Annotated in this window: 52 protein-coding genes, 4 tRNA genes and 1 pseudogene; 53 read left to right on the forward strand and 4 right to left on the reverse strand. The window is 61.7% G+C overall.

What is annotated here, in order from left to right; genetic code table 11:
• Window positions 1–295, forward strand: a 295-nt coding sequence (locus U4Z64_RS34970) for a hypothetical protein (protein WP_321822426.1), incomplete at its 5' end; no start/stop codon positions are given.
• A gap of 377 nt (window positions 296–672) precedes the next feature.
• Here the strand turns inward: U4Z64_RS34970 and U4Z64_RS34975 are convergent.
• Window positions 673–987: a hypothetical protein gene (locus tag U4Z64_RS34975; RefSeq protein ID WP_321822427.1), complete on the reverse strand. Its 315-nt coding sequence runs from the start codon at window positions 985–987 to the stop codon at window positions 673–675.
• A gap of 100 nt (window positions 988–1087) precedes the next feature.
• Window positions 1088–1318 (reverse strand): hypothetical protein, encoded by a 231-nt coding sequence (locus tag U4Z64_RS34980; protein ID WP_321822428.1) that lies wholly within the window; start codon window positions 1316–1318, stop codon window positions 1088–1090.
• 972 nt (window positions 1319–2290) lie between these two features.
• Here U4Z64_RS34980 and U4Z64_RS34985 point away from each other — a divergent pair.
• The 49 genes from U4Z64_RS34985 (at window position 2291) to dsbD (ending at window position 40324) form a co-directional block, all read left to right on the forward strand.
• A tRNA-Tyr gene (locus U4Z64_RS34985) sits at window positions 2291–2376 on the forward strand.
• Window positions 2377–2419: 43 nt separating this feature from the next.
• A tRNA-Gly gene (locus U4Z64_RS34990) sits at window positions 2420–2493 on the forward strand.
• A gap of 25 nt (window positions 2494–2518) precedes the next feature.
• Window positions 2519–2593 (forward strand) — tRNA-Thr (locus U4Z64_RS34995).
• Between the two features lie 65 nt (window positions 2594–2658).
• Window positions 2659–3849: an elongation factor Tu gene (gene tuf / locus U4Z64_RS35000; protein ID WP_006482910.1), complete on the forward strand. Its 1191-nt coding sequence runs from the start codon at window positions 2659–2661 to the stop codon at window positions 3847–3849.
• Between the two features lie 59 nt (window positions 3850–3908).
• Window positions 3909–3984, forward strand: a tRNA-Trp gene (locus U4Z64_RS35005).
• Between the two features lie 42 nt (window positions 3985–4026).
• Window positions 4027–4407: a preprotein translocase subunit SecE gene (secE, locus tag U4Z64_RS35010; RefSeq protein ID WP_006482892.1), complete on the forward strand. Its 381-nt coding sequence runs from the start codon at window positions 4027–4029 to the stop codon at window positions 4405–4407.
• Between the two features lies 1 nt (window position 4408).
• Window positions 4409–4966, forward strand: a complete 558-nt coding sequence (gene nusG, locus U4Z64_RS35015; RefSeq protein WP_006400672.1) for a transcription termination/antitermination protein NusG — start codon at window positions 4409–4411, stop codon at window positions 4964–4966.
• A 140-nt stretch (window positions 4967–5106) separates the two neighbouring features.
• On the forward strand, window positions 5107–5538 hold the full coding sequence (gene rplK / locus U4Z64_RS35020; protein WP_006400671.1) for a 50S ribosomal protein L11: 432 nt from the start codon (window positions 5107–5109) through the stop codon (window positions 5536–5538).
• On the forward strand, window positions 5539–6234 hold the full coding sequence (rplA, locus tag U4Z64_RS35025) for a 50S ribosomal protein L1 (protein ID WP_044849038.1): 696 nt from the start codon (window positions 5539–5541) through the stop codon (window positions 6232–6234).
• Between the two features lie 308 nt (window positions 6235–6542).
• Window positions 6543–7040, forward strand: a complete 498-nt coding sequence (gene rplJ, locus U4Z64_RS35030) for a 50S ribosomal protein L10 (RefSeq protein WP_021161756.1) — start codon at window positions 6543–6545, stop codon at window positions 7038–7040.
• Between the two features lie 63 nt (window positions 7041–7103).
• On the forward strand, window positions 7104–7478 hold the full coding sequence (gene rplL, locus U4Z64_RS35035; RefSeq protein WP_021161757.1) for a 50S ribosomal protein L7/L12: 375 nt from the start codon (window positions 7104–7106) through the stop codon (window positions 7476–7478).
• A gap of 376 nt (window positions 7479–7854) precedes the next feature.
• Window positions 7855–11961 carry a DNA-directed RNA polymerase subunit beta gene (gene rpoB / locus U4Z64_RS35040; RefSeq protein ID WP_044849037.1) on the forward strand — a complete coding sequence of 1369 codons (4107 nt, stop codon included), beginning with the start codon at window positions 7855–7857 and terminating at the stop codon, window positions 11959–11961.
• 21 nt (window positions 11962–11982) lie between these two features.
• Entirely contained in the window at window positions 11983–16224 is a 4242-nt protein-coding gene (gene rpoC, locus U4Z64_RS35045) for a DNA-directed RNA polymerase subunit beta' (protein ID WP_044849036.1), read from the forward strand.
• A gap of 241 nt (window positions 16225–16465) precedes the next feature.
• Window positions 16466–18313: a DNA helicase RecQ gene (gene recQ, locus U4Z64_RS35050; RefSeq protein WP_044849035.1), complete on the forward strand. Its 1848-nt coding sequence runs from the start codon at window positions 16466–16468 to the stop codon at window positions 18311–18313.
• Window positions 18314–18540: 227 nt separating this feature from the next.
• The gene (gene rpsL, locus U4Z64_RS35055; protein WP_006400662.1) at window positions 18541–18921 is read left to right on the forward strand and encodes a 30S ribosomal protein S12; all 381 of its coding nucleotides are present in this window, start codon (window positions 18541–18543) and stop codon (window positions 18919–18921) included.
• A gap of 172 nt (window positions 18922–19093) precedes the next feature.
• A complete protein-coding gene (gene rpsG / locus U4Z64_RS35060) occupies window positions 19094–19564 on the forward strand; it encodes a 30S ribosomal protein S7 (RefSeq protein WP_006477195.1) in 471 nt (156 codons plus the stop codon).
• A gap of 123 nt (window positions 19565–19687) precedes the next feature.
• Complete coding sequence (fusA, locus tag U4Z64_RS35065) at window positions 19688–21790, forward strand: elongation factor G (protein WP_044849034.1); 2103 nt, start codon at window positions 19688–19690, stop codon at window positions 21788–21790.
• Window positions 21791–21831: 41 nt separating this feature from the next.
• On the forward strand, window positions 21832–23022 hold the full coding sequence (tuf, locus tag U4Z64_RS35070) for an elongation factor Tu (RefSeq protein WP_011350666.1): 1191 nt from the start codon (window positions 21832–21834) through the stop codon (window positions 23020–23022).
• Between the two features lie 285 nt (window positions 23023–23307).
• Window positions 23308–23619: a 30S ribosomal protein S10 gene (gene rpsJ, locus U4Z64_RS35075; protein WP_004199280.1), complete on the forward strand. Its 312-nt coding sequence runs from the start codon at window positions 23308–23310 to the stop codon at window positions 23617–23619.
• A 178-nt stretch (window positions 23620–23797) separates the two neighbouring features.
• Complete coding sequence (gene rplC / locus U4Z64_RS35080; RefSeq protein WP_006752926.1) at window positions 23798–24448, forward strand: 50S ribosomal protein L3; 651 nt, start codon at window positions 23798–23800, stop codon at window positions 24446–24448.
• Window positions 24448–25068, forward strand: coding sequence for a 50S ribosomal protein L4 (gene rplD / locus U4Z64_RS35085; RefSeq protein ID WP_006477192.1), 621 nt, complete (start codon window positions 24448–24450; stop codon window positions 25066–25068). Before rplC ends, rplD begins: the two co-directional genes overlap by 1 nt.
• Window positions 25065–25379 (forward strand): 50S ribosomal protein L23, encoded by a 315-nt coding sequence (gene rplW / locus U4Z64_RS35090; protein WP_004199275.1) that lies wholly within the window; start codon window positions 25065–25067, stop codon window positions 25377–25379. Before rplD ends, rplW begins: the two co-directional genes overlap by 4 nt.
• Window positions 25380–25381: 2 nt before the next feature.
• Entirely contained in the window at window positions 25382–26209 is an 828-nt protein-coding gene (gene rplB / locus U4Z64_RS35095) for a 50S ribosomal protein L2 (RefSeq protein ID WP_006482900.1), read from the forward strand.
• A gap of 10 nt (window positions 26210–26219) precedes the next feature.
• Window positions 26220–26495 carry a 30S ribosomal protein S19 gene (gene rpsS / locus U4Z64_RS35100; RefSeq protein WP_004199273.1) on the forward strand — a complete coding sequence of 92 codons (276 nt, stop codon included), beginning with the start codon at window positions 26220–26222 and terminating at the stop codon, window positions 26493–26495.
• Between the two features lie 12 nt (window positions 26496–26507).
• Window positions 26508–26837, forward strand: a complete 330-nt coding sequence (gene rplV, locus U4Z64_RS35105) for a 50S ribosomal protein L22 (RefSeq protein ID WP_004199272.1) — start codon at window positions 26508–26510, stop codon at window positions 26835–26837.
• An 11-nt stretch (window positions 26838–26848) separates the two neighbouring features.
• Window positions 26849–27649: a 30S ribosomal protein S3 gene (gene rpsC / locus U4Z64_RS35110; RefSeq protein WP_006482899.1), complete on the forward strand. Its 801-nt coding sequence runs from the start codon at window positions 26849–26851 to the stop codon at window positions 27647–27649.
• Window positions 27650–27651: 2 nt separating this feature from the next.
• Window positions 27652–28068 (forward strand): 50S ribosomal protein L16, encoded by a 417-nt coding sequence (rplP, locus tag U4Z64_RS35115; protein ID WP_006482873.1) that lies wholly within the window; start codon window positions 27652–27654, stop codon window positions 28066–28068.
• A gap of 9 nt (window positions 28069–28077) precedes the next feature.
• Window positions 28078–28272, forward strand: coding sequence for a 50S ribosomal protein L29 (gene rpmC, locus U4Z64_RS35120; RefSeq protein ID WP_006400652.1), 195 nt, complete (start codon window positions 28078–28080; stop codon window positions 28270–28272).
• The gene (gene rpsQ, locus U4Z64_RS35125; protein WP_006752928.1) at window positions 28269–28541 is read left to right on the forward strand and encodes a 30S ribosomal protein S17; all 273 of its coding nucleotides are present in this window, start codon (window positions 28269–28271) and stop codon (window positions 28539–28541) included. The genes rpmC and rpsQ overlap by 4 nt, the downstream gene beginning before the upstream one ends.
• Window positions 28542–28850: 309 nt before the next feature.
• Entirely contained in the window at window positions 28851–29219 is a 369-nt protein-coding gene (rplN, locus tag U4Z64_RS35130; protein WP_006752929.1) for a 50S ribosomal protein L14, read from the forward strand.
• Window positions 29220–29228: 9 nt separating this feature from the next.
• Window positions 29229–29537 (forward strand): 50S ribosomal protein L24, encoded by a 309-nt coding sequence (gene rplX, locus U4Z64_RS35135; RefSeq protein WP_006477187.1) that lies wholly within the window; start codon window positions 29229–29231, stop codon window positions 29535–29537.
• Between the two features lie 16 nt (window positions 29538–29553).
• Window positions 29554–30093: a 50S ribosomal protein L5 gene (gene rplE / locus U4Z64_RS35140; protein ID WP_006477186.1), complete on the forward strand. Its 540-nt coding sequence runs from the start codon at window positions 29554–29556 to the stop codon at window positions 30091–30093.
• Between the two features lie 7 nt (window positions 30094–30100).
• Window positions 30101–30406, forward strand: coding sequence for a 30S ribosomal protein S14 (rpsN, locus tag U4Z64_RS35145; RefSeq protein WP_006482884.1), 306 nt, complete (start codon window positions 30101–30103; stop codon window positions 30404–30406).
• 14 nt (window positions 30407–30420) lie between these two features.
• Window positions 30421–30816, forward strand: a complete 396-nt coding sequence (rpsH, locus tag U4Z64_RS35150; protein ID WP_006477185.1) for a 30S ribosomal protein S8 — start codon at window positions 30421–30423, stop codon at window positions 30814–30816.
• A gap of 18 nt (window positions 30817–30834) precedes the next feature.
• Entirely contained in the window at window positions 30835–31365 is a 531-nt protein-coding gene (gene rplF / locus U4Z64_RS35155) for a 50S ribosomal protein L6 (RefSeq protein WP_006758786.1), read from the forward strand.
• A 12-nt stretch (window positions 31366–31377) separates the two neighbouring features.
• Entirely contained in the window at window positions 31378–31743 is a 366-nt protein-coding gene (gene rplR / locus U4Z64_RS35160; RefSeq protein ID WP_006477183.1) for a 50S ribosomal protein L18, read from the forward strand.
• A gap of 14 nt (window positions 31744–31757) precedes the next feature.
• The gene (gene rpsE / locus U4Z64_RS35165) at window positions 31758–32276 is read left to right on the forward strand and encodes a 30S ribosomal protein S5 (RefSeq protein ID WP_006752931.1); all 519 of its coding nucleotides are present in this window, start codon (window positions 31758–31760) and stop codon (window positions 32274–32276) included.
• A gap of 15 nt (window positions 32277–32291) precedes the next feature.
• Window positions 32292–32474 (forward strand): 50S ribosomal protein L30, encoded by a 183-nt coding sequence (gene rpmD / locus U4Z64_RS35170; protein ID WP_006400644.1) that lies wholly within the window; start codon window positions 32292–32294, stop codon window positions 32472–32474.
• Window positions 32475–32500: 26 nt separating this feature from the next.
• Entirely contained in the window at window positions 32501–32935 is a 435-nt protein-coding gene (gene rplO / locus U4Z64_RS35175) for a 50S ribosomal protein L15 (RefSeq protein WP_006482880.1), read from the forward strand.
• A gap of 42 nt (window positions 32936–32977) precedes the next feature.
• Window positions 32978–34327 carry a preprotein translocase subunit SecY gene (gene secY, locus U4Z64_RS35180; RefSeq protein ID WP_006400642.1) on the forward strand — a complete coding sequence of 450 codons (1350 nt, stop codon included), beginning with the start codon at window positions 32978–32980 and terminating at the stop codon, window positions 34325–34327.
• Between the two features lie 9 nt (window positions 34328–34336).
• Window positions 34337–34555, forward strand: a complete 219-nt coding sequence (gene infA, locus U4Z64_RS35185) for a translation initiation factor IF-1 (RefSeq protein WP_004521905.1) — start codon at window positions 34337–34339, stop codon at window positions 34553–34555.
• A 20-nt stretch (window positions 34556–34575) separates the two neighbouring features.
• Entirely contained in the window at window positions 34576–34692 is a 117-nt protein-coding gene (gene rpmJ / locus U4Z64_RS35190; protein WP_004199844.1) for a 50S ribosomal protein L36, read from the forward strand.
• A 38-nt stretch (window positions 34693–34730) separates the two neighbouring features.
• Window positions 34731–35096 carry a 30S ribosomal protein S13 gene (rpsM, locus tag U4Z64_RS35195; RefSeq protein ID WP_039323572.1) on the forward strand — a complete coding sequence of 122 codons (366 nt, stop codon included), beginning with the start codon at window positions 34731–34733 and terminating at the stop codon, window positions 35094–35096.
• A 28-nt stretch (window positions 35097–35124) separates the two neighbouring features.
• Window positions 35125–35526 (forward strand): 30S ribosomal protein S11, encoded by a 402-nt coding sequence (gene rpsK, locus U4Z64_RS35200; protein WP_004197937.1) that lies wholly within the window; start codon window positions 35125–35127, stop codon window positions 35524–35526.
• A gap of 156 nt (window positions 35527–35682) precedes the next feature.
• Complete coding sequence (gene rpsD, locus U4Z64_RS35205; RefSeq protein WP_006477177.1) at window positions 35683–36306, forward strand: 30S ribosomal protein S4; 624 nt, start codon at window positions 35683–35685, stop codon at window positions 36304–36306.
• A gap of 124 nt (window positions 36307–36430) precedes the next feature.
• Window positions 36431–37408 carry a DNA-directed RNA polymerase subunit alpha gene (locus U4Z64_RS35210; protein ID WP_006477176.1) on the forward strand — a complete coding sequence of 326 codons (978 nt, stop codon included), beginning with the start codon at window positions 36431–36433 and terminating at the stop codon, window positions 37406–37408.
• Window positions 37409–37555: 147 nt separating this feature from the next.
• Window positions 37556–37951 (forward strand): 50S ribosomal protein L17, encoded by a 396-nt coding sequence (gene rplQ, locus U4Z64_RS35215; RefSeq protein ID WP_006477175.1) that lies wholly within the window; start codon window positions 37556–37558, stop codon window positions 37949–37951.
• Between the two features lie 206 nt (window positions 37952–38157).
• A complete protein-coding gene (cutA, locus tag U4Z64_RS35220; protein ID WP_044848926.1) occupies window positions 38158–38484 on the forward strand; it encodes a divalent-cation tolerance protein CutA in 327 nt (108 codons plus the stop codon).
• Window positions 38477–40324, forward strand: coding sequence for a protein-disulfide reductase DsbD (dsbD, locus tag U4Z64_RS35225; RefSeq protein WP_124523861.1), 1848 nt, complete (start codon window positions 38477–38479; stop codon window positions 40322–40324). Before cutA ends, dsbD begins: the two co-directional genes overlap by 8 nt.
• Window positions 40325–40434: 110 nt before the next feature.
• Here dsbD and hemB read toward each other — a convergent pair whose 3' ends face one another.
• Both hemB and yihA read right to left on the reverse strand, forming a co-directional pair.
• Window positions 40435–41433, reverse strand: coding sequence for a porphobilinogen synthase (gene hemB, locus U4Z64_RS35230; protein WP_121860787.1), 999 nt, complete (start codon window positions 41431–41433; stop codon window positions 40435–40437).
• Window positions 41434–41686: 253 nt separating this feature from the next.
• Window positions 41687–42346: a ribosome biogenesis GTP-binding protein YihA/YsxC gene (yihA, locus tag U4Z64_RS35235; protein ID WP_044848923.1), complete on the reverse strand. Its 660-nt coding sequence runs from the start codon at window positions 42344–42346 to the stop codon at window positions 41687–41689.
• A 217-nt stretch (window positions 42347–42563) separates the two neighbouring features.
• Between yihA and U4Z64_RS35240 the strand changes: the two genes are divergently transcribed.
• From U4Z64_RS35240 to U4Z64_RS35250, 3 genes and pseudogenes are all read left to right on the forward strand, one after another.
• The gene (locus U4Z64_RS35240) at window positions 42564–43217 is read left to right on the forward strand and encodes a c-type cytochrome (protein ID WP_044848922.1); all 654 of its coding nucleotides are present in this window, start codon (window positions 42564–42566) and stop codon (window positions 43215–43217) included.
• Between the two features lie 202 nt (window positions 43218–43419).
• Entirely contained in the window at window positions 43420–45630 is a 2211-nt protein-coding gene (locus U4Z64_RS35245; protein WP_044848921.1) for a cytochrome c biogenesis protein ResB, read from the forward strand.
• A gap of 4 nt (window positions 45631–45634) precedes the next feature.
• Window positions 45635–45913: pseudogene (locus tag U4Z64_RS35250) on the forward strand (c-type cytochrome biogenesis protein CcsB); the annotation flags it as partial.

The raw sequence follows: 45913 nt of genomic DNA on the forward strand, positions 1-45913 counted from the left end.
AGCGCAGAAAATGTACAACCACCGCCGGGCGTTGGCGTTGGCGTTGGCGTTGGCGTTGGCGTTGGCGTTGGCGTTGGCGCAAGCAAGCAAGCAAGCAAGCAAGCAAGCTGGCTGGCTGGCTGGCTGGTCGAGCGGGCGGGACTTTCATGTACGCCGCGCGCCGTGTCGCGAATGGACGAGTGGCTCGACCCCGCTGCTGCCGGTAACTCCGCGGCCAGGGCGGCCAGTCTTGCACCGCTCGCAGCGCGAGAGTCTGATCGGCGCCGAATTGTTTGAGCAGATGGCGGCTCATTGACGCATCCTGCTCCTCATCATCGTTGACTGCATCGAACCCGCGCAGCGAGATCTACCACGTCTATCATCTCGGTTGCCACTGGCTTCGAGCTCCGCGCGGTTTCCATCCCGTGATGAACCGACCAGGGGGCGGGTCACCCTTGCGCGCAGCCGAAGGCTCCGTCAATCGCCGGGGTGCCGCCGATGGCCGCGTCATGCTCGAAGTGATCACGCCTCCGGTCGTTCTCCCGTTATTTACCTCCTCGAGCACATTGCACGGCAAGTCTAGCCATCGCAAATCGGAGTCCATTATCTCGGGCTCTTAATTGGTGTATATCGGTTATCTCCGCCCAACGTCGTCGATTCTGTTTCGAGGTGCTGGTGTGTGATTGGCGCGTCTCAGGGCAAATCCATGGCTGCCTCGGCGACAGCGCGAGGCCGAGATCGCGCGCCCGTCGGCATATGCGTGACGACCGCAACCGCCATGAGGCCTTCCATCGGCGCGAAGGCGTCGCGGAGGCGAATTTCTTCGACGAGCGAATAGACGGTGCCGCCGAAATAGTGGCAGCCTTCGCCCATCAATCCGAAATGCGTACCGTCCGCGTTGACGCCGGGCGACCGCACCGTGCATGCAAGTGCTTGGGCTACCCAGTGCCAAGCGCTCGATCGGGCGAATCGGCGGATCGTGCTGCTGCCATGGCTCCGGGTCGACATGAGCATCGCCGGGCAGCGAGTAGTCGATGTCGACGAACCCGCGTTGAATGTCGGCTTCCCTGCCGCCTGGTTCGTACGAGGCGACGTACAGGCGCCCCGGTCAAAGCCGATGCAGCTCCGCGCTTGACTGAACGAGGTTCCATTCGTATCCACACGTCGGATGGCGCGTGTATAGCGCAGCCTCGCCGCGATAGGCCGCCCAGACATTCATGGTGGTCGGCTTGCACGAAGGACGGTTCGACACAATGCGCGCTGCACTGCTGAACGTTCGCAGCGACGGCGACACGCAAGCGATGTGGCAGCAGGCGTGCGGGCGCAGATCGTCGCGCATCAGCGGCACCAAGACATCTAGGCAGGCCGAGCTGTTGGACCTTCTCGCAAGGTGCCAGCGTCGCTATCAGCCGCGATAACGTAGGTTGACGCTCGTTCGGCAACCACGCGTACGCGATCGCTTCCGGAGTCGTGACTCGCGGGCGTCGCCGCGTGCTGGTGGCCAACAAGCAGCCGGCGTCGACGGCCGGTTTTAAAGTCTCATGCGTCGCGCGAGCCGCGGCGCCTTTCGCGCGCCTGGCGGTGTGGTGCCCGGAAAGCGTCGGCTCTCGGACTGCCGCGATTCCTTCCCGTACTGCACCACGCGTTGTCGATGTTGCCCGCATGTGCCACGGAGGAAGCAAAGACCAGTGCGAAGGCAAGACGGACGACAGGGTATCGCGTGGAGGCAGGGAAACGGGAGAGCGGTCGGCACGATCGCGGGACACGGGATGGTACCGCGCGTGCCGTCCGTCAGTGGTGATGAGGGGAGGGGGCGAAGATAGCCCCCTAGGTGCTTTCCGGGTTCGATTCCGGTGTCGCAACGGAGCAAGCGGGAACGGCGACGCTTTCCCTGGAATCCGGCTTCGGCACCCCGTTTGCCGGAAACCCTTGCGCGCAGAAGCCGGTTGTCCCGGGTTTGGCGGGGTGCTGATGTGTCGCCATTAATCAACCTACCCCCTGGGCTCGCGTCGGAAGCCTTGCAGATTCCTCCGGCATGGAAATTGCAAATTTTTTGCGTTTACCCGCTTGGCATTATGCGTGAGAGGTCGTATCATGGCGGTCTTTCGTTTTCAGCGAAGATGCAAATCGAAGCTAAAGACGGAGTCTGACGAAGATGTGGGCGCCGATCGGCGATCCTCTTGTGCTTGCCTCAGCCGGGTGAGCGCGGGTGTCGGGTGAGTCGCCAGGGTGCGCTGGAAGAGAATGAAAATAATCTTCCGGATGTGCTTGACAAGAGTGCGATGCACCCCCATAATCGTCAGTTCTCTACGGAGGGGTGCCCGAGTGGCTAAAGGGGGCAGACTGTAAATCTGTTGGCTTACGCCTACGTTGGTTCGAATCCAACCTCCTCCACCAGAACATCAGCGCAGAGAGCGGTAGGGAATCGTTAGTGGCCCGTGCGGGTGTAGCTCAATGGTAGAGCAGAAGCCTTCCAAGCTTACGACGAGGGTTCGATTCCCTTCACCCGCTCCAGTCCGTGTAGTTGAAGCGTAATACCGCCCATGTGGCTCAGTGGTAGAGCACTCCCTTGGTAAGGGAGAGGTCGGCAGTTCGATCCTGCCCATGGGCACCAGCAGTAAAAAGTCAGTGTCTGTTTGCGCGCGGCGCAACATGTGAAATTCCTTTCGGGAGTTGAAAATGGCCAAGGAAAAGTTTGAGCGGACCAAGCCGCACGTCAACGTTGGTACGATTGGTCACGTTGACCACGGCAAGACGACGCTGACGGCAGCGATCACGACGGTGCTGACGAAGAAGTTCGGCGGCGAAGCGAAGGCTTACGACCAGATCGACGCGGCACCGGAAGAAAAGGCGCGCGGCATCACGATCAACACGGCACACGTCGAGTACGAAACGGCTAACCGCCACTACGCACACGTCGACTGCCCGGGCCACGCTGACTATGTGAAGAACATGATCACGGGCGCGGCACAGATGGACGGCGCGATCCTGGTTTGCTCGGCAGCAGACGGCCCGATGCCGCAGACGCGTGAGCACATCCTGCTGGCACGTCAGGTTGGCGTTCCGTACATCATCGTGTTCCTGAACAAGTGCGACATGGTGGACGACGCTGAACTGCTCGAGCTGGTCGAGATGGAAGTTCGCGAACTCCTGTCGAAGTACGACTTCCCGGGCGACGACACGCCGATCGTGAAGGGTTCGGCCAAGCTGGCGCTGGAAGGCGACACGGGCGAGCTGGGCGAAGTGGCGATCATGAGCCTGGCAGATGCGCTGGACACGTACATCCCGACGCCGGAGCGTGCAGTTGACGGCGCGTTCCTGATGCCGGTGGAAGACGTGTTCTCGATCTCGGGCCGTGGTACGGTGGTGACGGGTCGTGTCGAGCGCGGCATCGTGAAGGTCGGCGAAGAAATCGAAATCGTCGGTATCAAGCCGACGGTGAAGACGACCTGCACGGGCGTTGAAATGTTCCGCAAGCTGCTGGACCAAGGTCAGGCAGGCGACAACGTCGGTATCCTGCTGCGCGGCACGAAGCGTGAAGACGTGGAGCGTGGCCAGGTTCTGGCGAAGCCGGGTTCGATCACGCCGCACACGCACTTCACGGCTGAAGTGTACGTGCTGAGCAAGGACGAAGGCGGCCGTCACACGCCGTTCTTCAACAACTACCGTCCGCAGTTCTACTTCCGTACGACGGACGTGACGGGCTCGATCGAGCTGCCGAAGGACAAGGAAATGGTGATGCCGGGCGACAACGTGTCGATCACGGTGAAGCTGATCGCTCCGATCGCGATGGAAGAAGGTCTGCGCTTCGCAATCCGCGAAGGCGGCCGTACCGTCGGCGCCGGCGTCGTCGCCAAGATCATCGAGTAAGCCAGTTATTCGTTGATCGACAGTTTTGGGGCTGGCAACAGCCAGCCCCAGCATGGTTTAGGGGTATAGCTCAACTGGCAGAGCGTCGGTCTCCAAAACCGAAGGTTGGGGGTTCGATTCCCTCTGCCCCTGCCAAAAATCGCCACGTGTCCCACGTGGCATTTGTTTTAAGGTGTTATGGCGAATCCATCCGTCGAAACTGTAAATACCTCCGGCGATAAGCTGATGCTGGCCCTGGGCGTATTGCTGGTCTTGGCCGGATTCGTGGGCTTCTTCTGGCTGGCCAACCAGCAGTGGTATGTCCGCGGTGCCGCATTGGCGGTAGGTATCATCGCCGGCGTGGCCGTCGGCCTGATGTCCGCACCTGGCAAGAGCCTCATCGCGTTTGCCAAGGACTCGTACAAGGAAGTCCGCAAGGTCGTTTGGCCCACCCGCAAGGAAGCAACGCAAACCACACTCGTCGTGTTCGGTTTCGTGCTCGTGATGGCGATTTTCCTCTGGTTGAGTGACAAATCGATCGAATGGGTGATTTTCTCGGCGATTCTGGGTTGGAAATGATATGAGCGATACTCCGGCATCCCCGAGCGGAAAGCGTTGGTACGTCGTGCACGCCTACTCCGGTATGGAGAAGAGCGTGCAGCGTGCGCTTCAGGAGCGCATCGAACGTGCTGGCATGCAGGATAAATTCGGTCAGATCCTGGTTCCGACCGAAGAAGTGGTCGAAGTCAAAGGTGGCCACAAGGCAGTAACCGAGCGTCGTTTCTTCCCCGGCTACGTGCTGGTGGAAATGGAAATGACGGACGAAACGTGGCACCTCGTGAAGAACACGGCGAAGGTCACGGGTTTCGTCGGCGGTGCGCGTAACCGCCCGACTCCGATTTCCCCGAAGGAAGTCGAAAAGATCATGTCGCAGATGCAGGAAGGCGTCGAGAAGCCGCGCCCGAAGACCCTGTTCGAAGTTGGCGAGATGGTGCGTGTCAAGGAAGGCCCGTTCACGGACTTCAACGGCACGGTCGAAGAAGTCAACTACGAAAAATCGCGCGTGCGTGTGTCGGTCACGATCTTTGGCCGATCCACTCCGGTCGAACTCGAGTTCGGCCAGGTCGAAAAAGTTTGATCCCGATTCGGTGGGCAGCCTCGGCTGCCCACCTTCGCGCTTACGGTCCGCGTTATGGCCGTTGAGGAGCGTCAGTAGCCAGCGGCGAACGCGCGTTATCACTCACCGAACGCCGTCTGGCGTTCCAACGAGGTTTACAAATGGCAAAGAAGATTGTCGGCTTTATCAAGCTGCAGATTCCTGCAGGTAAAGCCAACCCGTCGCCGCCGGTCGGTCCGGCACTGGGCCAGCGCGGCCTGAACATCATGGAGTTCTGCAAGGCGTTCAACGCGCAGACTCAAGGCATGGAGCCGGGTCTGCCGGTGCCGGTGGTCATCACGGCATACGCTGACAAGAGCTTCACGTTCGTGATGAAGACGCCGCCGGCAACCGTCCTGATCAAGAAGGCGGCGAAGGTGGACAAGGGCTCGAGCAAGCCGCACACCGACAAGGTCGGTTCGATCACGCGCGCTCAAGCCGAAGAAATCGCGAAGACCAAGATGCCGGACCTTACGGCAGCTGATCTGGACGCAGCCGTTCGCACCATCGCTGGTAGCGCACGCTCGATGGGCATCACTGTGGAGGGCGTGTAAATGGCTAAGATCTCCAAGCGCCGTCAGGCATTTGCCGCCAAGGTCGACCGTCAGAAGCTGTACGCGATCGAAGACGCACTGGCACTCGTGAAGGAATGCGCGAGCGCGAAGTTCAACGAATCGATCGACGTCGCAGTCCAGCTCGGCATCGATGCGAAGAAGTCGGACCAGGTCGTTCGTGGTTCGGTCGTTCTGCCGGCAGGTACGGGCAAGTCGGTTCGCGTTGCCGTGTTCGCGCAAGGCGAGAAGGCCGAGCAGGCTCGTGCAGCAGGCGCGGAAATCGTCGGTATGGAAGACCTGGCTGAGCAGATCAAGGCTGGCCAGATGGACTTCGACATCGTGATCGCTTCGCCGGACACGATGCGTATCGTCGGTACGCTCGGTCAGATCCTCGGCCCGCGCGGCCTGATGCCGAACCCGAAGGTCGGCACGGTCACGCCGGACGTCGCAACCGCCGTCAAGAACGCGAAGGCTGGTCAGGTGCAATTCCGTGTCGACAAGGCCGGTATCATCCACGCGACCATCGGCCGTGCATCGTTCGAATCGACTGCACTGCGTTCGAACCTGTCGGCGCTGATCGAAGCGCTGCAGAAGGCGAAGCCGGCAACGAGCAAGGGCGTCTACCTGCGCAAGATCGCACTGTCGAGCACGATGGGCGTCGGCGTGCGTGTCGACCAGGCTACGCTGGCAGCGTAAGAAAGTATTCGGGCCGCTTCGTTCGCGAAGCGGCCTACATGGGCTTTGGGCGGTTGTTCGTGCAGTTGGGCGGGCAACCGGTTATCAAAGACCGTTGGTGGGACGCAGCAGGCAGGCGATCCCTTAATTCAAGCCAACGCAGATGGCGAACCCGAAAAAGTTTTGCAGTGGTGAAGCCGCAGGTCGTGAAGCGATTCACGGCGTGAGGTGGAAATACTCCTAACGAGGTCGGACGCCGTTGTTGAACGAGGTACGTGAGGTTTCGGCCATGCCGGCCGCGCCGAACGTATCGTTTCTGGAGGCTAACCGTGCCGCTTAATAGAGAAGACAAGCAAGCCGTCGTCGCTGAGGTTTCCGCGCAAGTCGCGAAGGCCCAGACCGTTGTGCTGGCTGAGTATCGTGGAATTGCGGTTGGCGATCTGACCAAGCTGCGCGCGAAAGCGCGTGAGCAACAGGTTTACCTGCGCGTGTTGAAGAACACGCTGGCGCGTCGCGCTGTTGAAGGTACCCCGTTTGCTCCGCTGGCAGAGCAGATGACTGGTCCGCTGATCTACGGCATCTCGGAAGATGCAATTGCCGCTGCTAAGGTCGTCAACGACTTCAGCAAGAGCAATGACAAGTTGGTCATCAAGGCTGGTTCGTTCGATGGCAAGGTGATGGACAAGGCTGGCGTGCAAGCGCTGGCAAGCATCCCGAGCCGTGAAGAACTGCTCTCGAAGCTGCTGTTCGTTATGCAATCGCCTGTTTCGGGCTTCGCGCGTGCTCTGGCCGCGCTCGCCGAGAAGAAGCAAGCGGAAGCTGCGTAAGCGAACGTGCATCAGCGTTACTGATCGCTGGCTGTATCCGAATTCAATTTAGGAGTATTTCAAATGGCAATCGCAAAAGAAGACATCCTGGCAGCAGTCGAAGGGATGACCGTTCTGGAACTGAACGAACTGGTCAAGGCGTTCGAAGAGAAGTTTGGCGTGTCGGCAGCTGCAGTGGCAGTCGCTGGCCCGGCAGGCGGCGGCGCTGCTGCTGCTGCAGAAGAAAAGACCGAATTCACGGTCGTTCTGGCTGAAGCAGGCAGCAACAAGGTTGCAGTCATCAAGGCAGTTCGCGAACTGACGGGCCTGGGCCTGAAGGAAGCGAAGGACGTCGTTGACGGCGCACCGAAGGCTGTCAAGGAAGGCGTCGACAAGGCTGCTGCTGAAGAAGCCAAGAAGAAGCTGGAAGAAGCAGGCGCGAAGGTCGAAGTCAAGTAAGTTTCGACGCGCTGTGCGAAGGCTGGCGGTATTTTCACCGCCGGCCTTTTTGTGCTTTGTGGGGACGTTATTCTGGCACTCATTCGGGAGCCCGAATAATCGGCCCCAGAAGCCAAAGAAAACCGCCGAATCGTTGTCAATGCATCGATTGGCGTTTCTCTTTGTCTTCTGAAGCGACTGCAGAAGGCAAGTTTGGTCGGGTAGCGGGCAACACAGGCATCCGCTGCCGTCAGCCAGCGGTTGGTAGCGGCCAACCACCAAGCTTCTCGGCTCGTTCAAGCCATCGGGCGGCCATCGGGTCTCAGTCGGTGAACACTCGGGTTTGAAACGTCCAGGTATCCCGCCTCGACAGCACCCGCCGTGATTCGGAGATCGTATGCAATATTCCTTCACCGAGAAGAAGCGCATTCGCAAGAGTTTCGCGAAGCGCCCCATCGTTCACCAAGTTCCGTTCTTGCTGGCCACCCAGCTTGAATCATTCAGCACGTTTCTGCAAGCCGATGTGCCTGGCGCGCAACGCAAGCCTGAAGGTTTGCAGGCCGCCTTCACATCGGTATTTCCCATTGTTTCGCACAACGGCTTCGCGCGCCTCGAGTTCGTGAGCTATGCGTTGTCCGCGCCGGCATTCAACATCAAGGAATGCCAGCAGCGTGGCCTGACGTACTGCTCCGCGCTGCGCGCGAAGGTCCGCCTCGTCATCCTCGACAAGGAATCGCCGAACAAGCCGGTCGTCAAGGAAGTGAAGGAGCAGGAAGTGTACATGGGCGAAATTCCGCTCATGACGCCGACGGGCTCGTTCGTCATCAACGGCACCGAGCGTGTCATCGTCTCGCAGCTGCACCGTTCGCCGGGCGTGTTCTTCGAACACGACAAGGGCAAGACGCACAGCTCGGGCAAGCTGCTGTTCTCGGCACGGATCATTCCGTACCGCGGCTCGTGGCTCGACTTCGAATTCGATCCGAAGGACATCCTGTACTTCCGCGTCGACCGTCGCCGCAAGATGCCGGTCACGATCCTGCTGAAGGCCATCGGCCTGACGCCGGAACAGATCCTCGCGAACTTCTTCGTGTTCGACAACTTCACGCTGATGGGCGAAGGCGCGCAACTCGAGTTCGTGCCCGAGCGCCTGCGTGGTGAAGTCGCACGCTTCGACATCACGGATCGTGATGGCAAGGTCATCGTCCAGAAGGACAAGCGGATCAACGCGAAGCACATTCGCGACCTCGAAGCCGCGAAGACCAAGTTCATCTCGGTGCCGGAAGACTATCTGCTCGGCCGCGTGCTGGCGAAGAACGTCGTCGACGGCGACACCGGCGAAGTGATCGCGAGCGCCAACGACGAAGTCACGGAAAGCGTGCTCGAGAAGCTGCGCGAAGCGGACATCAAGGACATCCAGACGCTCTACACGAACGATCTGGACCAGGGTCCGTACATCTCGTCGACGCTGCGTGTCGACGAAACGACCGACAAGACGGCCGCGCGCATCGCGATCTACCGCATGATGCGTCCGGGCGAGCCGCCGACCGAAGAAGCGGTCGAGGCGCTGTTCAACCGTCTGTTCTACAGCGAAGAAGCGTACGACCTGTCGAAGGTCGGCCGCATGAAGTTCAACCGCCGCGTCGGCCGTGACGAGATCGTCGGCCCGATGACGCTGCAGGACGACGACATCCTCGCGACGATCAAGATCCTCGTCGAGCTGCGCAACGGCAAGGGCGAAGTGGACGACATCGACCACCTCGGCAACCGTCGCGTGCGTTGCGTCGGCGAACTGGCGGAAAACCAGTTCCGCGCAGGTCTCGTGCGTGTCGAGCGCGCGGTCAAGGAACGCCTCGGCCAGGCCGAAAGCGAAAACCTGATGCCGCACGACCTGATCAACTCGAAGCCGATTTCGTCGGCGATCCGCGAGTTCTTCGGTTCGTCGCAGCTGTCGCAGTTCATGGACCAGACCAACCCGCTGTCGGAAATCACGCACAAGCGCCGTGTTTCCGCACTGGGCCCGGGCGGTCTGACGCGCGAACGCGCAGGCTTCGAAGTGCGTGACGTGCACCCGACCCACTATGGCCGCGTGTGCCCGATCGAAACGCCGGAAGGTCCGAACATCGGTCTGATCAACTCGCTCGCACTGTACGCGCACCTGAACGAGTACGGCTTCCTCGAGACGCCGTACCGCAAGGTCGTGGACAGCAAGGTGACCGACCAGATCGACTACCTGTCGGCGATCGAGGAAGGCCGCTACATGATCGCGCAGGCGAACGCCGCGATCGACGAAAACGGCACGCTGATCGACGAACTCGTGTCGTCGCGTGAAGCCGGCGAAACGATGATGGTCACGCCGGACCGTATCCAGTACATGGACGTCGCGCCGTCGCAGATCGTGTCGGTTGCAGCTTCGCTGATCCCGTTCCTCGAGCACGACGACGCGAACCGTGCACTGATGGGTTCGAACATGCAGCGTCAGGCCGTGCCGTGTCTGCGTCCGGAAAAGCCGGTCGTCGGTACGGGTATCGAGCGCACCTGCGCGGTCGACTCGGGCACGACGGTCCAGGCGTTCCGCGGTGGCGTGGTCGACTACGTCGACGCAGGCCGTATCGTGATTCGCGTGAACGACGACGAAGCGGTCGCGGGTGAAGTCGGTGTCGACATCTACAACCTGATCAAGTACACGCGTTCGAACCAGAACACGAACATCAACCAGCGTCCGATCGTGAAGATGGGCGACAAGGTCTCGCGCGGCGACGTGCTGGCCGACGGCGCCTCGACGGACCTGGGCGAGCTCGCGCTCGGCCAGAACATGCTGATCGCGTTCATGCCGTGGAACGGCTACAACTTCGAAGACTCGATCCTGATCTCGGAGAAGGTCGTTGCGGACGATCGCTACACGTCGATCCACATCGAAGAGCTGAACGTCGTTGCACGCGACACGAAGCTCGGGCCGGAAGAAATCACGCGCGACATCTCGAACCTGGCGGAAGTCCAGCTCGGCCGTCTCGACGAATCGGGCATCGTGTACATCGGTGCTGAAGTCGAAGCGGGCGACGTGCTGGTCGGCAAGGTCACGCCGAAGGGCGAGACCCAGCTGACGCCGGAAGAGAAGCTGCTGCGCGCGATCTTCGGCGAGAAGGCTTCGGACGTGAAGGACACGTCGCTGCGCGTGCCGTCGGGCATGAGCGGCACCGTGATCGACGTCCAGGTGTTCACGCGTGAAGGCATCCAGCGCGACAAGCGCGCGCAACAGATCATCGACGACGAACTGAAGCGCTACCGTCTCGACCTGAACGACCAGCTGCGCATCGTGGAAGGCGACGCGTTCCAGCGTCTCGCACGCATGCTGGTGGGCAAGGTCGCGAACGGCGGTCCGAAGAAGCTCGCGAAGGGCACGAAGATCGACCAGGCTTACCTGGAAGACCTCGACCACTACCACTGGTTCGACATCCGCCTCGCGGACGACGAAGCAGCGGCATCGCTCGAAGCGATCAAGAACTCGATCGAAGAGAAGCGTCACCAGTTCGACCTCGCGTTCGAAGAGAAGCGCAAGAAGCTCACGCAAGGCGACGAACTGCCGCCGGGCGTGCTGAAGATGGTCAAGGTGTACCTCGCGGTCAAGCGTCGCCTGCAGCCTGGCGACAAGATGGCGGGCCGTCACGGTAACAAGGGTGTCGTGTCGAAGATCGTCCCGATCGAAGACATGCCGTACATGGCCGACGGCCGTCCGGCAGACGTCGTGCTGAACCCGCTGGGCGTTCCGTCGCGGATGAACGTGGGTCAGGTTCTGGAAGTGCACCTCGGCTGGGCCGCGAAGGGCCTCGGCTGGCGTATCGGCGAAATGCTGCAGCGTCAGGCGAAGATCGAGGAACTGCGCGTGTTCCTGACGAAGATCTACAACGAGTCGGGCCGCCAGGAAGACCTGGAAAGCTTCACCGACGACGAGATCCTCGAACTCGCGAAGAACCTGCGCGAAGGCGTGCCGTTTGCAACGCCGGTGTTCGACGGTGCGACCGAGGAAGAAATGGGCAAGATGCTCGACCTCGCGTTCCCGGACGACATCGCGGAACAGCTCGGCATGAACCCGTCGAAGAACCAGGTCCGCCTGTACGACGGCCGCACGGGTGAAATGTTCGAACGTCGCGTGACGCTCGGCTACATGCACTACCTGAAGCTGCACCACTTGGTCGACGACAAGATGCACGCACGTTCGACCGGCCCGTACTCGCTCGTCACGCAGCAGCCGCTGGGTGGTAAGGCGCAGTTCGGTGGCCAGCGTTTCGGTGAAATGGAAGTGTGGGCACTCGAAGCGTACGGCGCGTCCTACGTGCTGCAGGAAATGCTGACGGTGAAGTCGGACGACGTGACCGGCCGGACGAAGGTTTACGAGAACCTCGTCAAGGGCGATCACGTGATCGATGCAGGCATGCCGGAATCCTTCAACGTGCTCGTGAAGGAAATCCGCTCGCTCGGTATCGACATCGATCTCGACCGCAATTAATCGGACTACGGAGAGAAGGCAATGAAAGCTCTGCTCGATCTATTCAAGCAAGTCCAACAGGAAGAAGTTTTCGACGCGATCAAGATCGGTCTGGCCTCGCCGGACAAGATCCGCTCGTGGTCGTTCGGCGAAGTGAAGAAGCCGGAGACCATCAACTACCGTACGTTCAAGCCGGAACGCGATGGTCTGTTCTGCGCGAAGATCTTCGGGCCGATCAAGGACTACGAGTGCCTGTGCGGCAAGTACAAGCGCCTGAAGCACCGCGGCGTGATCTGCGAGAAGTGCGGCGTCGAAGTGACGCTGGCGAAGGTGCGTCGCGAACGGATGGGCCACATCGAGCTGGCCTCGCCGGTCGCGCACATCTGGTTCCTGAAGTCGCTGCCGTCGCGTCTGGGCATGGTGCTCGACATGACGCTGCGCGACATCGAACGCGTGCTGTACTTCGAAGCATACGTGGTGATCGAACCGGGCATGACGCCGCTGAAGGCGCGGCAGATCATGACCGAAGAGGATTACTACAACAAGGTCGAGGAATACGGCGACGAATTCCGTGCCGAGATGGGCGCGGAAGGCGTGCGTGAACTGCTGCGTGCGATCAACATCGACGAGCAGGTCGAGACGCTGCGCACCGAGCTGAAGAACACCGGCTCGGAAGCGAAGATCAAGAAGTACGCGAAGCGCCTGAAGGTCCTCGAGGCATTCCAGCGCTCGGGCATCAAGCCCGAGTGGATGATCCTCGAAGTGCTGCCGGTGCTGCCGCCGGAACTGCGTCCGCTCGTGCCGCTGGACGGCGGCCGTTTCGCGACGTCGGACCTGAACGACCTGTATCGCCGCGTGATCAACCGTAACAACCGGTTGAAGCGTCTGCTCGAGCTGAAGGCACCTGAAATCATCGTCCGCAACGAAAAGCGGATGCTGCAGGAAGCCGTCGACTCGCTGCTCGACAACGGTCGTCGCGGCAAGGCGATGACGGGCGCGAACAAGCGTCCGCTGAAGTCGCTCGCCGACATGATCAAGGGCAAGGGCGGTCGTTTCCGTCAGAACCTGCTGGGCAAGCGCGTCGACTACTCGGGCCGTTCGGTCATCGTGGTCGGCCCGACGCTGAAGCTGCACCAGTGCGGTCTGCCGAAGCTGATGGCGCTCGAGCTGTTCAAGCCGTTCATCTTCAACAAGCTGGAAGTGATGGGCGTTGCGACGACCATCAAGGCTGCGAAGAAGGAAGTCGAGAACCAGACGCCGGTGGTGTGGGACATCCTCGAAGAGGTGATCCGCGAGCACCCGGTGATGCTGAACCGTGCGCCGACGCTGCACCGTCTCGGTATCCAGGCGTTCGAGCCGGTGCTGATCGAAGGCAAGGCGATTCAGCTGCACCCGCTCGTCTGCGCGGCGTTCAACGCCGACTTCGACGGTGACCAGATGGCCGTTCACGTGCCGCTGTCGCTCGAAGCGCAGATGGAAGCGCGTACGCTGATGCTGGCGTCGAACAACGTGCTGTTCCCGGCCAACGGCGATCCGTCGATCGTGCCGTCGCAGGATATCGTGCTGGGTCTGTACTATGCGACCCGCGAAGCGATCAACGGCAAGGGCGAAGGCCTGTCGTTCACCGGCGTGTCGGAAGTGATCCGCGCGTACGAGAACAAGGAAGTCGAGCTGGCCTCGCGCGTCAACGTGCGGATCACCGAAATGGTCCGCAACGAGGACACGTCGGAAGGCGCGCCGGAATTCGTGCCGAAGATCTCGCTGTACGCGACGACCGTCGGTCGCGCGATCCTGTCGGAGATCCTGCCGCACGGCCTGCCGTTCTCGGTGCTGAACAAGCCGCTGAAGAAGAAGGAAATCTCGCGCCTGATCAACACCGCATTCCGCAAGTGCGGTCTGCGTGCGACGGTCGTGTTCGCCGACCAGCTGATGCAGTCGGGTTTCCGCCTCGCAACGCGTGCCGGCATTTCGATCTGCGTGGACGACATGCTCGTGCCGCCGCAGAAGGAAACGATCGTCGGCGACGCCGCGAAGAAGGTGAAGGAGTACGACCGCCAGTACATGTCGGGTCTCGTCACCGCGCAGGAACGCTACAACAACGTGGTCGACATCTGGTCGGCAACGTCGGAAGCGGTCGGCAAGGCGATGATGGAGCAGCTGTCGACGGAGCCGGTGACGGACCGCGACGGCAACGAGACGCGCCAGGAGTCGTTCAACTCGATCTACATGATGGCCGACTCGGGCGCCCGGGGTTCGGCGGTGCAGATTCGTCAGCTGGCCGGTATGCGAGGCCTGATGGCGAAGCCGGACGGCTCGATTATCGAGACGCCGATTACCGCGAACTTCCGCGAAGGCCTGAACGTGTTGCAGTACTTCATCTCGACCCACGGTGCACGTAAGGGTCTGGCTGATACGGCACTGAAGACCGCGAACTCGGGTTACCTGACGCGTCGTCTCGTCGACGTCACGCAGGATCTGGTGGTGGTCGAGGACGATTGCGGCACGTCGAACGGCGTCGCGATGAAGGCGCTGGTCGAAGGCGGTGAAGTCGTCGAAGCGCTGCGCGACCGTATCCTCGGCCGCGTTGCGGTCGCGGACGTCGTGAACCCGGAAACGCAGGAAACGCTGTACGAATCGGGCACGCTGCTCGACGAAACGGCGGTCGAGGAAATCGAACGCCTCGGCATCGACGAAGTGCGCGTGCGCACGCCGCTGACCTGCGAAACGCGCTACGGTCTGTGCGCGGCCTGCTACGGCCGTGACCTCGGCCGCGGCTCGCTCGTGAACGTCGGCGAAGCAGTCGGCGTGATCGCGGCACAGTCGATCGGTGAACCGGGCACGCAGCTGACGATGCGTACGTTCCACATCGGTGGTGCGGCATCGCGTGCGGCAGTGGCGTCGTCGGTCGAAGCGAAGAGCAACGGTATCGTGCGTTTCACGGCGACGATGCGTTACGTCACCAACGCGAAGGGCGAGCAGATCGTCATTTCGCGTTCGGGCGAGGCGCTGATCACCGACGATTTCGGTCGCGAGCGCGAGCGTCACAAAGTGCCGTACGGCGCGACGCTGCTGCAACTCGACGGTGCGACGATCAAGGCCGGCACGCAGCTGGCGACGTGGGACCCGATGACGCGTCCGATCATCACCGAGTACGGTGGTACGGTGAAGTTCGAGAACGTCGAGGAAGGCGTGACCGTCGCGAAGCAGATCGACGACGTGACCGGCCTGTCGACGCTGGTCGTGATCGACGTGAAGCGTCGTGGTTCGCAAGCTTCGAAGAGCGTGCGTCCGCAGGTGAAACTGCTCGACGCGAACGGCGACGAAGTGAAGATCCCGGGCACGGAGCACGCAGTGCAGATCGGCTTCCAGGTCGGCGCACTGATCACCGTGAAGGACGGCCAGCAAGTGCAGGTGGGTGAAGTGCTTGCACGTATCCCGACCGAAGCGCAGAAGACGCGTGACATTACCGGCGGTCTGCCGCGGGTGGCGGAACTGTTCGAAGCGCGTTCGCCGAAGGATGCCGGCATTCTCGCGGAAGTCACCGGTACGACGTCGTTCGGCAAGGACACGAAGGGCAAGCAGCGTCTCGTCATCACGGACCTCGAAGGCAATCAGCACGAGTTCCTGATCGCGAAGGAAAAGCAGGTCCTGGTCCACGATGCTCAGGTCGTCAACAAGGGTGAAATGATCGTGGACGGCCCGGCCGATCCGCACGACATCCTGCGTCTGCAGGGTATCGAGGCGCTGTCGCGCTACATCGTCGACGAAGTGCAGGACGTGTATCGTCTGCAGGGCGTGAAGATCAACGACAAGCACATCGAGGTGATCGTTCGCCAGATGCTGCGTCGTGTGCAGATCACCGACAACGGTGATACGCGCTTCATCCCGGGCGAACAGGTCGAGCGTTCCGACATGCTGGACGAGAACGATCGCATGATCGCCGAGGGCAAGCGCCCGGCTTCGTACGACAACGTGCTCCTCGGTATCACGAAGGCGTCGCTGTCGACCGACTCGTTCATCTCCGCGGCATCGTTCCAGGAAACGACCCGCGTGCTGACCGAAGCGGCGATCATGGGCAAGCGCGACGATCTGCGCGGCCTGAAGGAAAACGTGATCGTCGGCCGTCTGATCCCGGCCGGTACGGGTCTCGCGTTCCACAAGGCACGCAAGGCGAAGGAGATGTCCGACCGCGAGCGTTTCGACCAGATCGCTGCGGAAGAGGCATTCGACTTCGGTACGCCGAGCGCGCCGGCGGAAGAGCCGCAACACCCGGCAGCCGAATAAGCGCGGGCGGCGCGAGCCGCCTCACGCTGCCGTATTCGCTGTCATCGAAACCGCCCGGTTCGCCGGGCGGTTTTTTTTATCCGTCGTTCACGTGCATGACGGGCTTGCCGCTCGGTTGCGCAGGCCCGTCATGCGCGCGCTCGAACCCTGTCCGATCGGCCAACGTTGCACGATTCGCCGCGCGCTGCGCGAGCGGGTTGTTAAAATTGCGGTCATCCTTCCGCCGTCCTCGTTCTCACTCATGTCCCGCGCCCTCGAAATCCTCGACGAAGTTTTTGGTTATTCCGCCTTTCGCGGCCAGCAGGGCGAGATCGTCGAACACGTCGCCGGCGGCGGCGATTGCCTCGTGCTGATGCCGACGGGCGGCGGCAAGTCGCTGTGCTACCAGATCCCGGCGCTGCTGCGCCGCGAGGCCGGGCAGGGCGCGGGCATCGTGGTGTCGCCGCTGATCGCGCTGATGCAGGACCAGGTCGCCGCGCTGAGCGAAGTCGGCGTGCGCGCGGCCTACCTGAACTCGACACTGTCGGGCGCCGAGGCCGCGGCGACCGAGCGCGCGTTGCGCGAGGGCGAGATCGACCTGCTGTACGTCGCGCCCGAGCGGCTGATGACGGGCCGCTTCCTCGACCTGCTCGAGCGCGCGAAGATCGGCCTGTTCGCGATCGACGAGGCGCACTGCGTGTCGCAGTGGGGGCATGACTTCCGTCCCGAATACATCCAGCTGTCGGTGCTGCACGAACGCTTCCCGTCGGTGCCGCGCATCGCGCTGACGGCCACTGCCGACGCGATCACGCGCGACGAGATCATCCATCGCCTCGCGCTCGACGACGCGCGCGTGTTCGTGTCGAGCTTCGATCGCCCGAACATCCGTTACCGGATCGTCGAGAAAGACAATGCGCGTTCGCAGCTGCTCGATTTCATCCGCGCGGAACACACGAACGCGGACGGCACGACCGACGCGGGCGTCGTCTACTGCCTGTCGCGCCGCAAGGTCGAGGAAACGGCCGAATGGCTGAAGGCTCAGGGTGTGCGCGCGCTGCCGTATCACGCGGGGATGGAGTTCGAGGTACGGCAGAAGCACCAGGAAATGTTCCAGCGCGAGGAAGGCATCGTGATGTGCGCCACGATCGCGTTCGGCATGGGCATCGACAAGCCGGATGTGCGCTTTGTCGCGCACCTCGATTTGCCGAAGAGCGTCGAGGGCTACTACCAGGAAACCGGCCGTGCGGGCCGCGACGGGATGCCGGCGAATGCGTGGATGGCGTATGGGCTCGGCGACGTCGTCCAGCAGCGCAAGATGATCGACGAGTCCGATGCGGACGACGCGCACAAGCGCGTGCAGACGTCGAAGCTCGACGCGTTGCTCGGGTTGTGCGAGACGATCTCGTGCCGGCGCGTGCGGCTCCTCAACTATTTCGGCGAGGCGAGCCAGCCGTGCGGCAACTGCGACACGTGCCTCGAACCGCCCGATTCATGGGACGCGACGCGCGAGGCGCAGATGGCGCTGTCATGCGTATTCCGCGCGCAGCGCGCGAGCGGCTTCAATTTCGGCTCGAGCCATCTGATCGAGATCCTGCGCGGCGGCCGCACGGAGAAAGTGTTGCAGCGCGGCCACGACCAGCTCAGCACGTTCGGGATCGGCGCATCGCTGTCCGAACCCGAGTGGCGCGCGATTTTCCGGCAACTCGTCGCGTACGGCTATCTCGCGGTCGACCATGGCGGCTTCGGCGCGCTGATGCTGACCGAGGCCGCGAAGCCGGTGCTGAAGAACGAGGAGAAGGTCACGCTGCGCCGCTACGTGAAGCCGCAGCGCACGCGCCAGTCGTCGAGCCGCAGCGGCACGCGCGTCGACCCGACGGCCGGCATGGGCACGCGCGAGCGCGCACGCTGGGACGCGCTGCGCGCGTGGCGCGCGGAAACCGCGAAGTCCGACGGCGTGCCGGCCTACGTGATCTTCCACGATGCGACGCTGGCCGAAATCGCGCGCAACGCGCCGGAGACGATCGACGACCTGCGCCATATCCCCGGCATGGGCGTGCGCAAGCTCGAACGCTTCGGCGACGAGATCATCGACGTCGTCGAATCGGCGTGACACAGGTGTTCCGACCCTTCCGGTAAACCGCCCGCGCGGCTGGCAAATCACGCAAGCCGTTGACTTAGTTGGCATTTCCGGAATATCATGCTGGGTTCCGGTATTCGGTGGGCCGTGTCGCGTTCGAAAGCTCGCACCCGATTCGCCGGTTCGGAAGTCAACTGTGCGTCGATTCTCGCTTTGCCCGAAATCGATGTGCAGATTTTGTTCAATTTCAGGAATAAACAATGCCAACCATCAACCAACTGGTTCGCAAAGGCCGTCAGTCGGAAACGACGAAGAGCAAGAGCCCGGCCCTGCAGGACTGCCCCCAGCGTCGCGGCGTGTGCACCCGTGTGTACACGACGACGCCGAAGAAGCCGAACTCGGCACTCCGTAAGGTCGCCAAGGTTCGTCTGACGAACGGCTTCGAAGTGATTTCGTACATCGGCGGTGAAGGCCACAACCTGCAGGAACACTCGGTTGTGCTGATCCGCGGCGGCCGTGTGAAGGACTTGCCGGGTGTGCGTTACCACATGGTTCGCGGCTCGCTGGATACCCAGGGCGTCAAGGACCGTAAGCAAGCGCGCTCGAAGTACGGCGCGAAGCGTGCAAAGGCTGCCAAGTAAGCAGTTTTTGATCAGGGATCGCCGCAGGGCGGTCAAGGCGGGAGTGCCGGATTGCCGGTGCTGTCGAGTAAGTGGTCACCCGGCCAAGCTGGTTAGTCGTGAAGATGTGATCGGGTTTGTTGGTGGCCGCGGAGCTGGAACCAGCTCCAACTGAACAAGTAAAGGAAGAATCATGCCGCGTCGTCGCGAAGTCCCCAAGCGGGAAGTGTTGCCGGATCCGAAGTTCGGCAACGTTGATGTTGCCAAGTTCATGAACATGCTGATGCTGTCCGGCAAGAAGTCGGTTGCAGAGCGCATCGTTTATGGCGCATTCGAACAAATCCAGACCAAGGGTGGCAAGGACCCGCTGGAAGTGTTCACGGTTGCGCTCAACAACGTGAAGCCGGTGGTCGAAGTGAAGAGCCGCCGCGTTGGTGGTGCCAACTATCAAGTTCCGGTCGAAGTGCGCCCGTCGCGTCGTATGGCATTGGCGATGCGCTGGCTGCGTGAGGCTGCGAAGAAGCGCAGCGAGAAGTCGATGGCTCTGCGCCTGGCAGGTGAACTCTCCGAAGCGGCCGAAGGCCGTGGCGGCGCGATGAAGAAGCGCGATGAAGTTCACCGCATGGCAGAAGCCAACCGCGCGTTCTCGCATTTCCGTTTCTAAGCGCCTGGCTGGGCTGTTTGCGGAAATAAATTCCGGGCGGGTGCGCTTTTCAGGCGCCTCGCCCGTTTGTGTTGAAGCATGATGCAGCTGGGCTGCATCATGTCATCCCAGTAGAGGATCAAAGTGGCTCGCAAGACTCCTATCGAGCGCTACCGCAATATCGGTATTAGCGCTCACATCGACGCCGGCAAAACGACGACGACCGAGCGCATTCTGTTTTACACCGGTGTGAACCACAAGATCGGTGAAGTCCACGACGGCGCAGCAACGATGGACTGGATGGAGCAGGAACAAGAGCGTGGCATCACGATCACGTCCGCTGCTACCACGGCCTTCTGGAAGGGCATGGGCGGCAACTATCCGGAACACCGCATCAACATCATCGACACCCCGGGCCACGTCGACTTCACGATCGAAGTGGAGCGTTCGATGCGCGTGCTCGACGGCGCGTGCATGGTGTACTGCGCAGTGGGCGGCGTGCAGCCGCAGTCGGAAACGGTGTGGCGCCAGGCTAACAAGTACAAGGTGCCCCGTCTCGCGTTCGTCAACAAGATGGACCGTACCGGCGCGAACTTCTTCAAGGTCTACGACCAGCTCCGTCTGCGCCTGAAGGCGAACCCGGTTCCGGTCGTGGTGCCGATCGGCTCGGAAGAAAACTTCAAGGGCGTGGTCGACCTGATCAAGATGAAGGCGATCATTTGGGACGAAGCGTCGCAAGGCACGAAGTTCGACTACGTCGACATCCCGGCCGAGCTCGCCGAGACCTGCAAGGAATGGCGCGAAAAGATGGTCGAAGTGGCTGCTGAAGCCAGCGAAGACCTGATGAACAAGTACCTGGAAGAAGGCGATCTGCCGGAAGCCGACATCGTCAAGGCGCTGCGCGACCGTACGATCGCGTGCGAAATCCAGCCGATGCTGTGCGGTACCGCGTTCAAGAACAAGGGCGTGCAGCGTATGCTCGACGCCGTGATCGACTTCCTGCCGTCGCCGGTCGACATCCCGCCGGTCAAGGGCGAGCTCGAAAACGGTGAAGAAGCAGAGCGCAAGGCGTCGGACGAAGAGAAGTTCTCGTCGCTCGCGTTCAAGATCATGACCGACCCGTTCGTCGGCCAGCTGATCTTCTTCCGTGTGTACTCGGGCGTCGTCAATTCGGGCGACACGCTGCTGAACTCGACCAAGGGCAAGAAGGAACGCCTCGGCCGGATTCTGCAGATGCACGCGAACCAGCGTGAAGAAATCAAGGAAGTCCGTGCAGGCGACATCGCTGCTGCGGTCGGCCTGAAGGAAGCGACCACGGGCGACACGCTGTGCGACCCGGCGAACCCGATCGTTCTCGAACGCATGGTGTTCCCGGAGCCGGTGATTTCGCAGGCTGTCGAGCCGAAGACCAAGGCTGACCAGGAAAAGATGGGCCTCGCGCTGAACCGTCTGGCGCAGGAAGATCCGTCGTTCCGCGTGCAGACCGACGAAGAGTCGGGCCAGACCATCATTTCGGGCATGGGCGAGCTCCACCTCGAAATTCTGGTCGACCGGATGAAGCGTGAATTCGGCGTGGAAGCGACCGTCGGCAAGCCGCAGGTTGCATACCGCGAAACGATCCGTTCGACGGCGAAGGATGTCGACGGCAAGTTCGTCAAGCAGTCGGGTGGTCGCGGCCAGTACGGTCACGCGGTCATCACGCTCGAGCCGAACGAACAAGGCAAGGGCTACGAGTTCTTCGACGAGATCAAGGGTGGTGTGATTCCGCGTGAATACATCCCGGCGGTCGACAAGGGTATCCAGGACACGCTGAAGTCGGGCGTGCTGGCTGGCTTCCCGGTCGTCGACGTGAAGGTTCACCTGACGTTCGGTTCGTACCACGACGTTGACTCGAACGAAAACGCGTTCCGCATGGCCGGTTCGATGGCGTTCAAGGAAGCGATGCGCAAGGCGAACCCGGTCGTCCTCGAGCCGATGATGGCTGTCGAAGTCGAGACGCCGGAAGACTACATGGGCAACGTGATGGGCGACCTGTCGGGCCGTCGCGGTATCGTCCAGGGCATGGAAGACATGGTTGGCGGCGGCAAGATCGTTCGCGCCGAAGTGCCGCTGTCGGAAATGTTCGGTTACTCGACGTCGCTGCGTTCGCTGACGCAAGGTCGTGCAACGTACACGATGGAGTTCAAGCACTACGCTGAAGCTCCGCGCAACGTTGCTGAAGCGATCATCAGCGCGAAGTCGAAGTAAATCTGCAGCTACCAACCGATATTTTTTGAAAGAAGAGAATCATGGCAAAAGGTAAATTTGAGCGGACCAAGCCGCACGTCAACGTTGGTACGATTGGTCACGTTGACCACGGCAAGACGACGCTGACGGCAGCGATCACGACGGTGCTGACGAAGAAGTTCGGCGGCGAAGCGAAGGCTTACGACCAGATCGACGCGGCACCGGAAGAAAAGGCGCGCGGCATCACGATCAACACGGCACACGTCGAGTATGAAACGGCTAACCGCCACTACGCACACGTCGACTGCCCGGGCCACGCTGACTATGTGAAGAACATGATCACGGGCGCGGCACAGATGGACGGCGCGATCCTGGTTTGCTCGGCAGCAGACGGCCCGATGCCGCAGACGCGTGAGCACATCCTGCTGGCACGTCAGGTTGGCGTTCCGTACATCATCGTGTTCCTGAACAAGTGCGACATGGTGGACGACGCTGAACTGCTCGAGCTGGTCGAGATGGAAGTTCGCGAACTCCTGTCGAAGTACGACTTCCCGGGCGACGACACGCCGATCGTGAAGGGTTCGGCCAAGCTGGCGCTGGAAGGCGACACGGGCGAGCTGGGCGAAGTGGCGATCATGAGCCTGGCAGATGCGCTGGACACGTACATCCCGACGCCGGAGCGTGCAGTTGACGGCGCGTTCCTGATGCCGGTGGAAGACGTGTTCTCGATCTCGGGCCGTGGTACGGTGGTGACGGGTCGTGTCGAGCGCGGCATCGTGAAGGTCGGCGAAGAAATCGAAATCGTCGGTATCAAGCCGACGGTGAAGACGACCTGCACGGGCGTTGAAATGTTCCGCAAGCTGCTGGACCAAGGTCAGGCAGGCGACAACGTCGGTATCCTGCTGCGCGGCACGAAGCGTGAAGACGTGGAGCGTGGCCAGGTTCTGGCGAAGCCGGGTTCGATCACGCCGCACACGCACTTCACGGCTGAAGTGTACGTGCTGAGCAAGGACGAAGGCGGCCGTCACACGCCGTTCTTCAACAACTACCGTCCGCAGTTCTACTTCCGTACGACGGACGTGACGGGCTCGATCGAGCTGCCGAAGGACAAGGAAATGGTGATGCCGGGCGACAACGTGTCGATCACGGTGAAGCTGATCGCTCCGATCGCGATGGAAGAAGGTCTGCGCTTCGCAATCCGCGAAGGCGGCCGTACCGTCGGCGCCGGCGTCGTCGCCAAGATCATCGAGTAATATCGACGATCCGCGGATCCCTCCGGGGTCCGCGATTCCACGGTAGGCAGTCGTACCGTCGAAACCGGGTGTCCAGTTCGATCTGGCACCCGGTTTTTCTTTGTGGCGTGCGCGTTGCCGTATTGACAAACGCACACCACCGCTTCGATTTTTCGTGTAGAATCGCGGGCTTAGCAGTGGAAGTACCGTTCGGGACCGGGCGCCTCGCTCCCCGCAGGCAACAGGTTTCGCGTTCTTTTAGTGTCCGGCGATGCAACATCGCCTCGCTCTTTTCAAGGAATCGTCATGCAGCAACAGAAAATCCGCATTCGCCTGAAGGCTTTCGACTATCGTCTGATCGATCAATCGGCTGCCGAGATCGTCGATACCGCGAAGCGGACTGGCGCAATCGTCCGTGGCCCGGTGCCGCTGCCGACGCGCATCCAGCGTTTTGACATCCTGCGTTCGCCGCACGTCAACAAGACGTCGCGCGATCAGCTCGAAATCCGTACCCACCAGCGCCTGATGGACATCGTCGATCCGACCGACAAGACGGTTGACGCGCTGATGAAGCTCGACCTGCCGGCTGGCGTCGACGTGGAAATCAAGCTGCAGTAAGGCTTTCGGCGCCTCCTGGCGTGCCGGGCGGTGCTAAGTCTTTGTATTGCTTGCGGAAATCGAGAAGTCGGGCTATACTGCTTGGCTTTTCGCGTATTCGCGTAAAAAAGTTGGGCCTTGCGTGCCCGGCATTTTGTAAATCAGCCCCGACCAATCGCAGTCGGGAATGGAGAAAATGATGAGCCTTGGACTCGTAGGTCGCAAGGTTGGCATGACCCGTATCTTCACGGCTGAAGGGGATTCGATTCCCGTCACCGTGCTGGACGTGTCGGACAACCGCGTGACGCAGATCAAGACTGTTGAAACCGACGGCTACACGGCCGTGCAGGTTGCATTCGGCTCCCGCCGCGCATCGCGCGTGACGAAGCCGCTGGCAGGTCATCTCGCCAAAGCCGGTGTCGAAGCCGGTGAAATCCTCAAGGAATTCCGCATTGACGCGGCCAAGGCAGCTGAGCTGTCGAATGGCGCCGTGGTCGGTGCTGATCTTTTCGAAGTAGGCCAGAAGGTCGACGTGCAAGGCGTGTCGATCGGTAAGGGCTACGCCGGTACGATCAAGCGTTACAACTTCTCCTCCGGCCGTGCTACCCACGGTAACTCGCGCTCGCACAACGTGCCGGGCTCGATCGGTATGGCGCAGGATCCGGGTCGCGTTTTCCCGGGTAAGCGCATGACGGGTCACCTCGGTGACGTTACGGTGACGGTGCAGAACCTCGAAATCGCTCGTATCGACGCAGAGCGCAAGCTGCTGCTCGTCAAGGGCGCGATTCCGGGCGCGAAGGGCGGCAAGGTTTTCGTGACGCCGGCCGTCAAGACCAAGGGGGCGAAATAATGGAACTCAAGCTCCTGAACGAAAATGGTCAGGAAGGTGCAGTGGTCAACGCGTCGGACGTCGTGTTCGGTCGTGACTACAACGAAGCGCTGATCCACCAGGTCGTCGTCGCGTACCAGGCGAATGCTCGCCAGGGTAACCGCGCACAGAAGGACCGCGAGCAAGTCAAGCACACCACCAAGAAGCCGTGGCGTCAGAAGGGTACGGGCCGCGCTCGTGCCGGTATGTCGTCGAGCCCGTTGTGGCGTGGCGGTGGTCGCATCTTCCCGAACTCGCCGGAAGAAAACTTCTCGCACAAGGTCAACAAGAAGATGCATCGCGCAGGTCTCTGCTCGATCTTCTCGCAGCTGGCCCGCGAAGGCCGTCTGTCGGTCGTCGAGGACATCATCCTCGAAGCGCCGAAGACCAAGCTGCTGGCTGACAAATTCAAGACCATGGGTCTCGACTCCGTTCTGATCATCACGGACACGGTCGACGAGAACCTGTACCTGGCTTCGCGCAACCTGCCGCACGTGGCGATTGTCGAGCCGCGCTACGCTGACCCGCTGTCGCTGATCTACTTCAAGAAAGTGCTGGTCACGAAGGCTGCGGTCGCCCAGATCGAGGAGTTGCTGTCATGAGCGAGATTCGCAAGAACGATCATCGTTTGATGCAGGTCCTGCTCGCACCGGTGATCTCGGAAAAGGCGACGCTGGTTGCCGACAAGAACGAGCAAGTCGTGTTCGAAGTCGCACCGGATGCCACGAAGCAGGAAGTGAAGGCGGCTGTCGAGCTGCTGTTCAAGGTTGAAGTTGATTCGGTCAACGTGCTGGTTCAGAAGGGCAAGCAAAAGCGCTTCGGCCGTTCGATGGGCCGCCGCAAGGACGTGAAGAAGGCGTACGTTTGCCTGAAGCCCGGCCAGGAAATCAACTTTGAAGCGGAGGCCAAGTAATCATGGCAATCGTGAAAGTTAAGCCGACATCGCCGGGTCGCCGCGCGATGGTCAAGGTGGTCAACAAGAACCTGCACCAGGGCAAGCCGTTCGCGGCACTGCTCGACTCGCAGAGCTCGACCGCCGGCCGTAACAACAACGGCCGTATCACCACGCGTCACAAGGGTGGTGGTCACAAGCAGCACTATCGTATCGTCGATTTCCGTCGCACGAAGGATGGCATTCCGGCAAAGGTCGAGCGTCTCGAGTACGACCCGAACCGTAGCGCGAACATCGCGCTGGTGCTCTACGCAGACGGCGAGCGTCGCTACATCATCGCCCCGAAGGGCCTGACCGTCGGCCAACAGCTGATGTCGGGTTCGGAAGCGCCGATCCGTGCAGGCAACACGCTGCCGATCCGCAACATTCCGGTCGGTACGACGATCCACTGCATCGAGATGCTGCCGGGCAAGGGCGCGCAAATGGCGCGTTCGGCTGGCACGTCGGCCATGCTGCTGGCACGTGAAGGCGTCTACGCGCAGGTTCGTCTGCGTTCGGGCGAAATCCGCCGCGTGCACATCGAGTGCCGTGCAACGATCGGTGAAGTCGGTAACGAAGAGCATAGCCTGCGCCAAATCGGCAAGGCTGGCGCGAACCGCTGGCGCGGTATCCGCCCGACGGTGCGTGGCGTTGCGATGAACCCGGTTGATCACCCGCACGGTGGTGGTGAGGGCAAGACGGCTGCAGGTCGCGACCCGGTGAGCCCGTGGGGTACGCCGGCTAAGGGTTACCGCACCCGCAGCAACAAGCGCACGACGACGATGATCGTCCAGCGCCGTCACAAGCGTTAAGGAGTAGGCAATGGCACGTTCTGTAAAAAAAGGTCCGTTCTGCGACGCCCATTTGCTGAAGAAAGTTGAGGCGGCTGCAGCTTCGCGCGACAAAAAGCCGATCAAGACCTGGTCGCGTCGCTCGACGATTCTGCCGGATTTCATCGGCCTGACGATCGCTGTTCACAACGGCCGTCAACACGTTCCGGTGTACATCTCGGAAAACATGGTCGGCCACAAGCTTGGCGAGTTCGCACTGACCCGTACGTTCAAGGGTCACGCGGCCGACAAGAAGGCCAAGAAATAAGGGGCAATCAAGATGGAAGTGAAAGCAATTCATCGCGGTGCCCGCATCTCGGCGCAAAAAACGCGCCTTGTGGCTGACCAGATCCGCGGTTTGCCGGTCGACAAGGCGCTGAACGTTCTGACGTTCTCGCCGAAGAAGGCGGCTGGCATCGTGAAGAAGGTTGTGCTGTCGGCAATCGCGAATGCGGAGCACAACGAAGGCGCTGATATCGACGAGCTCAAGATCAAGAGCATCTACGTCGACAAGGCGGCATCGCTCAAGCGTTTCACCGCGCGCGCCAAGGGCCGCGGTAACCGCATCGAGAAGCAATCCTGTCACATCACTGTGACGGTCGGGAATTAAGGAGTCATACGATGGGACAGAAAATTCATCCGACTGGCTTCCGCCTGGCTGTCAGCCGCAATTGGGCTTCGCGTTGGTACGCGAACAACAACAATTTCGCGGCGATGCTGCAGGAAGACATCGGTGTTCGTGAATACCTGAAGAAGAAGCTGAAGAACGCTTCGGTCGGTCGGGTGGTCATCGAGCGTCCGGCGAAGAACGCGCGCATCACGATTTACAGCTCGCGTCCGGGCGTCGTCATCGGCAAGAAGGGCGAGGATATCGAACAGCTGAAGACGGAACTGCAACGCCGCATGGGCGTGCCGGTTCACGTCAACATCGAAGAAATCCGCAAGCCGGAAACCGATGCGCAACTGATCGCTGACTCGATCACGCAACAGCTCGAGCGCCGGATCATGTTCCGTCGCGCGATGAAGCGTGCGATGCAGAACGCGATGCGTCTGGGTGCCCAAGGCATCAAGATCATGAGCGCAGGCCGTCTGAACGGTATCGAAATCGCTCGTACGGAGTGGTATCGCGAAGGTCGCGTGCCCCTTCACACGCTGCGTGCCGACATCGACTACGCGACCTCGGAAGCGAAGACGACCTACGGGATCATCGGCGTCAAGGTGTGGGTGTACAAGGGCGACACGCTCGGCCGCAATGACGCGCCGGTGGTCGAAGAAGTAGCCGAAGACAAGCGTCCGCGTCGCAATGCGCGTCCGGGCGACCGTCGTCCGCGCCGTGACGGCGAAGGCGGCGCTCCGGGTGCTCGTCGTGGCGCACCGCGCCGTGGCGCCGGCAAGCCCGAAGACGGCAAGACTGGAGAATAACGATGCTGCAACCGAAACGCAGAAAGTATCGTAAAGAGCAGAAGGGTCGTAACACCGGCAAGGCGACGCGCGGCAACGCAGTGTCGTTCGGTGAATTCGGTCTGAAGGCGATCGGTCGCGGTCGTTTGACCGCACGTCAGATTGAAGCGGCGCGTCGTGCAATGACGCGTCACATCAAGCGTGGCGGCCGCATCTGGATCCGGATCTTCCCGGACAAGCCGATTTCGCAAAAGCCGGCAGAAGTGCGTATGGGTAACGGTAAGGGTAACCCGGAGTACTACGTCGCCGAGATCCAGCCGGGCAAGATGCTCTATGAAATGGACGGCGTAACCGAAGAACTGGCACGCGAAGCGTTCCGTCTGGCTGCAGCCAAGCTGCCGCTGAAGACGGCATTCATCGTGCGCCAGCTCGGCGCCTAAGGAGAAAACATGAAGGCTTCCGAACTTCTCCAGAAAGACCAGGCCGCGCTCAACAAGGAGCTGGCGGACCTGCTGAAGGCGCAATTCGGCCTGCGCATGCAACTCGCGACCCAGCAGCTCACGAACACGAGCCAGCTGAAGAAGGTTCGTCGCGACATCGCACGTGTGCGGACCGTCATGACTCAGAAGGCGAACCAGAAATGAACGATAGCGTGAAAACCTCGCTGAAGCGGACGCTGGTCGGTCGGGTCGTCAGCAACAAGATGGACAAGACCGTCACCGTGCTGATCGAGCACCGCGTCAAGCACCCGATCTACGGCAAGTATGTCGTGCGCTCGAAGAAGTACCACGCGCATGATGAAGCGAACACCTGCAACGAAGGCGATCTCGTCGAAATCCAGGAAACTCGTCCTGTTTCGAAGACGAAGGCCTGGACGGTGTCGCGCCTCGTCGAAGCAGCTCGCGTCATCTAAGCGGGCAGAGCAGTAGGCAGTAACAAGCACTTCGCCACGAAGTGCTTGAAATCGCAAAGTTTTTGCTTGCGTGACCAGGGTTATTTGTTATAATCCTGGTCTTCCCTCTTTATGGGAGCCCCGTCGCGGGCGAAGTTGGTGGGGGAAGCGGACTGGCGCCAGCCTGTCCGAAAGATTCACCGAATTGCGATGGCGGGTTTCGTTTGCCGTCGCTGCTGTTCCAACCCAAGCAGCCGATTGGCTGACGGGACCAAGACTGACCGAATGCATCATGGTGGTGCAATCGGATTAAGTTGGGAAAGACAAACCATGATCCAGACCGAATCTCGGCTCGAAGTAGCCGACAACACGGGTGCACGTGAAGTCATGTGCATCAAGGTGCTCGGCGGCTCGAAGCGTCGTTATGCCGGCATTGGCGACATCATCAAGGTGACCGTCAAAGAAGCAACGCCGCGCGGGCGCGTGAAGAAAGGCGAAATCTACAACGCCGTGGTGGTCCGCACCGCCAAGGGTGTTCGCCGTCAAGACGGCTCGCTGATCAAGTTCGACGGCAACGCCGCTGTGCTTTTGAATAACAAGCTTGAGCCGATCGGCACCCGTATCTTCGGGCCGGTGACGCGTGAGCTGCGTAGCGAACGATTCATGAAGATCGTTTCGCTGGCGCCGGAAGTGCTGTAAGGAGTCGCGATGAACAAGATTCGCAAAGGTGACGAAGTCATCGTCGTCACTGGCAAAGACAAGGGCAAGCGCGGCGTCGTGCTGGCTGTCGGTGCAGAACATGTGACGGTTGAAGGTATCAACCTCGTCAAGAAGCATGTGAAGCCGAACCCGATGAAGGGTACGACGGGCGGCGTGGAAGCGAAGACGATGCCCCTGCATATTTCGAACGTCGCACTGGTCGACGCGAATGGCAAGGCGTCGCGTGTTGGCATCAAGGTCGAGGAAGGCAAGAAGGTTCGCTTCCTGAAGACGACCGGTGCCGTACTGAGCGCCTGACGCAGCGGAGTAAAAAATGGCTCGTTTTCAAGAGTTTTACAAAGAAAAGGTTGTGCCCGGCCTGATCGAGAAGTTCGGTTACAAGTCGGTCATGGAAGTGCCGCGCATCACCAAGATCACGCTGAACATGGGTCTTGGCGAAGCGATCGCTGACAAGAAGATCATCGAGAACGCCGTCGGCGACCTCACGAAGATCGCTGGTCAGAAGCCGGTCGTCACGAAGGCGCGCAAGGCAATCGCAGGCTTCAAGATCCGCCAGGGTTACCCGATCGGCGCGATGGTGACGCTGCGTGGCCAAGCGATGTACGAATTCCTCGACCGTTTCGTGACCGTTGCCCTGCCCCGCGTGCGTGACTTCCGCGGTGTGTCGGGTCGTGCCTTCGATGGCCGCGGCAACTACAACATCGGTGTGAAAGAGCAGATCATTTTCCCCGAAATCGACTACGACAAGATCGACGCACTGCGTGGGCTGAACATCAGCATCACGACGACTGCGAAGACCGACGACGAAGCAAAGGCTCTGCTCGCCAGCTTCAAGTTCCCGTTCAGAAACTGAGGTTACCGTGGCTAAACTGGCACTGATCGAACGTGAAAAGAAGCGCGCCCGCCTGGTCGCGAAGTTCGCAGCAAAGCGCGAAGCGCTGAAGGCGATCGTCGAAGACCAAAGCAAGTCGGAAGAAGAGCGCTACGAAGCACGCCTTGAGCTGCAGCAACTGCCCCGCAACGCAAACCCGACCCGCCAGCGTAACCGCTGCGCGATCACGGGCCGTCCGCGTGGCACGTTCCGTAAATTCGGCCTCGCGCGTAACAAGATTCGTGAAATCGCATTCCGTGGCGAGATTCCTGGCCTGACCAAGGCGAGCTGGTAATAGGAGAAACGTAAATGAGCATGAGTGATCCTATCGCCGATATGCTGACTCGCATCCGCAACGCGCAGATGGTCGAGAAGGTATCGGTTGCGATGCCCTCGTCGAAGGTCAAGGTTGCAATCGCGCAAGTCCTGAAGGACGAAGGTTATATCGACGATTTCGCCGTCAAGGCGGAAGGTGCGAAGTCCGAACTGAATATCGCGCTGAAGTACTACGCAGGTCGCCCGGTCATCGAACGCCTCGAGCGCGTGTCGAAGCCTGGTCTGCGCGTGTACCGCGGCCGTAACGACATTCCTCAGGTCATGAACGGCCTGGGCGTGGCAATCGTGTCGACGCCGAAGGGCGTGATGACCGACCGCAAGGCGCGCGCTACCGGCGTCGGCGGCGAAGTCATCTGCTACGTTGCTTAAAGCCGAGGAGAGAGAAACATGTCTCGAGTAGGTAAGAGCCCGATCGCGCTGCAAGGCGCGGAAGTCAAGCTGGCCGACGGTGCGATCACCGTCAAGGGCCCGCTGGGCACCATCACGCAAGCGATCAATCCGCTCGTGAACGTGGCGAACAACGACGGCACGCTGAATCTGTCGCCGGTCGACGAAAGCCGCGAAGCAAACGCACTGTCGGGCACGATGCGCGCGATCATCGCGAATGCCGTGCACGGCGTGACCAAGGGTTTCGAGCGCAAGCTGACGCTGGTTGGCGTCGGTTATCGTGCGCAAGCGCAAGGCGACAAGCTGAACCTGTCGCTGGGTTTCTCGCACCCGGTGGTGCACCAGATGCCGGAAGGCGTCAAGGCTGAAACCCCGACGCAAACCGAAATCGTGATCAAGGGGATCAACAAGCAACAAGTCGGTCAAGTGGCTGCGGAAGTCCGCGGTTACCGTCCGCCGGAGCCCTACAAGGGCAAGGGCGTGCGCTATTCCGACGAGGTTGTGATCCTCAAAGAAACGAAGAAGAAGTAAGGGTGCGCAATCATGGATAAGACTCAATCTCGCCTGCGCCGCGCTCGCCAGACGCGTATCAAGATCGCTGAGCTGCAGGTCGCGCGTCTCGCCGTGCATCGCACGAACACGCACATCTACGCTCAAGTGTTCTCGCCCTGCGGCACCAAGGTGCTCGCCAGCGCGTCGACGCTCGAAGCAGAAGTGCGCGCTGAACTGGCCGACAAGTCGGGCAAGGGCGGCAACGTTAATGCCGCGACGCTGATCGGCAAGCGTATTGCCGAGAAGGCAAAGGCTGCCGGCATCGAATCCGTCGCCTTCGACCGCTCGGGCTTCCGCTACCACGGCCGCGTCAAGGCGCTGGCTGAGGCAGCTCGCGAAGCTGGGCTCAAGTTCTAAGGAAGGAATTCGTCATGGCAAAGATGCAAGCGAAAGTTCAGGCTGACGAGCGCGACGACGGCCTTCGCGAAAAGATGATTTCGGTCAATCGCGTGACCAAGGTCGTGAAGGGTGGCCGTATTCTCGGCTTCGCCGCACTGACCGTGGTTGGCGACGGTGATGGCCGCATCGGTATGGGCAAGGGCAAGGCGAAGGAAGTGCCGGTCGCTGTCCAGAAGGCAATGGAACAAGCTCGCCGCAACATGTTCAAGGTGCCGCTCAAGAACGGCACGCTGCAGCACGAAGTGCACGGCAAGCATGGCGCATCCGCTGTCCTCCTCGCTCCGGCGAAGGCAGGTACGGGCGTGATCGCCGGCGGCCCGATGCGCGCAGTGTTCGACGTGATGGGCGTTCAGAACGTCGTGGCGAAGAGCCACGGTTCGACGAACCCGTACAACCTCGTTCGCGCCACGCTGGACGGTCTGCGCAAGCAGTCGACCCCGGCAGACATCGCGGCGAAGCGCGGCAAGTCCGTCGAAGATATTTTGGGCTAAGCCCGGGTGGTCACCATGTCTGAAAAAACTGTCAAGGTTCAGCTCGTCAAGAGCCTGATCGGGACCCGCGAATCGCACCGTGCGACCGTGCGTGGCCTGGGCCTGCGCCGACTCAACTCGGTTAGCGAGCTGCAGGATACGCCGGCGGTCCGCGGCATGATCAACAAGGTCTCGTACCTCGTTAAGGTCATCGCGTAAGCGGCCCTACGGATCAAGGAGTTGATATGGAATTGAATAACCTGAAGCCGGCCGCTGGTGCAAAGCACGCCAAGCGTCGTGTCGGCCGTGGCATCGGTTCGGGCCTCGGCAAGACGGCTGGCCGTGGTCACAAGGGTCAGAAATCGCGTTCGGGCGGCTTCCACAAAGTCGGTTTCGAAGGCGGTCAGATGCCGCTGCAACGTCGTCTGCCGAAGCGCGGCTTCACGTCGCTGACGAAGGAATTCGTCGGTGAAGTGCGCCTGGGCGACCTCGAGAAGCTGCCGGTCGATGAAATCGATCTGCTCGCACTGAAGCAAGCCGGCCTGGTCGGCGAGCTGACGAAGAGCGCAAAGATCATCGCGACGGGCGAACTGAAGCGCAAGATCGTCGTGAAGGGTCTCGGCGCCACCAAGGGTGCGCGCGCTGCGATCGAAGCGGCTGGCGGTTCGTTCGCCGAGTGACACGCGTAGCGCGTCGTTACTTGCATTCATCGGAGAAGGTACTTGGCTAACAGCCCGAGTCTTGCAAAACCCGGTCGAAGCACGGCGAAATTCGGCGATCTGCGTCGGCGAGCGATGTTCCTGCTCCTGGCGCTGATCGTCTATCGCATCGGCGCGCACATCCCCGTGCCGGGCATCGATCCGGATCAACTGGCGAAGCTGTTCCAGAGCCAGGCGGGCGGCATCCTGGGCATGTTCAACATGTTCTCGGGTGGCGCGCTTTCCCGCTTCACGATCTTTGCGCTGGGGATCATGCCGTACATCTCGGCGTCGATCATCATGCAGTTGCTGGCGATCGTCTCGCCGCAACTCGAGGCGCTGAAGAAGGAAGGGCAGGCAGGGCAACGGAAGATCACGCAGTACACGCGGTATTTCACCGTGGTGCTCGCGACCTTCCAGGCGTTCGGTATCGCGGCTGCGCTGGAAAACCAGCCGGGCCTCGTGATCGACCCCGGCATGCTGTTCCGGCTGACGACGGTCGTGACGCTGGTTACCGGCACGATGTTCCTGATGTGGCTGGGTGAGCAGATCACCGAGCGTGGTCTGGGCAACGGCATCTCGATCATCATCTTCGGCGGGATCGCAGCAGGGTTCCCGAATGCCGTCGGTGGGCTGTTCGAGCTGGTGCGTACGGGTTCGATGAGCATCATTTCGGCGATCATCATCGTCGTTCTGATCGCCGCGGTGACTTACCTGGTCGTGTTCATCGAACGCGGTCAGCGCAAGATCCTCGTGAACTACGCGAAGCGCCAGGTCGGCAACAAGATCTACGGTGGCCAGTCGTCGCACTTGCCGCTGAAGCTGAACATGTCGGGCGTGATCCCGCCGATCTTCGCATCGTCGATCATCCTGTTCCCGGCCACGATTCTCGGCTGGTTCAGCACGGGTCAGCCGTCGGGAAGCTGGATCTCCAACACGTTGCATAACGTCGCGGAGGCGCTGAAGCCGGGCCAGCCGGTCTATGTGCTGCTGTACACGCTGGCGATCGTGTTTTTCTGCTTCTTCTACACCGCACTGGTGTTCAACAGCAGGGAAACCGCGGACAACCTGAAGAAGAGCGGCGCGTTTGTTCCGGGCATTCGTCCGGGCGACCAGACCGCGCGATATATCGACCGCATCCTCACGCGTCTGACGCTGGCCGGTGCGATCTACATCGTCTTCGTGTGTCTGCTGCCGGAATTCCTGGTGCTGCGCTGGAACGTGCCGTTTTATTTTGGTGGAACGTCGCTGCTGATCATTGTCGTCGTCACGATGGACTTCATGGCGCAGGTGCAGTCGTACGTTATGTCGCAACAGTATGAGTCGCTGCTCAAGAAGGCAAACTTCAAGGGCGGCAACATCCCAATGCGTTAATCAAGGACTATGGCCAAAGACGATGTAATCCAGATGCAAGGTGAGGTGATCGAAAACCTCCCGAATGCGACCTTCCGCGTGAAGCTGGAAAACGGCCATGTCGTGTTGGGGCATATCTCCGGGAAGATGCGGATGCACTACATCCGCATCCTGCCGGGCGACAAGGTGACGGTTGAATTGACGCCTTACGATCTGTCTCGTGCGCGGATCGTGTTCCGGGCGAAGTGATTTGAAAAAAGGGTATTATCATGAAAGTGATGGCATCGGTTAAGCGCATTTGCCGCAATTGCAAGATCATCAAGCGCAAAGGCGTCGTTCGCGTGATCTGCAGCTCGGATCCGCGCCACAAGCAGCGCCAAGGCTGACCGCGCGTTTGTTTGCGCTTTTTGTTTGAGGAAAAACAATGGCTCGTATCGCAGGGGTTAACATCCCGAATCACCAGCATACCGAGATCGGCCTGACGGCAATCTTCGGTATCGGCCGCACGCGCTCGCGCAGCATCTGCACGGCAGCTGGCGTGGAATTCTCGAAGAAGGTCAAGGACCTGACCGACGCAGACCTCGAAAAGCTGCGTGAAGAAGTGGGCAAGTTCATCGTCGAAGGCGATCTGCGCCGTGAAGTGACGATGAACATCAAGCGCCTGATGGACCTCGGTTGCTACCGTGGCGTTCGTCATCGCAAGGGCCTGCCGATGCGCGGTCAGCGTACGCGTACGAACGCACGTACCCGCAAGGGTCCGCGTCGTGCAGCGCAAGCGCTGAAGAAGTAAGCGGAACTGACAGTTACAGGAAAACGTAATGGCTAAGGCTTCGAACACCGCGGCGCAACGCGTTCGCAAGAAGGTTAAGAAGAACGTCGCTGAAGGCGTGGTTCACGTTCACGCGTCGTTCAACAACACGATCATCACGATCACCGATCGCCAGGGCAATGCACTGGCATGGGCGACGTCGGGCGGCCAGGGCTTCAAGGGCTCGCGCAAGTCGACGCCGTTCGCTGCTCAGGTTGCTGCTGAGTCGGCCGGTCGCGTGGCGATGGAATATGGCGTGAAGAATCTGGAAGTGCGGATCAAGGGCCCGGGCCCGGGTCGTGAGTCGGCAGTGCGTGCACTGCATGGCCTCGGCATCAAGATCACCGCGATTTCGGACGTCACCCCGATTCCGCACAACGGCTGCCGTCCGCCGAAGCGCCGTCGTATCTAAGAATGCTGCTGGCACGCTCGTGCTGGCGCATTTGCCTGTCGCCGCGTAGCGTCGACGGGCGTTGCTTTTTTGATTGACTAAGCCCACCGTTCGCCCCAAAGGGCGCGAACTAGCGCGGATTCCGGTCCGCGTGACTGATTGATAAAGGAATGCAAAGTGGCACGTTATATCGGCCCTAAGGCCAAGCTGTCCCGCCGTGAAGGCACCGACCTGTTCCTGAAGAGCGCGCGCCGCTCGCTCGCCGACAAGTGCAAGCTCGACAGCAAGCCGGGTCAGCACGGCCGTACCTCGGGCGCACGTACGTCCGACTATGGTACGCAGCTGCGCGAAAAGCAGAAGGTCAAGCGTATTTACGGCGTCCTGGAGCGTCAGTTCCGCCGCTACTTCGCTGAAGCCGACCGCCGCAAGGGCAACACGGGTGAAAACCTGCTGCAACTGCTCGAGTCGCGTCTCGACAACGTCGTGTATCGCATGGGCTTCGGCTCGACCCGCGCTGAAGCGCGTCAGCTGGTGAGCCACAAGTCGATCACGGTGAACGGCGTCGTCGCGAACGTGCCGTCGCAGCAAGTGAAGGCGGGTGACGTCGTCGCGATCCGCGAAAAGGCGAAGAAGCAGGCGCGTATCGTCGAAGCGCTGTCGCTGGCCGAGCAAGGCGGCATGCCGAGCTGGGTTGCAGTCGATGCGAAGAAGTTCGAAGGCACGTTCAAGCAAATGCCGGAACGCGCTGAAATCGCAGGCGACATCAACGAAAGCCTGATCGTCGAATTGTATTCGCGTTAATCCGATTGACGGCCGAGGTACCCCGATTGCGTTATGCAAGGAGGGGCCTCGGCTGTTTATTTTCTGGTTGTTACCGGTCAGCCTTATCGGTGTAACGAGCCGAGGGTATTGAAAAGGAAAGCCCATGCAAACCAGTTTGCTGAAACCCAAGATCATCGCCGTGGAATCGCTGGGCGAGAACCACGCGAGGGTGGTCATGGAACCGTTCGAACGCGGTTACGGCCACACCTTGGGCAATGCGCTTCGCCGCGTGCTGCTGTCGTCGATGGTTGGCTACGCGCCGACCGAAGTCACGATCGCTGGCGTGGTGCACGAGTATTCGACGCTTGACGGCGTGCAAGAGGACGTCGTCAACCTGCTGCTGAACCTGAAGGGTGTGGTGTTCAAGCTGCACAACCGTGACGAAGTGACGGTGACCCTGCGCAAGGAAGGCGAAGGCGTCGTCACGGCCGGCGATATCGAGCTGGCGCACGATTGCGAAGTCATCAACCCGAATCACGTGATCGCACACCTGTCGAAGGGCGGCAAGCTCGACGTTCAGATCAAGATCGAAAAGGGTCGCGGCTATGTGCCCGGCAACGTCCGTCGCTACGGCGAAGACACGGCCAAGATCATCGGCCGCATCGTCCTCGACGCATCGTTCTCGCCGGTTCGCCGCGTGAGCTACGCCGTTGAAAGCGCACGTGTCGAGCAGCGTACCGACCTCGACAAGCTCGTGATGAACATCGAGACGAGCGGCGTGATCACCCCGGAAGAGGCGATCCGTCAATCGGCCCGCATCCTGGTCGACCAGCTGTCCGTTTTCGCGGCGCTGGAAGGCACGGAAACGGCTGCCGAAGCACCGTCGCGCGCACCGCAGATCGATCCGATCCTGCTGCGTCCGGTGGACGATCTCGAGCTGACGGTTCGTTCGGCGAACTGCCTGAAGGCCGAGAACATCTACTACATCGGCGACCTGATCCAGCGCACGGAAAACGAGCTGCTGAAGACGCCGAACCTCGGTCGCAAGTCGCTCAACGAGATCAAGGAAGTGCTCGCTTCGCGCGGTCTCACGCTGGGCATGAAGCTCGAAAACTGGCCGCCGGCTGGTCTCGACAAGTAAGCCCGGTTGTAGCCCGGCTGTAGCAGTAGTTGGCAAAGATGCGGATTTTCCTTTAAAATCCGCATCTTGCTTTTTTCTCTACCGGCCCGTGCACCCCAGAGGTGCGATAGAAGAGCTGGATCAAAACTTTGAATCAAGGAAACTGAAATGCGCCATCGTCATGGTCTGCGGAAACTGAACCGCACGAGCAGCCACCGTCTGGCTATGCTCCGTAACATGTCCAACTCGCTGATCGAGCACGAAGTCATCAAGACGACGCTGCCGAAGGCGAAGGAACTCCGTAAAGTCGTCGAGCCGCTGATCACGCTCGGCAAGAAGCCGTCGCTGGCAAACCGTCGCCTGGCGTTCAACCGCCTGCGCGATCGTGACTCGGTGGCGAAGCTGTTCGACGTGCTCGGTCCGCGTTTCGCGAACCGTCCGGGCGGCTACCTGCGCGTGCTGAAGTTCGGCTTCCGCGTCGGTGACAACGCACCGATGGCACTGGTCGAGCTGCTCGATCGTCCGGAAGTCGACGAAACGGAAAACGTGCAAGAAGCCGAGTAAGCTTCCGGTACGCAGCAGGATCCGAAAGGGCCGAGCAATTGCTTGGCCCTTTTTGTTTTTGGCGGCGCCTCGGCTGCGATCGATTGTCGCAGGCCGGTGCCGGCAGCGTCGCGCGGGCTGCGCTACGATATGCAGTTATCGGCGCGGGCCCTCGATGGGCGATTCGTGGCGGCGGAAGCCGGTAAAGGCCAGTCAGGAGGGCGCGTATGGTGGTGGTATTGATGCTGACGACGGTGCCGGATGCGGCGACGGCCGCGGCGCTCGCTGACGGCGCGCTCGACGCGCGGCTTGCCGCGTGCGTGTCGGAGCTCGGTGCGATCAAGTCGCGCTATCACTGGCAGGGCAAGGTCGAGACGGCCGACGAGATCCAGTTGCTGTTCAAGACGAGCCCCGTCCGCTCGCTCGAACTGGAGCGATTTATTCTCGCGCATCATCCGTACGAGACGCCGGAAATCGTCTCGTGGCAGGCGACGGCTACGGCCGCGTACGGCCAATGGGTGACCAGCGAAACTCAACGTCTATTTCATGTTTAACGGTATGGCGCTTTCCGTGCGCGTGCGCGCGCTGCGGTTTCTCGCAGTCCTGATGTCGTTCATGTTCGTGCTGGGCGGCCTGTCGGTCGCGCGCGCGGCCGACGATTTTCTCGATCCGTCGGTCGCATTCAAGTTCAGCGCGAGCGAATCGCCGGGGCAGGTGGACGTCCGTTTCAAGGTTGCCAGCGGCTATTACCTGTACCGCGAGCGGTTCGCGTTCGCGGTGAAGGGCGGCCAGGCGACGCTCGGCGATCCGCAATTCCCGGCCGGCCACGTGAAGTTCGACCAGACGTTCCAGAAGGAAGTCGAGACCTATCGCGACGAGGTCGTGATTCATGTTCCGGTCAAGCAGGCGGCGGGGCCGTTCGAGCTCGCGGTGACGTCGCAAGGATGCGCCGACGAAGGAATCTGCTATCCGCCTGCGGAGCACGTCGTGAAGGTTGACGGCGCAGCGCTGGGCGCGGCCGCGCCGGTCGATCGCACGGCGGCTTCGGGCAGCTGGTTCGACAAGGTCACGAGCGCGGATTTCGCGCAGTCGCTGCTCGAGGGGCACGGTTTCTTCACCATCGTCGCGCTGTATTTCGTCGCCGGCGTCGTGCTGAGTCTCCTGCCCTGCTCGTATCCGATGATTCCGATCGTGTCCGCGATCATCATCGGCCAGGGCACGCGCGCGACGCACGCACGCGGTTTCGCGCTGTCGCTGACGTACGTGGTCGGCATGGCGCTCGTCTATACGGTGCTGGGCATCGCGGCGGCGCTGGTCGGCCAGAGCCTGGGCGCATGGCTGCAGAACCCGTGGGTGCTCGGTGCATTCGGCGTGCTGCTCACCGCATTCGCCGTATCGCTGATTTCCGGCAAGGACATCGCGCTGCCCGAGCGCTGGCAGAACGGCGCGGCGGAAGCCTCGAGCGCGCGCCGGGGCGGCCACTTCGTCGCGGTCGCCGCGATGGGGGCGTTGTCGGCGCTGGTCGTCGGCGCATGCATGACGGCGCCGCTGTTTGCGGTGCTCGCGTTCATCGCGCACACCGGCAATGCGCTGCTCGGCGGCGCTGCGCTGTTCGCTATGGGGTTGGGGCTCGGCGTGCCGCTGCTCGTCGTCGGCATCGGTGCCGGTACGGTGCTGCCGCGCGCGGGTGCATGGATGGACGGCGTGAAGGTGTTCTTCGGCATCGTGCTGCTTGCCGCCGCGCTGTGGATCGTGTGGCCCGTGCTCGCGGGCGCGCTGAAGATGGTGCTCGCCGCATTGTGGCTGCTCGTCGCGGCTGCGGCGCTTGGCCTGTTTACGCCGCATGCCGGCGCCGCATCGATATGGCGCCGTCTCGGTCGCGGCCTCGGTGCTGCGCTTGCGATCTGGGCTGCAACGCTGCTCGTCGGTCTTGCGGCGGGCTCCAACGACCCCGTGAAGCCGCTGGCCGTGCTCGCGGCGCGCACGGTTGCGTCGGGCGATGCGTCGGCAGCCGGTGCGGCGACCGGAGGGCAGGGGCCCGCGTTCGCGTCGGTGCGCTCCAGTCGCGAGCTCGACGCGCTGCTGAAGACGTCGGGCCAGCCCGTGATGCTCGATTTCTACGCCGACTGGTGCGTGAGCTGCAAGGAGATGGAGCATCTGACGTTCACCGATTCGCGCGTGCAGGCGCGGCTCGCGCAGCTTCACCTGGTGCGTGCCGACGTCACCGCGAACAATCCGGACGACCAGGCGCTGCTCAAGCGCTTCAACCTGTTCGGGCCGCCGGGCATCATCTTCTTCGATCGCAACGGCAACGAAATCGGCCGTGTGGTCGGTTATCAGGCGGCCGAGACGTTCCTGCGCAGCCTCGATCGCGCGGCGGTACCGACGGTGTAACGCGCGCTGGTCGGCGCACGGGTGGCCAGCTGCGCCGGCCGGATGATGCAAAAAAACGGCGGGACACCGAAGTGTCCCGCCGTTTTTCCTTGTGCCGGCCGGCGCGCGGCTCAGCGCTGCGCTTTCAGCAGACGCGCGGCATCGAGCGCGAAGTACGTGAGCACGCCGTCGGCGCCAGCGCGCTTGAATGCGAGCAGCGATTCGAGCACGACCTTGTCGTGATCGAGCCAGCCGTTCATCGCGGCGGCCTTCAGCATCGCGTATTCGCCGCTCACCTGGTACACGTAGGTCGGGAAGCGGAACTCGTCCTTCACGCGGCGCACGATGTCGAGATACGGCATGCCGGGCTTGACCATCACCATGTCGGCGCCTTCGTCGATGTCGAGGCGCACTTCGCGCAGCGCTTCGTCGCTGTTCGCCGGATCCATCTGGTAGGTCATCTTGTTGCCCTTGCCCAGATTGGACGCCGAGCCGACCGCATCGCGGAACGGGCCGTAGAACGCCGACGCGAACTTGGCCGAATAGGCCATGATGCGCGTATGGATGTGACCGTCGCTTTCCAGCATTTCACGGACCGCGCCGATGCGGCCGTCCATCATGTCCGACGGCGCGACGATGTCGACGCCGGCTTCGGCCTGCGCACGCGCCTGGTCGACCAGGATCTCGATCGTGTCGTCGTTGATCACGTAGCCGTTCTCGTCGAGCACGCCGTCCTGGCCGTGGCTCGTGTACGGGTCGAGCGCGACGTCGGTCAGCACGCCGAGTTCGGGGAAGCGCTTCTTCAGCTCGCGCACCGCGCGCGGGATCAGGCCTTCCGGATTGGCCGCTTCGCGGCCGTCAGGCGTCTTCAGCGACGGCTCGATGGCCGGGAACAGCGACAGCACGGGCACGCCGAGTTCGACGCACTGCTCGGCGACATGCATCAGCAGATCGACCGACACGCGCTCGACGCCGGGCATCGACGGGACGCTCTGGCGTTCGTTGGTGCCGTCGACGACGAACACCGGATAGATCAGGTCGTCGGTGGTCAGGCGGTTTTCGCGCATCAGGCGCCGGGAGAAGTCGTCGCGGCGCATCCGACGCGGACGGTGAAGCGGATGGAAGCTCATGGCGATTGGGCAGAAATCAGGGTAGTAAGAACCTTACGGAACCCTTAGGTCATTTTCGAGAGCGTTGGTATATGATAGCGATCGAGCGGCACGCGTCGCGTGCAGCTCCCCGCTTCTCCTCCCTGAGCGGGTGCCTGTCGTTATTCGATTAGGCTGTTTGACCCGCCGTTCAACGGCGGGTTTTTTTATGAGCCGGCCGAATCCGCAGGTGCCGTCAGGTGCGCACGGCCGGTCCCGGCCGCGCGTTGCCCGCTCATTGTGCTACAGGCTCGCTTTTTTCGTCGGCGACGGACGGCCGCACCCAGCTCTCGATCAGTTCATGGGCCTCGTCGAGCCCCGTGCGCTTCAGCGCCGAGAATAGCTGGACCGTCAGCTTGCCCTTCACGCCCTGGTCACGGTACGCGTCGAGTCCCTTCTGCGTGTTGCGCAGCGCGTTGATGCTTTCCTGCCGCGTCAATTTGTCGCACTTCGTCAGCAGCGTGTGGATCGGCTTGCCGGTCGGCGCGAACCACTCGATCATCCGGCGATCGAGGTCGGTCAACGGGCGGCGCGAATCCATCATCAGGATCAGGCCGCACAGCTGCGAACGCGTCGCGAGGTAGGACGACAGCAGCATTTCCCAGTGGGCCTTCGCGGCCCCCGGCACTTCCGCGTAGCCGTAGCCGGGCAGGTCGACGAGGTTCGCGACGGGCTCGGCGGCCGGGCCGACGGAGAAGTAGTTGATGTGCTGGGTGCGGCCGGGCGTCTTCGACGCGAAGGCGAGCCGCTTCTGGTTGCACAGCACGTTGATCGCCGTCGATTTGCCGGCATTCGAGCGGCCCGCGAACGCGATTTCCGGTTGTACCGTCGGCGGCAGGTCGCGCAGATGGTTGACGGTCGTGTAGAAGCGGGCTTGGTGGAGCAAAAAGGCCATGGGGAAACCGGTGGGACGGGGCGGCGCGAGCCGCTTGGTGGAGGCGGGGTAGCCCCGATAGGCGCGGGAGCTTTCAGCGCGATATTGTACAATACGGCGGTTTTGCCGAAGGGCTGCGGGCGCCTGCCTCGCGCTTTTATGCAGCTTCTGCGGTAGACTGGTCGACGTCGTTTTTTGCAGAACCTCAAATTCCCACAAGACGAAACAGGGTGTGCGAATGAATCGACTGTGCAAGTCTCTGATGGTGCTTCAGGTTGCAGCAGGGTTCGTAGGTTTCGTAGCGGAGGCAAATGCGGCGGATGCGGCAAAGCCGGATCTGGACCGCGGCAAGGCGATTGCCGGGCAAGTTTGCGCGTCGTGTCACGGCGCGGACGGCAACAGCGCGTCGGGCAGTTTCCCGAAGCTGGCCGGCCAGCATCCCGACTATCTGGTCAAGCAGTTGAACGACTTCAAGGCCCAGCCGGGCGCGAAGGGGCCGGCGCGGACCAATCCGGTGATGGTCGGGTTCGCGAGCGCGTTGAGCGCGGACGACATGCGCAACGTCGCTGCGTATTACGGATCGCAGACGACGAAGCTCGGCACCGCACGCGACGCAGCGACCGTGCCGATCGGCCAGAAGATCTATCGCGGCGGCATCGCGGAAAAGGGTGTACCCGCCTGCGCGAGCTGCCACGGGCCGACGGGCCAGGGGATTCCGGTCCAGTATCCGCGTCTGTCGGGGCAATGGGCCGATTACACGGTTGCCCAGTTGACCGCGTTCCAGCAGGGTGTCGGTGCGCGCAACAACAACGAGGCGATGCATCAGATCGCAGCGCGTCTGTCGGACAACGAGATCAAGGCCGTCGCGGATTACATCGCGGGCCTGCGTTGACCGGACGGTCGCGAATGGAATGACCGGGCGCCCGAAGGGCGGCCGGCGTCAGAACAAGAAAAAGGGTGGGGCGCCGCGTGATTGCGGTTGCCTCGCCCTTTTTTGTCGGCATTCGCCGGGTCGTCCCCAGCGTGCTGACCGCCCCCTCGGGGGCAGCGAACATAGTGAGCGTAGGGGCTGTTTCCCCTTAGTCGGAGTTTGAATGAGCGTTACCACGTCGGGGTTGCAGTCGAAGTCGGGTCAAAGTGCGTCCAGGCGCGCGATCGAGCTGCTGAGCTCGATGCGCTTCGCGATCGCGCTGCTGGTAGTGCTGTCGATCGCGAGCATCGTCGGCACGGTCCTGACGCAGGACGACCCGTATCCGAACTACGTGAACCAGTTCGGGCCGTTCTGGGCGGACATCTTCCGCTCGCTGGGCCTGTACAACGTGTACAGCGCCTGGTGGTTCATGCTGATCCTGATCTTCCTCGTCGTGTCGATCTCGCTGTGCGTGATCCGCAATGCGCCGAAGATGCTGGCCGATGCGAAGAGCTGGAAGGACAAGGTCCGCGAAGGCAGCCTGCGCGCGTTCCACCACAAGGCCGAATACTCGGCGTCCGGCACGCGCGCGACCGTCGCGGCCACGCTCGCCACGTTCGTCACCAAGGCCGGCTACAAGCACGTCGTGCGTGAAACCGACGGCGCGACGCTGATTTCCGCGAAGCGCGGCGCGCTGACGAAGTGGGGCTACATCTCCGCGCACCTTGCGATCGTCGTGATCTGTATCGGCGGCCTGCTGGACAGCAACCTGCCGATCAAATTCCAGATGTGGATGTTCGGCAAGAGCCCGGTCAACACGAGCGCGACGATCAGCGAAATCTCGCCCGACCACCGGCTGTCCGTGTCGAACCCGACGTTCCGCGGCTACGCGTGGGTGCCGGAAGGCCAGTTCGTGTCGACCGCGATCCTGAACCAGCCGAGCGGCTCGCTGATCCAGGACCTGCCGTTCTCGATCCAGCTCAACAAGTTCATCGTCGACTACTACACGACCGGGATGCCGAAGCTGTTCGCGAGCGACATCGTCGTGATCGATCGCGAGACGGGCCAGAAGATCCCGGCGCGCGTCGAGGTCAACAAGCCGTTCACGTACAAGGGCGTGTCGATCTACCAGTCGAGCTTCCAGGACGGCGGCTCGCAGATGGAGATGACGGCCTACCCGATGACGGGCGGCAACGCGAAGACCTTCGCGGTGAAGGGCACGATCGGCAGCACGGCGCCGCTGCAGATGCCGGGCAGCGACGGCGACACGATCGAGTTCTCCGACTTCCGCGCGATCAACGTCGAGAACATGGCCGACGCGAACGGCAAGCCGGACGTGCGCGGCGTCGCGAAGACGGCGTCGCTGAAGGAAGCGTTCGACGAGCGGCTCGGTTCGGGCGCGAAGACGTCGAAGCCGGTGCAGCTCCACAACATCGGCCCGTCGGTGCAGTACAAGATTCGCGGCAAGGACGGCCAGGCGCGCGAATTCAACAACTACATGCTGCCGGTCGACATGGGCGGCACGCGCGTGTTCCTCGCCGGCGTGCGCGCGAGCCCGAACGATCCGTTCCGCTACATGCGGATTCCGGCCGACAGCCAGGATTCGATCGGCGAATGGATGCGCCTGCGCGCCGCGCTCGAGGATCCGGCCGTGCGTGCCGACGCCGCCGCGCGCTTCGCGCAGCGTTCGCTGCCGACGACCGAAGCGTCGCTGCGTGGCCGCCTGCAGGACAGCGCGTTCAAGGTGCTGACCCTTTTTGCGGCGAGCGACGACAGCATCGGCCGCGGCGCCGACGGCCAGCCGGTCGGCGGCTTCCAGGCGGTGGCGACCTTCATCGATCGTTCGGTGCCGAAGGCCGAGCAGGAGAAGGCGGCGAGCCTGCTGCTGCGCATGCTCGAGGGTTCGATGTGGGAGGTCTGGCAGATCGCGCGCGAGCGCGCCGGCGAGCCGGCTGCCCAACAGGGCGCCGACACGATCCGCTTCGTGCAGAACGCGATCAATGCGCTATCGGACAGCTTCTTGTATGGATCGCCGGTCTATTTGCAGCTTGACTCCTTCAAGCAGGTGCAAGCTTCGGTATTTCAGTTGACGCGCGCACCCGGCAAGAATCTGGTGTATCTTGGCAGCCTGCTGCTGGTCGCCGGCATCTTCTCGATGTTCTACGTGCGCGAGCGGCGCCTCTGGTTCTGGCTCAAGGATGCCGGTTCGGGCGTCGATGTGGTGATGGCGATGTCCACGGCCCGCAAGACCTTCGATTTCGAGAAAGAATTCGTGCAGACGCGCGACGCGGCCGGCGCCGCCTTGCGCGCCGCACCGCGCGACGCCGCGCCCGCCGGTGCGGCAGCGACTGCCCGTCCGCCTGCCGGCGGCGATTCCGAGAATTCCACCCGGTAACATCATGGATCTCACGCAAGTTTCCTCTTCCCGTTCGGGGCCGGTCCAGGCCCCGAATCCGGCGCCGTTGTTCGACGACCGTCCGTTCCTCGCGCGCCTGTCGGTCATCGACTGGCTGTTCGCCCTGGCACTCGTGGTCGGCGCGGGCTATGCGTTCGTGCATTACAACGAACACATGAATTACTACGACAAGGCGGTGATGATCGGCACCGTGCCGGCGCTCGTCGTGCTCGGCTGGCGCTGGAGGCCCGCGCGGCTGATGATGGCGTCGATCGCCGCGCTC

Source organism: Burkholderia sp. BCC1996 (genome assembly GCF_905339955.1).
Lineage (GTDB): Bacteria > Pseudomonadota > Gammaproteobacteria > Burkholderiales > Burkholderiaceae > Burkholderia.

Bases quoted from the DNA above. Each gene is read 5' to 3' on its own strand.
- U4Z64_RS34975 (WP_321822427.1), bottom strand. From the start codon at position 987: ATGTCGACCCGGAGCCATGGCAGCAGCACGATCCGCCGATTCGCCCGA.
- U4Z64_RS34980 (WP_321822428.1), bottom strand. From the start codon at position 1,318: ATGCGCGACGATCTGCGCCCGCACGCCTGCTGCCACATCGCTTGCGTG.
- tuf (WP_006482910.1), top strand. From the start codon at position 2,659: ATGGCCAAGGAAAAGTTTGAGCGGACCAAGCCGCACGTCAACGTTGGT.
- secE (WP_006482892.1), top strand. From the start codon at position 4,027: ATGGCGAATCCATCCGTCGAAACTGTAAATACCTCCGGCGATAAGCTG.
- nusG (WP_006400672.1), top strand. From the start codon at position 4,409: ATGAGCGATACTCCGGCATCCCCGAGCGGAAAGCGTTGGTACGTCGTG.
- rplK (WP_006400671.1), top strand. From the start codon at position 5,107: ATGGCAAAGAAGATTGTCGGCTTTATCAAGCTGCAGATTCCTGCAGGT.
- rplA (WP_044849038.1), top strand. From the start codon at position 5,539: ATGGCTAAGATCTCCAAGCGCCGTCAGGCATTTGCCGCCAAGGTCGAC.
- rplL (WP_021161757.1), top strand. From the start codon at position 7,104: ATGGCAATCGCAAAAGAAGACATCCTGGCAGCAGTCGAAGGGATGACC.
- rpoB (WP_044849037.1), top strand. From the start codon at position 7,855: ATGCAATATTCCTTCACCGAGAAGAAGCGCATTCGCAAGAGTTTCGCG.
- rpoC (WP_044849036.1), top strand. From the start codon at position 11,983: ATGAAAGCTCTGCTCGATCTATTCAAGCAAGTCCAACAGGAAGAAGTT.
- recQ (WP_044849035.1), top strand. From the start codon at position 16,466: ATGTCCCGCGCCCTCGAAATCCTCGACGAAGTTTTTGGTTATTCCGCC.
- rpsL (WP_006400662.1), top strand. From the start codon at position 18,541: ATGCCAACCATCAACCAACTGGTTCGCAAAGGCCGTCAGTCGGAAACG.
- rpsG (WP_006477195.1), top strand. From the start codon at position 19,094: ATGCCGCGTCGTCGCGAAGTCCCCAAGCGGGAAGTGTTGCCGGATCCG.
- tuf (WP_011350666.1), top strand. From the start codon at position 21,832: ATGGCAAAAGGTAAATTTGAGCGGACCAAGCCGCACGTCAACGTTGGT.
- rpsJ (WP_004199280.1), top strand. From the start codon at position 23,308: ATGCAGCAACAGAAAATCCGCATTCGCCTGAAGGCTTTCGACTATCGT.
- rplC (WP_006752926.1), top strand. From the start codon at position 23,798: ATGAGCCTTGGACTCGTAGGTCGCAAGGTTGGCATGACCCGTATCTTC.
- rplD (WP_006477192.1), top strand. From the start codon at position 24,448: ATGGAACTCAAGCTCCTGAACGAAAATGGTCAGGAAGGTGCAGTGGTC.
- rplW (WP_004199275.1), top strand. From the start codon at position 25,065: ATGAGCGAGATTCGCAAGAACGATCATCGTTTGATGCAGGTCCTGCTC.
- rplB (WP_006482900.1), top strand. From the start codon at position 25,382: ATGGCAATCGTGAAAGTTAAGCCGACATCGCCGGGTCGCCGCGCGATG.
- rpsS (WP_004199273.1), top strand. From the start codon at position 26,220: ATGGCACGTTCTGTAAAAAAAGGTCCGTTCTGCGACGCCCATTTGCTG.
- rplV (WP_004199272.1), top strand. From the start codon at position 26,508: ATGGAAGTGAAAGCAATTCATCGCGGTGCCCGCATCTCGGCGCAAAAA.
- rpsC (WP_006482899.1), top strand. From the start codon at position 26,849: ATGGGACAGAAAATTCATCCGACTGGCTTCCGCCTGGCTGTCAGCCGC.
- rplP (WP_006482873.1), top strand. From the start codon at position 27,652: ATGCTGCAACCGAAACGCAGAAAGTATCGTAAAGAGCAGAAGGGTCGT.
- rpmC (WP_006400652.1), top strand. From the start codon at position 28,078: ATGAAGGCTTCCGAACTTCTCCAGAAAGACCAGGCCGCGCTCAACAAG.
- rpsQ (WP_006752928.1), top strand. From the start codon at position 28,269: ATGAACGATAGCGTGAAAACCTCGCTGAAGCGGACGCTGGTCGGTCGG.
- rplN (WP_006752929.1), top strand. From the start codon at position 28,851: ATGATCCAGACCGAATCTCGGCTCGAAGTAGCCGACAACACGGGTGCA.
- rplX (WP_006477187.1), top strand. From the start codon at position 29,229: ATGAACAAGATTCGCAAAGGTGACGAAGTCATCGTCGTCACTGGCAAA.
- rplE (WP_006477186.1), top strand. From the start codon at position 29,554: ATGGCTCGTTTTCAAGAGTTTTACAAAGAAAAGGTTGTGCCCGGCCTG.
- rpsH (WP_006477185.1), top strand. From the start codon at position 30,421: ATGAGCATGAGTGATCCTATCGCCGATATGCTGACTCGCATCCGCAAC.
- rplF (WP_006758786.1), top strand. From the start codon at position 30,835: ATGTCTCGAGTAGGTAAGAGCCCGATCGCGCTGCAAGGCGCGGAAGTC.
- rplR (WP_006477183.1), top strand. From the start codon at position 31,378: ATGGATAAGACTCAATCTCGCCTGCGCCGCGCTCGCCAGACGCGTATC.
- rpsE (WP_006752931.1), top strand. From the start codon at position 31,758: ATGGCAAAGATGCAAGCGAAAGTTCAGGCTGACGAGCGCGACGACGGC.
- rpmD (WP_006400644.1), top strand. From the start codon at position 32,292: ATGTCTGAAAAAACTGTCAAGGTTCAGCTCGTCAAGAGCCTGATCGGG.
- rplO (WP_006482880.1), top strand. From the start codon at position 32,501: ATGGAATTGAATAACCTGAAGCCGGCCGCTGGTGCAAAGCACGCCAAG.
- infA (WP_004521905.1), top strand. From the start codon at position 34,337: ATGGCCAAAGACGATGTAATCCAGATGCAAGGTGAGGTGATCGAAAAC.
- rpmJ (WP_004199844.1), top strand. From the start codon at position 34,576: ATGAAAGTGATGGCATCGGTTAAGCGCATTTGCCGCAATTGCAAGATC.
- rpsM (WP_039323572.1), top strand. From the start codon at position 34,731: ATGGCTCGTATCGCAGGGGTTAACATCCCGAATCACCAGCATACCGAG.
- rpsK (WP_004197937.1), top strand. From the start codon at position 35,125: ATGGCTAAGGCTTCGAACACCGCGGCGCAACGCGTTCGCAAGAAGGTT.
- U4Z64_RS35210 (WP_006477176.1), top strand. From the start codon at position 36,431: ATGCAAACCAGTTTGCTGAAACCCAAGATCATCGCCGTGGAATCGCTG.
- rplQ (WP_006477175.1), top strand. From the start codon at position 37,556: ATGCGCCATCGTCATGGTCTGCGGAAACTGAACCGCACGAGCAGCCAC.
- cutA (WP_044848926.1), top strand. From the start codon at position 38,158: ATGGTGGTGGTATTGATGCTGACGACGGTGCCGGATGCGGCGACGGCC.
- dsbD (WP_124523861.1), top strand. From the start codon at position 38,477: ATGTTTAACGGTATGGCGCTTTCCGTGCGCGTGCGCGCGCTGCGGTTT.
- hemB (WP_121860787.1), bottom strand. From the start codon at position 41,433: ATGAGCTTCCATCCGCTTCACCGTCCGCGTCGGATGCGCCGCGACGAC.
- yihA (WP_044848923.1), bottom strand. From the start codon at position 42,346: ATGGCCTTTTTGCTCCACCAAGCCCGCTTCTACACGACCGTCAACCAT.
- U4Z64_RS35240 (WP_044848922.1), top strand. From the start codon at position 42,564: ATGAATCGACTGTGCAAGTCTCTGATGGTGCTTCAGGTTGCAGCAGGG.
- U4Z64_RS35245 (WP_044848921.1), top strand. From the start codon at position 43,420: ATGAGCGTTACCACGTCGGGGTTGCAGTCGAAGTCGGGTCAAAGTGCG.